Source organism: Rickettsia endosymbiont of Cardiosporidium cionae (assembly GCF_015476335.1).
Taxonomy (GTDB): domain Bacteria; phylum Pseudomonadota; class Alphaproteobacteria; order Rickettsiales; family Rickettsiaceae; genus JADHZC01.
Genome location: NZ_JADAQY010000005.1, coordinates 173,014 through 222,500 on the forward strand (window position 1 = coordinate 173,014; position 49,487 = coordinate 222,500).

The window sequence follows — 49,487 nt, forward strand, 5'->3', positions numbered from 1 at the left end:
ATCTATAAAGCATTTACAATGCTAAAACTACTTGTTAAATTAACATTATCAAACAATAACACCAGTTACCTACTCGGCATTAGTTTCATCTTTTATTTTAGAAATAACAATCTGACGATTATTATAAGCACCACTGCTTTTATCTATATTGTGAGATAGTCTATATTCCCCTGTATCTTTATCAACTACAGCATTTATTCGTACTAGACCATCATGCGCACGCCTCTGATTTCTTTTGGATTTAGAGGTCTTTTTTTTAGGAACAGCCATTTTATGATTACCCAATATTTAAAATTAAATATTTATACAACTTTATCTTAATTACATATTGATTTTTACTAACATTTACCTTAATAATATAAAAATGCTGTTTTGTCAATTATTATAAGTTTACATTGATTATATCAGTAATGCTTAAGATAGTTGATTGAAATCTATGAAGTCAATTTGAAAATTATAAATGAGATTATTAATGATAAAATACTGCATATTAATAATTCCTGTATTAATAATGATTTCTAGTTGCAATACTATAAAATATTCAGGACATTTTGTTTCGGATACAGATATTGAAGATATTAATAATATTAAACCTACTAAATCTTATCTAGTAACGTTAATAGGTAGCGCTAGCTATATTCCTTCTTCTGACCCTAATGTTTGGTATTATTCTTACAGAAAGTTAAACGAATCATTCTCCAAAAACATAATATTGGAACAAAGAATATTAAAAGTAACATTCGAAGAAAATAAAGTAAGTAATGCATTATTAGTCGTTGATGGATATAATGACGATATCGTTATAGAAGGCTATGAAAAATTAAACAAAAATAATCTACTCAGAACATATTTTAAAAATTTACAAATTTTTTCTCGGAAGGAAAAATATGAAAAAAAATATAACCTTCCTATACAATTCGCTCCTTCACCGTTGCATTATAATTTACATAAAAATTAATGTTTTAAACAAAAATTTAAATTGCTAATCAAAAAAGGACTTAAATGATAAACAACAGTGAAATGGAAAAATTAGAAAAATTAGCCATGATTAAACTTAGCAGTAATGAGCGAAAGGTTTTTATACAAAATTTTAGTAATACTCTAAAAATGCTTGATCAACTCCATAAAATAGATTGTGATAATGTCGACCCTCTAACTTCAGTAGTGCCTAGTAAAGCAAGAAGTTTAAGAAAGGATTTCGTAACAGTTAGCAATATTTCAAACCAAATTTTTACTAATATTCCAGAAGAAAACACAGATATAACAAAAGAAACCAATTGTTTTATAGTACCCAAAATATTAGAATAAGTTAATACTATTACTGCATCTCAACTGTGTGGGATCGAGCATATTTTTATAAATAGCAATCAACTATATAGCAAAAGGCCAATAAAAAAACATGTCAGAGTTAACAAAATTATCTATAGTAGAAACACTTAAAAAATTAAAAAATAAAGATTTTTCAGTTAAAGAGCTCATTACTGCCCATATTGAACAAATATCTAAACATAAACCACTGAATTGCTATATAACAACAAATTTTGAACAAGCTCTACTACAAGCAGAAAAATCTGATCAACGTTATCTATCAAACTCTGCTAGAAAGCTAGAAGGAATAGCCATAGCCGTGAAAGATGTATTTTGTACAAAAGGGATAAGAACCACCGCAGGGTCTAAAATGCTTGATAACTTTGTGCCTACATATGAATCTACTGTTAGCAATAAAATATTGAGTGAAGGTAGTATAATATTAGGAAAAGCTAATATGGATGAATTCTCAATGGGGTCCAGTAACACTAATAGTTACTTCGGAGCTACTCTTAACCCTTGGAAAGAAAAAGGATCTTCTATAGATCTAGTACCTGGAGGTTCTTCAGGAGGTTCAGCAGCAGCGGTAAGTTCTTTTCAAGCAATGGCAGCATTAGGAGGAGATACAGGGGGATCTATAAGACAACCTGCATCTTTCACTGGTACAGTTGGTATAAAACCTACATATGGTAGATGTTCAAGGTGGGGTATGATAGCATTTGCTAGCTCACTAGATCAAGCAGGCATATTCACTAGAAATGTAAAAGATGCAGCTATAACGCTAGAAACTATAATGGGGTATGATCCAAAAGATTCAACTTCAAGCCAAAATACTATACCAAATTTACAATCTGTATGTGATCTCAGTATAAAAAATACAAAGATAGGTATACCAATAAATATAATGGAAAATCAGGATATTAATCCTGAAATAAAAACAATCTGGAAAAATTCTATTAGTATTTTAAAGAATGCAGGTGCCCAAATAGTTGAGATCACACTACCATATATTGAACACGCTCTACCAACTTACTACGTTATAGCTTCAGCAGAAGCTTCATCAAATTTAGCCAGGTATGATTCTATAAGATATGGCTACAGAATTAACAACACAGATGGCTTAAAGTTAGAAGATATCTCCATAAGAAGCCGCACAGAAGCATTTGGAGAAGAAGTGAAAAGAAGGATTCTGATTGGAACATACGTACTATCAGCAAACCGTATGAATACATATTACATAAAGGCACAAAAAATACGTAATCTCATATCTTGTGATTTTCAAAATGCATTTAAGAAAGTAGAAGCTATACTAATGCCTGCTACACCCAACTCAGCCTTTCCTGTAACTCAAACAGCTGATCCTACCACCGCATACCTAAACGATATATTCACTACAGCACCAAGTTTATCTGGTTTACCATGTTTATCAGTACCTGCAGGATTAACTAATTCTGGATTACCACTTGGTATTCAGATAATATCTCAATATTTTAGAGAGGATAATCTTATAAAACTAGCATATAATATAGAAAAATCTATCAATATTAATTTTGTACCTGAGGGCTACTAACTGTATATAAATTTCTATTAAAAACTATGTTAAATGGTGTTTAATTATTACTAATTCTTTCTTATTGAATGTTTGATTATCGTAAACTAAGATCTAACAGACTAAAATCATATAACAGTATTAATTCCAATAAATTATTATATGATTTACATCAAAATATTATTGAGAGAATTACTGCAATAGACCAAAAATTTACGAATATTTTAATATTTGACCTCAATTACCATTCATTCCCTAACATGATTTTTAGTAAATTTAGTAATTCTAACTTATATGTAAAAAATTTTAGCGAAGATATAGCATACACTGATGATAGTATTGATTTAATAATATTTCCCTTTGGATTACATTGGATAAATGATATACAAAAATTACTATTATCGATAAATAATAAACTTACAAAAAAAGGGATTTTTATTGCAAAACTTATAGCAGGGAAGAGCTTAAATAATCTATATAAAGTTTTAGTGAATCTAGAATCACTACACTCAAATAAATATATAAAACGTATTGGACCATTTATAGCATTAAACAGCATATCTGATTTGATGCAACAGGCAAATTTTTCAGATATAATAATAGACGTGGATAAAGTAGAATTAGAATCTCGTACTCCATTGGAGTTGATAAAAGCTATCAAATCATTAGGAGAATCAAACACGATAATCTCAACAAATAACACTTATTCAATCAATAAAATAATGTATAATGCGCTATCAAAATCTACTGAACAAAATTTTACTGACCAGATCAATATCGTTACTATATTGGCAAGTAAAAATAAAAATGTTATTAAGCTTAAATATTTTTAATATGATAAATTATTTTTTTTTAACTTTATTAATTCTGAAATACTAATTAAATCTATGTTATGAGACTTCAAAGTTGGTAACCATTTCTGGATCTCATCGAGAGTCAATTTAAAACTTCTTGCATATCCTATTGCAGTACCCTTAGCTTTTGATATTGCTATCAATTTAGATAAATTATTTGCTATAGTATCACGATCTAAATCGTCATCTATTACGACATCACTCACTAACAACTTTGCATCCGAATCAAAATTAATATGCGACAATTTTTCAGACTTATTACCTAATATAAATTTTAATTTTTTACTAGTTATTGCTTTAAGTAGAATTAAAGCAGAATTAATATCCGAGGTAAACATCTCTTTATTACTGCTATATATTCCATCATAATAATTATGCACACTCAAGATATTTAATAATCTTGTATGATTCTCTTCCGAAGAAATGCTAGATAGTAATTTATATTTATTATACACACTATCTTCATTCCTACTATTTTCTTCCATTGGAATGTATAAATATATCTCATTTCCACTAGACCTAGCCTTACTTACAAAATTCATACTTTTATTACTAAATGGTAATACTCCAAATGCAAACTCTTTAGGTAATTTTAGCGCTAAATTCGAAATTTTATCATTCACACCTAAATTTGTTATCAGAATTGATATTTTATTACTATTATTATCAGCAAATTTTTGATCGCTTAATCTATAATTTTTTTCTAATTCTGAATCTATATTTTCATTATTAATATCTGAGAATAATTTATCTGAAGCTGAATTTTTATTAAAATACAATTGTCCTGATTGGTGGTCTGATATAATCCTATGGTAGGAAGTACTAGGTAAATCATTGATGTCGAACACATGCAAATGCTCCATAAGGATAGACTTTTTAATATGATATGGCCTTATAACAAGCACCCAAAATATTACCGAAGCAATAGATAGAAAAGCGAGAGCTACATTAATAGTAACTAATAACTGTTTAAAGTTTTTTGACAAAAATCTTTGATCCATATTCTACTAATCAACTACTTAATAGTAGCACAGTTACTGTTGTTTAGTTTGTTGATCATTCACCACGATCAAAGCCCTAATTATATCATAAGATCTGGCATATAAATAATCCGCCTTATATCTTTTAGATTGTTGATCTAGAGTATTGTCAGTGGCATCGGTAGTATTTTTCTTTTTTTTATTATATTTGGTTAAATAATTATTCACCTCAGGTGAATTAAGAATACTAGATTCTTCTGTACTAGTATTAGCGCTAGCTTTTACTGCCTGATCTTCTTTTGGGAGCGGAATTACTACATCAGGGATTATACCACTTCCATTAATAGATGACCCTGAAGGAGTATAATATTTTCCTGTAGTGAGCTTTACAGCAGCTCTAGAATTGATACTAGTAACTGTCTGTATTGTACCTTTGCCAAAAGATTTACTACCTACTATTACAGCTCTCTTATGATCCTGAAGTGCACCTGCTACTATTTCAGATCCAGAAGCACTTCCCCCATTAATCATCAGCACTACTGGTACATTTGGAGCTTTATCTAAAAATTTCCTTGCATATATTACCTTAGCATCCTTTGAATTTCTTGTTTTAGTACTTACAACCACACCATTATCTATGAAATACTCTGCAACATAAATTGCTTGTTCTAAAATACCTCCTGGATTATTCCTTAAATCTAAAACAATACCAGATAGCTTTTTATTCTCTTGTAAAAGTTTTTTTTGCATTTCTTTAAAGCTTCCCCTAATCAATTCAATTGTATTAGCATTAAATACACTGATTCTTATATAGGCTACTGCAATATTGTTATCTATCTCTAAATCATATTTGACAGGAACAATTTTCACGGATGAACGTTTTAATTCAACATGCCTTACCTTACCTGTATCAATACTTAGCACTTCCAATGCTACTAATGTGCCTTCAGATCCACGAATCTGCCGTACACTTTTGGTATAACCTAAATCAGATACTAAAACCCCATCTACTGCAATAATATAATCCCCAGCTTTTATACCTGCATTATAAGCAGGCAGATCATCTATAGGAGATATAACCCTTATTACATTGCCTTCTGGTATTATTTCTACTCCTATTCCACCAAACTTACCTTCATTCATTTCGTTCAGGTCTCTTTTTGCTTCATCCACATAATAGCTTGAAAATGGATCTAGTGATAATAACATACCATCAATAGCAGCATCTGTCATTTCCTGAAAATTAGGTATTTGTACATAATTTTCTTCGATATGCTCAAAAATATCCTGAAATTGTTTATAATAATATTCTTTCTGAATTTTTTGTGAATCTTTCCCTGCAAGACAACTATAAGATAAAAATATTATATATAAAACTTGCTGAATCAGACTTAAAATATATTTTGTATAATTATTCATACTTAGTATTTTATAGATATAAACATAATTAAAAATTACATCAAATACTGACACTAACAACTTAGTTGATTTTATATAGCTAGTCAAGCATAGAGCAAAACAGTTTTATAAAACTATAAATCAATTATTAAAATGGTATATTTTAATTTGACTTGATATAAAATCTCTTATTAATAAATAGAATAGTGATCTTTAAATCTGTTACAGAATACAGATTGATATTTTTAAAAAAATATGTAATATTCACTCAGTGAAACATCTAAGATTGTAACTGTTTTTTATTGGTATATGCTAGAATCATAAGAAACTCAACAATTAATTCAATTGTAATCGAAATTGTAAATTAAGTGCTCAAAAAAAAGCTTTATATAAAAACATATGGATGTCAGATGAATGTCTATGATTCCATCAAAATGCAAGAAATAATGTATCCTCAAGGGTTTCATATCACTAGTGAACCATGTGAAGCTGATATGGTAATATTAAATACTTGTCATATAAGAGAAAAAGCTTCAGAAAAACTATACTCTGAATTAGGACGTATAAAAAAAATAAAAAATAACAATAACCTAATATTAGCAGTTGCTGGCTGTGTAGGGCAAGCAGAAGGAGAAGAAATATTCAACAGAGCACCATATGTTGATATCGTAGTAGGCCCCCAATCCTACCACAATCTTCCTGAATTAGTCAATAAAGTTACTAAGCAGAATGCAAAGCACCTAATATCTCTTGACTTTATAGAGGAAGAAAAATTTGATAAATTACCAGAATCATTTTATACACAGGGTGCCAGCGCATTTGTATCTATACAAGAGGGATGTGACAAGTTTTGTACTTTTTGTGTTGTCCCTTATACTAGAGGAGGAGAATTTTCAAGATCTGTAGAAGAAATTTATCGTGAATCTTTATATTTTGTTTCAAAAGGATCAAAAGAAATATATTTGTTAGGGCAAAATGTTAATGCTTACCATGGAGTAGGCTACGACAACACAAACTTTAATTTAGCAAAACTCATCACAAAAATTGCTAAAATCAAGGGGTTAGAAAGAATAAGATATACCACATCCCATCCAAAAGATATGTCAGATGAACTAATTAAGTTACATGGAAAAGAAGAAAAATTAATGCCATTTCTACATCTTCCTGTTCAATCTGGTTCTAATAAGATTCTAAAAGCTATGAATAGAAAGCATACAAGAGAAAGATATATTGAAATTATTCAACAACTAAGGGAATCTAGGCCTGATATTGCATTTTCATCAGATTTTATTGTAGGATTTCCAGGTGAAACAGAGGAGGATTTTCAAGAAAGCTTAACATTAGTAAAACAAGTTAAATACTCTCAATGTTTTTCTTTTAAATATAGCCCTAGACCAGGTACTCCTTCTGCACTAAAAGAACAGTTACCAGAAGATATTAAATCAGATAGATTATTTAAACTACAACAAATATTATTAGATCAACAGCTAAAGTTTAACAAAAACTCTATTGGTAAAATATTACCAATATTATTTGATAAACATGGAAAATTTGAAAAACAAATACTTGGGAAAACACCTTACATGCAATCAGTGTTTATACAAAATGAAGATGAAAATCTAATAGGTAAGATAATGAAAGTAAAAATTACAACAGGGTTATACAATAGCCTATCTGGAAACATTATCAATTGATATCAAAATATCTGCATTATATTCGTCTGAAATCAACTTTAGTATAACTTCTGAATATTAATTAATCATCAGTAATCAATGCTTTTACTACATAAATTACTCAAATGGATATTTTATATCACTATCATTATCATAATATCCACAGCTTGTACTATATATTACTATTCCAGGGATTTACCAGATTATTCTACATTAAAACAATATCACCCTCCATCTGTTACAAGAATTTATTCAGCAGATGGAAAAATAATGAAAGAATGTTACAAAGATTATAGAATATTTGTTCCAATATCAAATATTCCTAAATTACTCAAAAATGCATTCATTGCTGCTGAGGATAAAAATTTCTATGAACATAAGGGAGTAGATGTTTATAGCATTACCAGAGCGCTAATAAATAATATAAAAAACCTTAATAAAAATGTACATGTAGAAGGAGGTTCTACAATAACACAACAAGTTATAAAAACTTTTCTATTAAGCCCCAAAAAATCTTTAGAAAGAAAAATAAAAGAAGCAATTCTTGCATATAAAATATCTAATATTTTAACTAAAGATGAAATATTAGAATTATATCTAAACCAGGTGTATCTTGGTAATAATTCTTACGGTGTAGCAGCAGCGGCATTAAACTATTTTAATAAATCTCTAGATAAACTTACTCTTAATGAAGCTGCTTTATTAGCAGCTTTACCAAAATCTCCTTCTAGAATCAATCCTATTAAGAATTATGATGCATCTATAATAAGAAAAAATTATGTAATAGGAAGAATGCTGAAAGATGGATATGTTGAAGAACAATCAGCAAATTCAGCATTAAATGAACAAATCACAATTAGTAAATTTATAAAAAAAGATATTGTCAAGGCTGATTACTATGCTTCAAAGGTAATGAAAGAGGTGGTTAATATGTTTGGACAAGAATTTCTTGAAACTTCTGGTATAACGATTATCACATGCATGGACTCTAAAATACAGCAAAACGCACAAAATGCTCTGTACAAAGGAATAAAAAATTATGATAAAAATAAATCTCATAGAGGAATATTTACTTCAATACCAATTAATAATTGGAAAGATGAAATAACCACAATAGAAAAACCAGCTGGAATTATTTTTAAAGAAATTGCAGTAGTATTAGATGTTACAAAATTTCCCTTAGTTAACATTGGGCTTGAAAATGGTGATACTGCAGTAATTGACATAAGTAAAACAAAAATTGATTCTAAAATAGTTAATTTAAAGCTGAAAATAGGCGATGTAATTTTTGTAGAAAAATTGAATAATGATTTTATTTTGAAAATACCTCCTCTAGTCAATGGTGCAATAATTGCTATAGAACCTAAAACTGGGCGCGTATTGGCATTAGAAGGAGGGTATGACTTTAACAACAGTCAATTTGATAGAGCTACTCAAGCAGAAAGACAATCCGGTTCATTAATCAAAACATTTATAGTAATTTCAGCACTTGAACGAGGATTTAAACCCAATGATATATTTGATGACGAATATATCGAAATATACCAAAACTCCAAATCACCAATGTGGATACCTAAAAATCATGATGATAAATTCTTAGGCCCTATCACTATGAGAAGTGCATTGGAAAAATCAAGAAATGCTGCAACCATAAGAATAGCTCAAGCAGTCGGGATGAATAAAATTATTACTACACTAAAAAAATTCTCTATAAGTAATCGCTATGATAAGCTGGACTCTGTAGTTCTAGGCACAATTAACACCACATTAGAAAAAATTACTACAGGATATGCCATTATAGCTAACCAAGGTAGAAAAATCGAACCTCATTATATTGAATTAATTAAAGACCGTAAAGGAAACATAATATATAAAAGAGATTATAAAGAACAAATAAATCTTGTATCTCAAGAAGAACAATTACCAGATATAATGGATTTACAAGAGGAAAAAAATACTGATGTAGTAATACAAAAAAATATTGCTTATCAAATTACTTCAATACTTGAAGGAGCATTTAAGAGAAGGCTGAGTAAATCTTCAAAATTACAAAATAAATATATAGCAGGTAAAACTGGTACTACAAACAACAGTATGGATGCCTGGTTTATTGGTTTTACTCCCAGAATTGCAACTGGAGTATATATCGGGTTTGATACACCACATACATTGGGTAAAAAAGCATTCGGAACTACTTTAGCATTACCAATATTTACAAATTTTATGACAAAAATTGATGATAATATGATAACAGTACCTTTTAAAATACCCGACTCTATCAAACTAATCCCTATAAATCCAGATACAGGAAGTGTATTACCTAACTTAGAACAAAGAGATACCAAGCACATCTTGGAATCATTCACAGATAAAAATTTATCGACTGATCCAAACACACCAGTTTTATAAAGAGCAAGAGCACGAGCACGATTTCAGCATTTCAGATGGTGGATCATACATCATAAGATTCCCTATATCTTATTCATATACATTTAGATTAGCAAAAATACCGAAACCGCAGAAGATTACCACTCACAAAAGAAGCACTGAAATAATAAATTGCAAACGGTAATAAAAAGACATGTGGTCTATAAGCCGGATCCTGTTACGCAAATAAAAGCGTATGCAGTTATTTATCTAGGATAAATATTACTATTTACCTCAAGCGACCTACCCGTGTTATTCAAAAATTTCTAGCAATAGATAACTAGGGATCAAATAATCCAAATAACACCTATTTGGTCTTGCTCTTGATGGGGTTTACAATGCGGTTCATGTCGCCACAAACCCGGTGCACTCTTACTACACCATTTCACCCTTACCTATTGGTATTTACTACGAATAGGCGGTATATTTTCTGTTGCACTTTCCCTGGTTAGTCAATCCAACTGGGGGTTACCCAGCATCATATCTATTCAGAGTCCAGACTTTCCTCATAACTACCACCCAATAGAATAAAAAAATCACTACTGGATAATTCGTTATGCAACTGCACGACCACCTAGCAAATGTAGCAATAAAACATGCAGATGTCAACATCATCATATAATTTTCATCTGCTTTAAAATTCAGTACCTTTTGGACATAATAAAAAATGCCCAATAATAACTTACAAATAAGGTAATCCAGAAAAGAATAATAGTGGATAAAAACTATCCTGATATCTTACCTTGTAAAAATAGTAGATTCTACAATCTATTTAAACTGCGCAGCAACTATTTTGGCCAATGGGATCCTATAAGGAGAACAAGAAATATAGTCTACTCCTATAGATTGAAAGAATTTTATAGATTCAGGATTTCCTGCATGCTCTCCACACACGCCTATCACCAAGTTAGGATTAACTTTTTTACCCTTATTTATCGCTATTTTAATAAGCTCTCCTACTGCTTCAAAATCAATTTGAACAAATGGATCTTCATGAAATATTTCTTTCTTCAAATATATTTGTAAAAAACTTCCCAAATCATCTCTGGATATACCATAAGTTGTTTGAGTTAAATCGTTTGTACCAAAACTAAAAAAATCCACATGAGGTGCTATTTTATCAGCAGTCAATGCTGCTCTGGGCAATTCTATCATAGTACCAATTTTCAAATTAAATTTCTTAGAATATAAGAATTCCATTTGCTCTATTTTTTTCTTAATAGTATCTAATACGGTTATTAACTCCAAATAATGGCTAACAAACGGAATCATAATCTCTACTTTAGTATGAAAACTATAATTTTTATCTACATCATTCAACGCAGATATTATAGCCTCTACCTGCATTTCATATATTTCTGGATAGGAAATAGCTAACCTACAACCTCTGTGACCTAACATAGGGTTCACCTCAAACAATTTATCCAACCTAAGTTTGAGCACAGAAAATGGCATAGATAAATAATCTGCAAGTAGTTTTTGATCTTCAATTTTACCAGGTAAAAATTCATGTAAAGGCGGGTCTAATAATCTGATAGTAATACTTCCGTCTTCAACATTTTTAAATAATTTAACAAAATCCTCTACTTGTAATTTTAAAAGCTTATTAATACTATTAATTCTGATTTTATCATTATCGCTAACTATCATTTCTTGAACTAATAGTATTTTATGATCCTCAAAGAACATATGTTCAGTACGACATAATCCTATATCATTCACGAAAAATGTCTTGGCGGTCTCAATATTATTTATGGTTTCTGCATTAACTTTAACTTGCAATTTACTAAATTGTTCAGACCATAACAAAATATTTTGTAACTCTTTTGAAAAACTATGCACAGCTAACTTAACATTTCCTATAAAAATCTTACCTGTAGAACCATCTAAGGTAATCAAATCACCTTGCTTTAGTATATAATTTTCTGAGTTATACATAGATTTTTTATCTTCATCTATAGTAATATCACTAACACCACATACACATGGCTTACCTAATCCCCTTGCTACAACTGCTGCGTGTGAGGTGATACCACCCCTTGATGTCAAGATAGCAAGAGAAATGCTCATAGCTTTAATATCATCTGGGCTAGTATCATTTCTTACTAAGATGACTCCATGTGTTTTTGAAAATATTTCAGCATCATTCAATGAAAACACTACCTTCCCCGTTACTGCCCCAGGAGATGCAGGTAACCCAGATGCGAATATCTTATAATCACTAATATTTGTGTAATCCACACTATCATGTAGAAGATTAAGCACTTTATCAGTATTGATTTTGTTTAATGCCCATTGTTTAGTAAAAATCCCTTCTAATGCCATATCATGAATAATTTTTATATCGGCCAAAGAGGTTCTTTTACCAGTTCTTGTCTGTAAGATATATAAAATCCCATTTTCTACTGTAAATTCAATATCTTGCATATCTTTATAGTATAATTCTAGCTGATCACATATCGAGATTAGCTGAGAGTAAACTTCGGGCATCAAAGATTTTAAAGACTCATCTTCATTAACAAGGTTATTAATAGCTAATGGAGTTCGAGTTCCTGAAACTATGTCCTCACCCTGAGCATTGATCAAAAATTCACCAAATGGCATTTTGTCACCATTTGAAGGGGATCTGGTAAAGATTACACCAGTAGCAGAATTTTTTCCTGAATTACCAAAGACCATCATCTGCACGTTAATAGCAGTACCTAAAACATCATTTATGTTATTCATTTTTCTATAAAACACAGCCCTAGGATTATTCCAAGATTTTAATACAGCCGTAATAGAATTAAATAATTGAGTATAAACATCGGAATTTATTTCAAAATTACTATGCTTTAATATTACTTCTTTAAATTTTGTAATTATATCTTTTACTACCACTAAATCTTTTGTCATATGATCATCATACAATCTATATACAGATCCAAATATCTCGGGGCTAATACCTAGTACAATTGTTCCATACATATATAAGAATCTCTTATAACTATCATATGCGCAATGGGGGTTATTAGTGTTACACGCAATTGCATCAGCGACTTCGTCATTTATACCAAGGTTCAATATTGTATCCATCATGCCTGGCATTGAACTCTGAGCTCCAGATCTCACAGAAAGCAATAATGGATTCTCCCTACTATTAAATTTTTTTTTACAAGTCCTTTCTAATCTAACAATAGCTTCATATATTTCTTGTTTGAAATTCTCTGACAATTTATAACCATTCTGCACAAAAACATCATATATTTCTGTAGTAATGGTAAATCCAGGAGGTATAGGTAATTTTAAATTACACATTTCTGCTAGATTAGCACCTTTTACTCCTAGCAAATGCTCCATATTTTTAGAACCTTCTGCACTCCCACTAGAAAAGTGATATATATATTTTTTTTTCATTATTATACTTAGCTATAAGACACATAAAAAACATCACACAATCACTATATATAAATAGATATTAATTACTATAAAAAATTAAGTTCTAAGATTTGGATTGCACATTATTATTCATCTATCATTAGTATTTACTAGATGTTTATATTTATTGATAACAAGCTGCATTATATTTTTTGCTATAGGAGCAGCCATCATAGGCCCAGAACCACCATGATTACAATATACAGATAAGGCATATTTAGGATAGCTAGATGGAGCATATCCAACAAAAATAGAATGATTACGCCTATTCCATGCAATATGTCGTTTGCTCAAATCATCATTATCACTTTGTTTAGCAAATACTTGTGCTGTTCCAGTTTTCCCTGACATTTGAACAGATTGATTATTAATTCTACTGTAGTAAGCAGTTCCACCAAAATTATTTACTGCCATATGCAAAGCTTTTTTCAATATTGATAAATATTTTGGTGAAATAGATATTTGTTCAAATTCAGATTCCCTCTTAGCGACATTAGGCTTAAATAACTTACCATCGCTTGCTACTGCTGCAATCAATCTAACAAGCTGTATGGGTGTAACTAGTAAATACCCTTGGCCTATAGACAAATTAAAATTATCTCCTATACTCCAACCTGAACCAAAATTATCTTTCTTCCATTTTCTACTAGGAACAAAACCAGATTTCTCGTTGGGCAAATCAATACCGGTATTTTGGCCAAGGCCAAATTTATTGGCCATTTCGATGATTGGATCTACACCTATTAATCTTGATAATTGATACATATAACTATTGCAAGAATACTGTATAGCTTGGATCATATTGATATTACCATGCCCAAACTTTCTTGCACATCTAAAATCTTTTGTACCAAGATAGTTGTGTCCTGTACAATTTACCGTATAATTTATATCTACACCTTTCTCCAAAGCCGCTAGGAATGTGATGATTTTGAAAATAGATCCAGGAGGATAATTACCCTGTACTACTTTATTAATAAGCGGTTCATATGCATCATTAACTAGCTGATTCCAATAATTATAGGACAATTTTGCTAACTGGTTAGGATCATACCCAGGTAAAGATACAAGACTCAAAACATTACCATCAGTGCAATCCATTACTATCACGCTACAACCTTTAGTTGGTAGTAAATCAATGATTTTTCTCTGTAATTCTGAATCAATATTCAGGTGTAAATTATTTCCAGAAATTGAATTAACCTGTTTTATCGTGCTGACAGTAGATCCTATAGAATCCATTTCTACTATTTTATATCCAGAAACTCCATTTAATAAATTATTATAATATTTTTCTACACCTGTAGCACCAGTTTTTACATCACAAGTAACAGAGTTATTATAATTGATTCTAGAATTATACAAGTAACCCAATAAATGAGACATAGAGTCTGCATAATGGTAATATCTTATGTCTTTTGTATCTATTGTAAAAGATTTCAATTTAGCATTATTTTCTTCTATTAATGATAATAGCTGCCAATCTATATTTTTCATTATAATAGAAGTAGAAAATTTATTAGATTTCTTTATCTTTGATATCATTCTCTCTTTTTGAACATCATCAAACTCCAGAAGTTCACTGAGATACTCTACTTCCTTTATATAATCGCTATTATTTTTGTTAAAAATCAGTGTAAAACTTGTTTGATTTGAAGCAATTAGCAAATTATTTACATCATATATTTCTCCTCTATCTGGCGCTACCATAATAACGCTTGTACTGTTACGATTGGATAACAATGAATATTTATCCCTCTGAATACACTGTAAATAAAAATTTCTCATAACAAGTACTGATAAGAGACCAATTTTAGAAGATCCTATTATAAATGCACGACGAGAGATCAAATCGGATAGAAAATTAGTATTAATTATCTGCATAATTTATTAATTTCTATAAAGTTTAAGTATATCTTGTAAATATACAAATATAAAATTAAGTAAAACAAAAAATACAAAACTATTAAATATATAAATCAACAAACCCATGATATCATTTAATATACTGTATTCTGTACTACCATACAAAAAATCCCTTATTATTACTGATACTGATATAAATAATAAAAACTTTATGTAATAATGCAAATAAAATTTTGAACTATTAAAAATATCTAACATCAATATAACCGAAATTAATACTGCTGAATTTACTCCAAAATATGTAGAGTGAAAAACATCAAGCGATAGACCAATAAAAAATAATGTGAAGTATCTTATGATTTTATTATATGAAGATATATATTTGCTATCGGCTATAAAAATCACTATTAAATCTAAAGCAACTAATTTGTAAATGTTTATTTTATATAAAGATAAAGGTAAAAATAACGCGAATAACAACAATGAAAGTGAAATAATAAAATAACAAATTTTCAAAAATAGACTCATTGTTACTAAATTAATTAATAATGTACTCTATTATGTACAACCACATTCATTATCAAACCATTTGCCAAAAGCATTGAGCCCATAATACTTCCTCCATAAGATATAAATGGCAATGGTATGCCTACTACAGGAAGAACACCTGTTACCATTGCTATATTTATGTATATGTGCCAAAATAATATAGAAGAAATTCCGAATATTAGAATTTTCCCGTATATAAATTTAGCCTTTTTTACTTCTATTATCATTAGTAAAATTAAAAAAGAATATAGTGTTATTAACAGAAAAGTACCAGCAAACCCGTATTCTTCTGCAAGCAAAGCAAAAATAAAATCTGTATGGTATTCGGGGAGAAATTTTAGATGGGTTTGAGTACCCATTAGTAAACCCTTACCCCAAATTCCCCCTGATCCAATTGCTATTTTTGACTGTATGATATTGTACCCCTTACCTAAAGGATCTTTATTAGGATCTAAAAATGTTAATATCCTATCACGTTGATAATTATGCATATTTTGCCATACTAATGGAAAACCAAATAGCAATACTACACCAATAGTTAAAAAATATCTAAATTTAACACCTACAACAAAAAAAATTGAAATCACAGTACAAATTATTATGATAGTACTACCAAGATCTGGTTGTTTCAATGTTAAGATAGCTGGTATTATGCTCAATAATACGGGAATTAGCAAATTATTTAGCTTTAGCTCAAAATTACCAATACCATGAAAATATCTGGCTAAAGCCAATACCAGAGTAATTTTAATAAACTCAGATGGCTGAATCTTAAAAAAGTATAAGTTTACCCACCTGGTAGCACCCATAGCACTTGTACCAAATATTTTAACAAAAAATAAAATTATTAAAGAGATAACATATAGCTCATAACTATACCTAAAAATAATTCTGATATCTACCATAGATAAAATAAATGAAAATGATATAAATACACAAAATATTATCAATTGTTTATACAGATAAGGTCTAAAACTTGCTCCAGAAGCGGAATAAAGCAATAAAAAACCTATAGCAGAAATTAATATAATAAAAAATAATATTAAATATGGAATCTTAGAAATCTTATTAAGATATTTAAACTTATAGTATTCACTTCTATCTGACATCTTATACAACAAGCTTTATTTTAGGAATTATTATCTGTACAGTAGTGCCTATATTTTCTACAGACTTAATCTTTATTGACATATCTTGAGCTTTCAATAAAATCTGTACAATAACTAACCCTAACCCGTAAGAACCCGGGGCATAACCCCTTTCATTTTGTTGTAAACTGTCTATGGGATTTTTATTGCTAAGTATGATATCCAAATCTTTTTTTGATATCCCCATACCTTGGTCGATTATATCAACGTATAAATCATCATTCAGTAGATATGCTTTTATCATTATTGCACAAGCATTATTAGAATATTTTATTGCATTACCAATTAAATTGTTAAACACTTGCAGCATACGCTGCTGATCACATATAATTAAAGGCAATTTATTTTCAAAATGGGTTTCAATATTAACATCTCTTTGATTGTACCTAGCTTTAGTCAAAATAATGCTATTATCAATAATGCTATCTATATCATTGATAGAATTCAGTATCTTAAATCTAGCCTCTATTATTTGATGCTCATCTAGTATATCATCCAGCATTTTTTTTATAATTTTAGAGCTTTGATATATTCCGAAAGCATAGCTCTTGTAATTACTAGGCAATATGCCCATTAACTGCTCTTTCATTATTTCAGATCCTGTCATAATAAAACTCAGAGGTGACCTAATTTCATGAGCTACAAAACATAAAAAATTCGTCTTAGCCCTGCTAGTATTATTTGATTCCTCCAAATCATTTTTCAACAAAACATTCTCATTGAATACTGATCTAGTATTATATATAAATACCAAGAAATAAATTAAAGACAGTAGAAATATTTCTACAAATTTTCTGAGTATAGCATCCAATATATTTGAAAATATTATTGATGCATCATACTGTAATAACACAAAAAAACCTGATGTTTCTTTAACAGGAATCTTTAGTAAAGCAAAGAATTTATCATAGTATTTAGTATAAAATCCTGATATTTCTTGTCCTTTCACATATCTCGATCCTAACATTTTTAAATAATTATCCAAAGAAGATTCTATTTTGTTGATTTCTTCTTTATTAAAATTGCTTATGTTTAAATTGTGTGACAACTTAGGATCACTATCTAAAATAATAACATTTTGTAGATGCTCAATAGAACATTCTTTCACTAACCTTGGTATATTAATCTCTACTGCAAAGGCACCAAGAAAATTATCACTTGTTTTATCAAAAATATTACGAGCAACCAAAATGTTACTGAATGAATAATAATTGGAAAAAATAATATTGAGCGATTTTTTTTTATATATTGTAGATTTTTTATAGAATAATTCTTCTAAATATTTATTAATCTTATTATATACTAATATATTACCTTTATTATTTATAATTTTACTAAAATTCTGATCAATAAAAACATAATTAGAATAGTTATTTGTATAACTTGCTAACATGTTATTTAAATAATCAGTATTTGTAGTAACAGTATCTACAGTTGAAGATACCAAAACATTTAAGTTATTGCTAGATTCGATTATTGAGTGATTTATATTTTTTTCTAGTAATTTTTTATGTTTATTTATAGACTGTTCAAATACCTGTTTTTCGTTGTAGAATATGCTAAATCCTTGTATCAAAACATAAAAAAATATCACTATCACTAATAGTGATAAATGCTTCAAAACGTAAAAATTTTGCTTGCTTTTAAAATTATCTTTCATGAATCAGAAAATTTCATTATATATCTTTTACCTTCTACTATATTCTCTAATAAGTAAATATACAATTAAACATATATACCATATATATCTCAAATATTGTAATGAAACTTAATTTTTTATTAAATTATAGGTTTATTATATTATTAATAATTCATTAAATGACTTTGAATAATTAAATCAAAAATATTTTTTATGCATCTGTATCTTTTAAATAGCTTAAGTAAAAAAAAAGAACTTTTTATACCATTAAATCAAAACTCAATTAAATTTTATGCATGCGGCCCCACTGTATATGATAAAATCCATATAGGAAACGCAAGGGCAATGATTTCATATGATATATTGTATAGAATATTGATATTTTTATATGGAAAACATCAGGTGATCTTTGTAAGAAATATTACGGATATTGATGATAAAATTATTAAAAAGTCTGAAGAAACTAACATATCAATAGCAAAGCTTACAGAGAATACGATTAATGATTTTCAAAAAGATATGGAATTTCTTAAAGTTATCCCTCCTACAGTAGAGCCTAAGGCTACAGAAGTAGTAGAAGATATCATTAATTTTATACAAATTTTACTAAATAAAAAATATGCCTACATCTCAAATAACAATGTTTTTTTTGATGTAACAAAAGCAAAAAATTACACTATGCTGTCAGGACGTAATCTTGATGAGTTATCATGTGATATTAGAATCAAGAATGATCCAAATAAAAAACAACCTAACGATTTTGTACTATGGAAAGCATCTAACCCAGATGATCCAAAAGATGTAATATTCTCTAGCCCTTTCGGAAAGGGGAGGCCAGGGTGGCATATAGAATGCTCAGCTATGAGTTATAAATACCTTGGAACAGATTTTGATATCCATGCCGGTGGAATGGATCTGATCTTCCCACATCATACAAACGAAATAGCCCAAAGTCAATCAGCCTTCACGGGCTCTAATTTCGCTAGATATTGGGTACATAATGCTGTATTAACGGTTGATCAACAAAAAATGAGTAAATCATTAGGTAATATAATTACAGTAAATGATATTAGAAATAGTAATATAAAAGCTGATAGCTTGAGACTATTTTTCTTAAATTCTCACTATAGGAACAATATAAATTACTGTAAAAAATCTTTAGATGATGCACACAGAACTTTATCATATTGGCATAACTCTTTAAAAAAAATAAATTATAACTATTCTAATTCTTCAGTTACAGATATACCAAAAAAATTCTTAGAGTCTATATTAGATAATATGAATACGAGTCTTGCTATCAAAATCATTAATGATCACGTTAAAGAACTAAATATTACAAATGGTAATCAACAACAATCATTAGCAAATATGATTATAGCATCTGCAAGATTTTTAGGATTAATGGAAGAAAATTACGAACAATGGTTTCATAACGCTCAAACATCTGAAAAAAAAGAAACATTACTTAGCATAACAGAATTAATCGACAAAAGAAATAAAGCGAGAAAAATAGAGGATTGGATAACAGCAGACAAAATAAGAAATATATTAAAGGAAAAATACAATATAACAATTGAAGATAATAAGGATGGCACAAGCAACTGGAAATATATTTAAATTGCTAAACCAATCCCAAATGGGACAAGATATCAATGCCCACCATATTAAATTAATTTTTATTAATATTCATCAAATGATTTAAAGTTTTAGTAGTTATTTGATCAATTTTATTTTTGATTTTTTGTTTCAATTTAAAAAAATCACTTGAGCCATGTTTTAAAAACCTTGCATTTATATCAGATAAATATTTATTTTTTAATTCGCTAAACCCTATATTGCCTATCTTACTATTAGTTATACTATTAAAATCAATATAATAAGGAATTTCAAAACTATTTTTTAATTTTTTCATATTCTTAGATAAGATTTTTTTTACAAATTCATAACTAAAATCATAATACTTGTCTACAAAGTTATGTGGAAATTTATTCTTAGAAATACCAGATATCACTAACTTTGATAAATACCTAGAAAAAAACTCTACTGGATACTTATAGTTGCTAACATTAATAATACCTCCAGTTTGTAAATGCCCACCGATATTGCTAATATCAGAACTAGCAGACATCTTATATGATTCCGTATCAAAGGAAATGTTATTTATAGAAATATTATTATTAAACAATTTAGCATCGAGCCTTAATTTGATTTTATTATCACTTCCGAGCTCACCCAATAATAAAGATTCTCGATGATCTAAAATATAGTTTACAAGACCATTTTTATCGCCAAGTTTTACTATATTTTTATACAAAGCTCCATCTGTATCATTTAATATATCAGTTAAAAAACCCTTGGGTATATATAAATCTGTAGCAGCTACAATTTTGTGTATTGAAGTTTTATCAATATCTCTATAAATAATATTATGATCAATGTTATAATCCAGCAATTGAATATATGGAGAAACAAAACTACCTGATGCCTTAAGATTCAATTTTTTATCCAATCTTTTCATACTGGACTCATCAAATTTTACATGTATTTTTGCATCCATTTTTTTGTTCGGGATGACAGCTGCAAAAATATTTATATGTTTTTTTAACAATTCATAATATTCACTGCTGTATAATTTATGATTTCTTGCATCATATTCTATGACATATTCTTCAGGCAAGTGATCTAAGAAATCACTAAATGAAATATAACGCCGACTATTAACAATTTTTATATCCAAAGATTCGTGTTCTTTAGTAAAAAATCTTCTTTTACTTTTGCTATCTTTTGCAGTAACCCAGCCACTATCAATATTTAGTTTGCCTATATGATTAATAAATTCTATAGGATTTCTAGTTTTAATCAGATCTATAACTAACCCTACAGATATAGGTAAATCAACCTCTATATTATAATCATGTGCAGTAATAATCAAGTCTGATACACCGTTATCTAAAACTTTATTAGAAGATATACTTAAATCTCCTTCATATGAAATAAAAAATTTGTTAGTTTTAAAAACATATCCAATCTTTATAGGATTCTCATAGCGAATAATTGAACCATTATGCGAAATTACAAGGCCAGTAATATCAAATTCTTCATTTACAAAAGGAAACCCTGAATGTACTAATTCAGATATCGTTATTGACAAAAACTTATTTGAAGACTTATCAGCACTAAATACAATAGGAACATCATGATATTTTTTATTGACATACTTCATAAGCCTGTTCATTCCTGTATAGTACAGTACTATACCTATTATTACAGTCCATATTAATAAATACAATATAAGCCATACTTTCTTCATTATCTAACTAACCAATATTTATTAATCATCACATAGTGATTTCAGATTATACATTCAACTCTAATGTATTAGTAAAATTAATAATTTATTAACAAATCATACTAATTTTCACCTACACCACATCATAACTGCAACCATATTAGACGGGCATTATATCTTAACTTTATAAAACTATAAAGTATAATCTAATCAAAATATAAATCAATTAGTAAGAAGTAAAATATTTTTACTTTAGTAGATATATATGTTATATAGTGTTAATTGTACTATAAATTCAAATAACAATTTAAAAATCACTAAACAACCATGGTTAATAGTCTAAATAAAGTTACATTAATAGGTAATCTAGGGCGTGATCCAGAGATAAAAACAACTAATGATAATAGAGAAGTGGCATTTCTTAATATTGCAACTAACGAATATAGAAAAAACAAAAATACAGGAGAAAGAGAAGATAAAACAGATTGGCACAGAGTTGTAATCTTAAATGAAAATTTAGTACATGTTGCAAAATCTTATCTTAAAAAAGGTACTAAGGTATATATTGAAGGAGCTCTTAAGACAAGAAAATGGATAGACACTGAGGGGAAAGAGAGATATACAGTTGAAATAGTAATGCAAAATTTTAATTCAAGTTTAATCATACTAGATACAAAACATAAAAATACAGAGAGCGCACTCAACAACAACAACAATACCAATACCAATACCAATACCAATACCAATACTTCAGATACAAGTGATAATAATGAATTGGATATCAACAATATAATTGATGACGAAATTCCATTCTAGAATAATATATATGTATATGTATAAAAAATCTTGGTAATATGGTAAAGCTTAAATTCAGCATATATTAATTATATAATCTGGGCTATTTTTTTATACAAAGAATAATTTGATACTATAACTATAGTATTATTCAGTATTTTATATATTGCACCCAATTCGTGAGTAAATAAAGATAAACCCCTGATATATATTTGGTTGATATTACAAGACATAATACAGACATCGATTTTTCCTGATATAAATGCTGCTACAGAGTATGAGATAGAACCAAAGATTCTTATATTTGATGAAATTTTTTTAGCAATTTCTATACTTTCTATATCAGAAGAAACAACTATATTATCTATATCATCTGATTTTAAAAGCCTCATCCTTGATATTCTACCAAGAAGTTCATTAGAATTTTTCTCTGATAATACTGGTTTTCCTTTTTCCACATAAAATACATCACCCTCTATTGGTAAATAAATAATTGCTTTATCTACAATTACTGTATCAATATATTTTTTTAATAATATAACAAATAAACCAAAAAAAGGTAAAGATCTGTTGAAATTTATAGAACAATCTAAAGAGTCAATTAATAAAATCTCATCTTTAAAATCACCAATAGAATTAGAATCAGAATCAGAACCATTATCAGAAACGAACACTACAGAATTATAATATCTGCCTAGTTCATAATTCAATTCCCTTAGTAAAGTTTTGTAAGTCCTCTGATAAAATTTTTTAAGATCACTCTTGGTAGATTGCAATTTCTCAATTTCTAAATAATCTCTACGTAAAAATCTTGAAGATTTACTTATAGCATCTATTATTAGCCCTATTTCTTTACTCATTTTATTTTACCCTTTCTACAAAACTCATATCATCTGTTTTAATTAAAATCTTATCATTCGAATTAAGGTAACTAGGTACCATAACATTGATTTGATCATTAATAATTGCAGTTTTAAAAGAAGTAGTTACAGTTGCAGTTTTTATTGTTGGTTCAGTATATTTTATTGTCACAATAATATTTTTGGGTAGTTTTACAGAAATTATTTCTCCATTATATTTTTCTACTGTCAATGACATATTATCATATATCAGTAAGATTCTTTTACCTAAAAAAGATTTTTTTACATACACTTGTTCAAAAGAGTTAGGATCCATAAGTACGATAAAATCCCCATCAGAATACAAATAATTCATCTGATATTTCTCTATAAAAGCCAGATCTATAGTTTCACCTGAACTAAACCTAAAATGTGACTTTTTAGAATCATAAAAATTTTTTGTCTCTAGTTGAACATAAGCAACTCCTTTACCAGGCTTGGTATGTTCAGGATTTTTATTAACAATCCAAAGAGAATCTTTATACTCAATAACATTACCTGATTTTATATCATTTACTAATATTTTCATAAACTACTATCCAATTACTGATGAATTCATTAGTATTTATACTAATTGTTTTTACTAATATTACGTAATAAAATTAATATCGGACCTGAGATAAATATAGAAGCATAAGTGCCTATAATTATACCTATAAATACTAATAATCCGAAACTTTCTACAGCCTTACCTACAAATAAAATCAATGAAATATTCGCAAGTAGAGTGGTAAAAGAAGTAATAATAGTTCTTGATAATGTATCATGGATACTAATATTTATTATATGGGATATATCATAAATAGTAAATTTCCCTAAATTTTCTCTAATTCTATCATAAACCACTACAATGTCATTAACAGAATAGCCCAATATTGTGAGTATTGCAGCTACCGTACTAAGATTAAAATCGAGCTGCAATATACTTGCAAATCCAAGACTTAATAAAACATTATGTATTAACATAAGTAAAGCCCCTAATGCGAAATACCACTCAAACCTAATCCAAATATATAGCATAATACCTAAAAGAGCTATCAGAATTGCTATCAATCCTGATTTGATCATTTGCTTTCCAAGTTGAGGACCAATAAAATCAATTTTTTGATATTCTACAATATCAGGAATTTTTTCCTTTAGTGTTTTTTTGATCAAATCAATCTTATGAAGCAACAAAGATTCTTCATCTGTAGCAATCTTTATCTCTAAATTTCTAGAATCAGTGCCTATTTCTTGAATTATAATATTACCAATATTAATTTTACTGAGACTATCCCTTATAAAACCAATTTTAACGTCATTGCTTTTCTTCAAATGTATTACTACTCCTCCTTTAAAATCTATGCCTATATTAAATTTCTGAAATATAATAGATAAAAAACTAACAATAATAGCAATGATTGATAAGGTATATGATATTTTTCTTATCTTAACAAAATCAATCTTATATTTAACAAATAATTTCTCTAAAAATAACTCTTTCATATATCAAATAAAAATGATTTCTCAGTAAAATTAGAACTAAAAAGAGGCCAGAACCGGATTCGAACCGGTGAATAAAGGATTTGCAATCCTCTGCATTACCACTTTGCTATCTGGCCAATAATAACTGAAAATCTGTCAGGTAAATTAATCTAAATCTATTTTTAAAAATATTGGCGCACCTGAGAGGATTTGAACCCCTAACCTTATGATCCGTAGTCATATGCTCTATCCAATTAAGCTACAGATGCAATATATTCTGTATATAAACTCATCAGTGCGTAATTTAACAGATAAATACTATAATATCAACTTATATGCAAGAAACCATCATTCTAACAATGATAATAATGAATTAGCTTGCTCTTTAATTACATAAGAAATATTTTCTATAGCTAATAGCTCTGATGAATATTTTTTTGCCAGATCTTTATCACCAATTTTATAATAAAAAACTGCTTTTATTAAAAGTGATATATTAAAAAATTCTTTCTTTTCATTATCAAAATACTCTAAATATCTCTTAGATTTTTCTTTTTCTAATTCTGAAACATTTTCTTTATCTATAATTAGATTAACAAAACTAATGCGGGAAAATGACTTAGTAATATTGGAATAATTTTTATTATCTATCATTTTTTCTAATAAAATTAAAGATTCATCAATTTTTTTTGATGATATAAATTGTAAAGCAAGCTGTAATTCTGTTATTTCATGATGTTTAGTATTTTCATTATCAACTAGCAAGTTCTTTATTATATCAGTATCAACAACTACACCTGACATGATACCCAATAATTTATCAGTAAATTTTTGGTTTATAACCAATCTTTCTTCATTTCTTTTCCCCTGAAACCATATAAAAATAGAAATACCAACAGTAATTACTATAACAAAAGGTAACATTCTATAAAAAATATTTACAAACTTATTGTGTCTAGCTTCAGCAACTGTTTCTTCAAACAAATCAGACATATATGAATATAATTAAGTAAACTGAGTATGATTTTTATTAAATGAGTGATATTATCATCTACAATGATTAATTTTATGCTATAGATATCAATATAATATGTCAACAAATAGTATTCACTACCAAGCTACTAAGATATCCTTAGGTGATTGCTGATAATTTGATTTTTATAATGCAATTTAGTGATACAGGAATAGTAATAAATAAAAAATTTTTTAAAGAACATTTATTTATTATAAAGGTTCTAACTAAAAATCATGGATTATACTCTGCAGTTATCAGAGAATCAAATAGAAATTCAAGAATAATATCTGCTGGATATTTAGTTGATTTTATCTGGAAAGCACGGCTAGAGGATTATTTAGGAACTGCAAAATGCGAGCTAATAAAATCTTATAGTTCTAATTTTATGTTAAATAAGAAAAAATTATATGCATTCAATTCCTTGATGAATATGATATATTATGCATTTCCAGAAAGGGAGAACCAAACTATTTTTTTTAAGAAATTACTGTGTTTTTTATCAGATTTAGTAAATGATTTTTCTATTAAGAAATATTTTGAACTTGAACTATCGATGTTAAAAGCAAATGGATATAGTCTGAACTTGGCTCAATGCGCTGTTACTGGTAGCAAATCAGAGTTGATTTATGTATCTCCTAAATCCGGAAATGCAATATCAAAAGATTCTGGAGAATTCTATAAAAACAAGCTATTAAAACTCCCGCAGTTTTTAATCAAAGATTCCCAGATTGATAAACAACAAATATGTGAAGCATCTAAATTAATAAGCTATTTTATCACAAAATATATGATAAAAGACCCTAAAAAACTCTATCAAAGGACTTTGTTTATAAGTTATTTACTAAATTCATTCAATAAACAATAGTATCTATGAAGATTCTAAACAAATAATAACATGCTGAATAAAAGCTTTGCAAGACGCATAGGTAAAAAACTATCAAAAACCAGTAAAGATTTGATAGATCAAAAATTGCCACTTTATACCTACAGTAACCAAAAGATAAATCAAAGAAAAAAAATATTTTTGGAAATTGGTATAGGCAATGGTGAACATCTAATTAATCAAATGAGTTTAAATCCTGATAATTGTTATATTGCAGCAGAACCTTACATAAATGGTATAGCAAAATTTTTAAAATTATCATCAGAATTTTCATTAGAAAATTTCTTAATTTGGAATGATGATGCTAATCAATTACTGAAATTATTACCAAATGAAAAATTGAGTGGTATTTTTATATTATTTCCAGATCCATGGAATAAGAAAAAATATAAAAAAAGGCGCTTTTTAAACAAAGAAAGATTACTGGAAATAAAGCTTAAATTACTAGATTTAGGATTTATAATCTTTGCCTCAGATATAGAAGAATATTTTTTACAAGTGAAAGCATTATGTATAGAAGATCCTAACTTAACTATAGTTAATTCAAATTTTAATGAGATATCATACCCTGGATATATCAAAACAAAATATCATCAAAAAGCTTTAAATAATTCAAGTCTCGTATATTATATATATGTAATCTATAATAAAAGGGGAACTGTTTTTTTTTAAACAATACAGAACAGAAGAATTAATTATCTTCCTTTATTCAACTTTATTAATTTTCTTTTTATTAAACTTATTGATCTTAGAAAGTACAATATTACGTCTGTTATATCCAAGATAATCGATTATTAACTTTCCATTCAAATGGTCATTTTCATGTTGTATGACTCTTGCAAGAAAATCACGAACTACTATCTTCTGTGAGATATTGTGATTATCAGTATAACTCAATGTTATAGCACTAGGTCTACTGACTTCTACATTTTCTCCGGGTATAGATAAACAACCTTCATATTCTGTAACAAAATCTTTTGATGAATCAATAATTTGAGGATTAATTATATATAAAGGATATATTAACTCTGAATCTGACTGATTTTCTAATTCCATATGTCTTAAATCTATTACCATCATACGTTTTAATAAACCTACCTGAACAGCAGCAAGGCCTATACCACCATTTAAGTACATAGTATTTAACATACTATCTAATGTAGATCTTAGATCATCATCTATGCTCTCTACAAGCACAGATTTCTTTTTAAGAACCGGATTCGGAACTGTTATTATTTTCAAAATTGACATATTTTTATAAAGACATATGTGTAGAATAACTAAACATATATTGTATAACTTTTTGAGCTTAAAATAAATCCGCTAATTATTTATTATATTTAGAGCTATTGGTATTATAAGTATATATTAATATTTTAAATTACTTAATTACTTGAATTTTACTATTGTTAAAATTTTTAACTTTAGTTATACCATTTTTTTTTGTCTTTATATTGGATATGATTTTTTCTTCTTTAGATAATTTTAAAGTTATAACTCCTCCTTCTTTTAACTCCCCAAAAATAATATCATCCATTATTAGATAGATAATTTCTGATTTAATTATTTTATCAATTAGCTTATAAGAATTATTACTACATCTTTTTAAAAGATATTTTTCAACTTTTTTATCAATTTCCAGTACAACATCCTTAAGTAAAAGATTTTGTTTAAGTTTTTCCAATTTTCTATCTAATATTTTATCCAGAATATTTTCTACTGAGTTAAATACTATTACTTTATCTAATTTATGAATAAAATTTTTATCAAACCTAGAATCAAGAATTTCTACATGAGTCTTACCATTATTTTTGTTGAATCCTATATTTTTACTCCCTAAACTGGTAGTAAATATTACGATGTTATTTGCAAAACTAACTATCTTACCTAGATTATCCCTAATATTGTTATTTTCAACTATCCGCGATAAAAGCTCTAATACAGTAAAATGTGCTTTTTCTATATTGTCAAAAACAACTACAGAATAAGGATCTTGGCTAACTTGTTCTATCAACAATCCGCCTTGTTCAAAAGCAACATACCCAGGAGAACTGCCTATAAGTTTTGTTATAGAATGTTCTTCACTAAACTCAGACATACTAAATTTTATTATTTTCATATTACAAAATTCTGCTAATCTAGAAATTAGCTCAGTTTTTCCAACACCAGATTTTCCAACGAATAAATAACAATTTGTAAATTTATTATCATAATCTGATAATCCTAATTTTTGTAATTTAATATTTTTACACAAATCCTCAATTGCCTGATCTTGTCCAAAGACATATTTTTTTAATTCTTTATCTAATTTTCTTAAACATATTTTATCATCCAATATAGATTTATCAGGGATTCCAATATGTTTTGCAATAAGATCTCCTATATCTGAATCAGTGATACGTACTGATTGTCTATCTTCATCATTTTTTATTCTAGCAATTGCTCCAGCTTCATCAATTAGATCGATTGCTTTATCAGGTAAACATCTGTTATGCATGTATCTACTAGATAAATTTATAGCACTAATTATTGAAGATCTATCATAAATAACATTGTGGTATTCTTCATAAAATGGCTTTAATCCGTATAGAATATTAATAGAAGATTGAAAATTTGGTTCCTGAATAATAACTTTTTGAAATCTTCTGGTTAAGGCTGCGTCTTTTTCAAAAATATTTCTGTATTCTTTAAATGTTGTAGACCCTATACATTTGATACTACCTCTAGTTAATATAGGTTTTAATATATTAGCTAGATCTAAAGCGGTAAAATTATTACTTCCTGTTCCTATAACTGTATGTATTTCGTCTATAAATAGAATAGCATTATTCTTAGATTCTATAAATAATATCATAGATTTTATCTTACTTTCAAAATCTCCACGATATTTTGTGCCAGATACCAAACCAGCTATATCTAATGAATATACTACAGAGTTCATTAAAGCTCTAGGAGCAAGCTTATCTACAATTAATTTTGCTAATCCTTCTACTATAGCTGTTTTACCTACTCCTGTATCTCCTACTAATATTACGTTACTTTTTTTTCTACGTGATAGTATCTCTGTAATTCTACTCATTTCAGATTTTCTACCTATTACAGAATCTATTTCTTTGTTACTCGCTTTTTCATTTAAATTAACACAAAAACTTAATATATCCTCTTTCTTAAAGTCATAATTTTTACTATCTGATATAAATTTTTTTACTTCACATATATCACTGTTGTATACTTCATTTTTTTTTAAAATTGTAAAATTATGATTATCTGGGGTATTCAATAACACTTCATTGACCCTTAACAATTGTTCACAATCAATATTTTTTCTTAAAAAAACCCATATAATATCTTGACTAATCCCATATTTCATAAAAAAATCTGATAAATAAGGATTTTCTTCAGGAGAAAAACACTCAAACATGATATAAAGTGCTATAGATTTTTCAGGTACTATACCGCATCCTACATAATCCATTGACCTGCACATAACACTATTAAAAAAACTATTAACACTAAAACTCTTTTTAGGCCTATCTGCTAAATTATTGCATAAAAAATATTTTTCAATATTTTTTGTAAATTGATCTATTGAGATATTATTTACAAAAAAAAACTCCATAATTTTACTTTCTTCAGTTAAAGCCAGTAACAAATGTTCGCAAGAAACATTTTTATTGCTATATTTTTTAGCAATATCCTTAGATTTTGTAATTAATTTTTCTAGAATATTAAAATACATAATATAAATTATTTATAAATCAACTATATATTAATATATTATATTAATATTAAATGGGTTTCAATTTCGACAATTCTATTACACCCAAAATGGACAGTGATTTATTCATCTATGAGGTATATTTACATTAAGTTAAATGTAACAATATACAGTATATTGTTATTGTATCTGTAACTATTTTGTATCTGGAAGCCTTACGTATAAAGGTTTTATAGGAGTAATATCATTGTTTCTTATTTTCAAATTTATAAAACGACATAAATAAACTGCTTTAACATAAGTAAATCTTGGCAAAATCATTAAGTTATTTATGAATTTTATATTTTGGTAAATTATACTCAACGCGTTACCTACACATAATACATTAAGATTATTCTCTGTAAGTTTAGAAACTAGAAACTTTATATCACTGTTATCAATTAATTTTGGTTCTGTAATATCTCCAGCTTTACTAAATATTTGTAAATATGACTGATAAATATTGGATTTTAGTATTACTATCACTTTATCAAAATCACCTACTTGCTCTATTGCTCTGAGATAACTCACTTCAAAATTAGATATACCAATTCCTATAATTTTAGTAGACATCACTATAGACTTAGCAACTGATAACCCTATTCTAACTCCAGTAAAATTACCTGGCCCATTAGTAACAACTAAGTAATTTATATCCCTGTATGAAAGTCTGACTTCTTCTAGACTATACTCTATCATAGGCAATATTTGCTCAGCTTGTACAGAACTGTTTAATATTTCATTATAGCATAATATCCTTTCCCCTAGTGAAATAGCTACAGAGCAATTATTATTTGAAACATCAAAACCTAAAATTAGATTATCTCTCATAATAATATTAATAATATTTTATTCGAATGGCTTAACTACCACCATAATTACTGCTATCAACATGAATAAGCTCGGTATTTCATTGACTATTCTATAAAATCTTTCTGAATGCTTATTTCTATTATGTAGAAAATCATTCTTCCATTTTATTTCCATAAAATGGAAGAATGTCAATACCGTAACCGATACCATTTTTATATGAAACCATGTTCCTAAGGCTTCTATCCCGTATATATAAGAGTTGGTTAACCCAAATATATATGTTAGAACTATTGACGGATTCATTATAATATTCATTAACCTACGTTCCATAGTTTTAAATATCACATCTGATTCAGAGTTGTATTTTACTTTACTATGATATACAAACAGTCTTGGCATATATAACATCCCAGACATCCAGCAAATTACAGATATGATATGAGCTGCTTTATACCAATCATAGTAACTAGATATATCCATGTTAATTATCCCTAATAATAAAAAATATCAATTTTTGTATAAACAAAATTTAAAATCTTTAGGACATTGCCTACATAATTTATTAGAAGTAATGAAATCTCCAGGTATAACTACTAGCTTCTTTATCAAGTTAGCTAAGGATTTGATAAAATACTTATCAATTCTTAGTGTAGGTACTCTTATATATAATAAATCAGAATTTTTTACAAGTAATTTATATTCTATATCAAGTTCTACTAGTGTTTCAATATGTTCTGATACAAAAGATATAGGTACCAAGATAATATTTTCCCCTGATTTATTAGTATTTATTATTTCATCTTCTGTACTAGGAGAAAGCCACTCTATGGGCCCTATCTTACTTTGATAGGCAATTTTAAATTTTAACTTATTTATTTTCAATCTTTTAACTATTTCTTCTACTGTTTGTTCAATTTGCCACTGGTATGGATCTCCAGATTTAACAGTACTCAACGGTAAACTATGTGCAGAAAATATTATTTTATAACTTTTATTATTGCTAATTTTTAATATTGATTGTTTTATAAGGTTAATATGTGCTGATATAAAATCATCATCATTATAATAACAACAAACAGATTTTATTGGAATATTAAATAATTTCTCTTTTGCTAATGAGTGTTTAAAATCAAGAATTGAAGACTGTGTGGTTGTAGTAGAAAATTGAGGATACAATGGTAGTAATATTATTTCTTTAGGATCATACGACTTTATATTGGTCACCACTTGTTGTGAAGTAGGATACCAATATCTCATTGAAATAAAAATTTTAAAATCAAAATCTAATAAATTATTTTCAATAAGATATTTTTCTATATATTGTTTTTGTATTGTTGTTTCTTCAAGTAGAGTAGATTTTCCACCAATCATTGAATAATTTATTTTAGAAGATTTATATCTACTAGTTGAAATAATAAATGCAACAATATACCTCAAGATTTTTGGTAACCTTATTATAAATTTATCATTAAAAAGATTAAACAAGAAAGGTCTAACAGATGATAATTTATCTGGCCCTCCTAGATTAAGTAGTACTATTGCTATTTTATGATTTATATTCTTTGACATAATTTACTAAAAATTCTATGTTCTCTACTGGTGTAGATTTTATTACCCCATGCCCTAAATTGAATATAAAATTCTCCAAATTCACATTAGACAGTATATCTTTTGTTTTGTTTTCAATGATATCTTTATTAGTTAATAATACTACTGGATCTAAGTTTCCTTGTACAACAATATTTTGCTGCCATTGCTTTATTTTTTCTGTAGTTATAAATTGATCAACTGAAATACAATCTAAATTTTTTATGCTATTTATGTAATTTTCGTATAAGAAACCAGATCCTCTGGGGAATCCTATTATCGGAATATTAGGATATATATTTTTAATGTTTGATATAATTTTATTGGTAGGTTCTATAACAAATTTCTTATATTCAGATATGCTTAGTATTCCAGCCCAAGAATCAAATATTTGTAATAGATCTGCTCCTGCTTTTACTTGTCCTAATAGATAATCGATTGTTTTTTCTGTTAAAAGCTCTACCAGTTTATGTGATAAATCTGGATTATTTAGAATGAATTTTTTACTTTTAATGAAATCAGTCTTACTTTTACCTTCAATCATATATGTCATTATTGTCCAGGGTGCTCCTGCAAACCCGATAATTGATTGTTCTTTATTTAATAATGATTTTGTCAGTGTAATAGCTTCATACAAATTGTTAATTTCATCGCTGAAATCTTTATTAATTGATATTAGATCCTGTTCTGATTCAAAGATTCGTAGCTTTGGCCCGTGTGTTTTTTCAAATTCTACTTGCCATCCTAAAAGATAAGGTAATATTAGAATATCTGAAAAAATTATAGCTATATCCAGTGAGAATCTTGTTAGTGGTTGGATGGTTATTTGTGATGCCAATTTTGGTGTGAGACATAATTTTATGAAATTAGGGTTTTTTAATCTTATTTCGTTATATTCTGGTAAGTATCTTCCTGCTTGTCTCATGAACCATATAGGTATATTATCTTTTTTTTTTAGGATTTTTAGTATTGATGTTCTCATAATTTTGTTGTTACTATTATAATATAATACTTATATTGTAGTTTTTGTTGGGGTGTGTATAAGGTATACTAATTTTTATCCACATAATTATCAACATTAAAACTGATAATTTTTGAGAATTCTTTAGATATATTTTTTTTTATGCACATTATCCACATTTAAATCTTTTTTGTTAATAATTATGTGGATGAAATGTTTATTATATCTCATAGATCTTAAGATCATGCATTATACACATTTTTATATGTATAATTTTTATGTACAAAAAATTAACTGTTTTACTTTATTAAGAAGCAATTACAAGCAAAGCTATGCTTTCTATTTTTGTTTTATGAATTAAAATTATCCACATTATATTGTGAATAAAAAATGAATAAATTAGTATTACATTTGGTATCAGATTCTTCTGGTCAAACTGTTAAATATATTACCAATACTGCTCTACGAAAATTTAGTAATTTAGATGTTAAAAAATATTATTGGCCACTTATTAGGAATAGTTTTTCTATAAAATCTATATTTAAGAAAATAGAAAAAAAAAGAGGTATTGTAATATTTACAATATTAAATCAAGAACTTTGTAACGAGTTGTTAAATTTTTGTACTCAAATTCAAATACCTTGTGTTTCTGTAATAGATCACTTGGTAAATACTATTTCTAGTCATGTAGATATTTCTGTTGATGTAGGTATAAAGCATGAGCTTGATAAAGGTTATTTTAAAAAAATTGTTGCGATTAGTTTTACATTAAAACATGATGATGGTCAAAATATTAAAGATTTAGGTGATTCAGATATAATATTGGTAGGTCCTTCTAGAACATCTAAAACTCCAACTTCTGTTTATCTTTCTTACAATGGATTCAAAACTTCTAACATTCCATTTGTTTATGGATACCAATTGCCTAAAAAATTATTTTCACTAGTAAACCCAACTATAGTTGGGTTAGTAATTAATCCAACTAGATTAGTTGAAATTAGAAAGCACCGTCTTGATTTATTGAATGTAAATAAAAATATGAATTATACAGATTTAGATATAATTACGGAAGAATTTCAGGAGATAAATAGACTATGTATAACTAATCATTGGAAGATTATAGACGTTTCTGAAAGATCTATAGAAGAAACATCTGCTCTCATAATTGCTGAATATTATAAACAAAGACAAAAATATTAATTAATTAATATTTTTATTTACTAAGATATATTATTAAAATATTTTAAGTTTTTTATATTAAAATCCTTTTTATTGTTTATTTTTATTTGCTGGGTTATAATTGAGTGTATAGATTTTAGATTTTTAACTTAATTGAAGGTTAGTCAGTTAATATTTGGAGTTAGTTTATGTTAAAGTATAAGAAAATTATTGAACGTTATATGTCGTCCGGGTGTTCTTTTAATGAAGAGTTAGTTGATAAGGCACTGGATTTTGCTATTCATCATCATGGGTCTCAGCTTAGGGCATCTGGAGAATTTTATTATCAACATCCTATCGAGGTTGCTTACATTATTTCTCAGATGCAACTTGATACTTGTTCTATAGTTACCGCAATATTGCATGATCTGGTTGAGGATACGGAAATTGAGACCATTGATATAGAGAGAATTTTTGGATTAGAAATTGCAAATTTAGTTGATGGAGTAACGAAGCTTACAAAAATGGAGTTTATTCCAGATAATGTTAGGCAAGCCGAAAATTTTAGAAAATTGCTTTTGGCTATGAGTGGGGATATAAGGGTTTTAATAGTAAAACTTGCAGATAGATTACATAATATGCGTACAATTGATTATCTTTCATGTGAAAGAAAGAAGAAGTTGATAGCAATTGAAACTATGGAAATTTACTCTCCTCTCGCTGAAAGAATAGGCATACAAAAAATTAAAACAGAATTACAAGATATCAGTTTCAGGATTTTATATCCTGATATTAGAAACTCTATAATTGATCAATTTTTAGATATAGAACAAAATAAAGACCATTTCATAAATAAAATTATCAAAGATATTACTAGTTTATTGAAATCATCTGGTATTGATAAATTTCAGATACATGGCCGTAAGAAAACTCCTTACTCATCATGGATGAAAATGCAACAAAAAAATGTTGGATTAGAACAACTATCTGATATCATAGCTTTTAGGATAATTACTGATACAGTGATAGACTGCTATAAAATACTGGGAGTAATACATACCTCATATACTATGGTACCTGGTAATTTCCAGGATTTTATTAGTATACCTAAAAATAATGGTTATAGATCTATCCATACTGTTGTAATTGGACCTTTTTCACAACGAGTAGAAATACAAATTCGTACCAAATCTATGCATGAAATAGCAGAATTAGGAGTCGCAGCACATTGGATATACAAGCAGAATAATGTTAATGCTGCTGATGGCAAGCAGTATTTATGGATTAGGGAATTATTGTCAATATTAGAGCATAACCGTAATCCAGAAGAATTTTTTCATAATACCAAGTTATCAATGCATTATGATCAAATTTTTTGTTTTACTCCAAAAGGTTCTATAATAGCACTGCCTCAAGAGGCTACAGTAGTTGATTTTGCGTATGCTGTACATTCTGATATAGGAGATTTTTGTCTGGGAGCAGTGATTAACGGTAAGGATGCCAAATTAAATTCTGCATTAAGTAATGGAGATCAAGTTAAAATAATTACTTCAAATTGTTACACAATATCTGCAGAATGTGAAAAATTTGTTATTACTGGCAAAGCTCGCAGCGGGATAAGAAAGATATTAAAGTTACAAAGATTTTCTGAATCTGCATATTTTGGTAAAAATATTGCTTTATTAAAGGAAAATCAAGATGATCTTTTTGTTGATAGTTATAAACAACATAATACGTCACCGCATTTAAGAGAATTTTCTGTGCTGGGTTATGATGAATCTTTGTTTGGCAGCAGTGATAGATCAATGTTCAATAACATTAATCTAAGTTCTGTATTAGAAATGAACCAAAATCTGCCCATATTTAGCAATTTGCCATTGAGTAAATTAAATACATCTAATAGTATGGATAATAGCTATATGTTTTATAGTTCTAAAGAAGCTGTAATTGCTAGTTACTTAGAAAACCGTGAATCAGTCGATTTTAAAGATGTTTTGGTTGTAGATAATTGTAGTGAATATTCTAATTCATCTATATTCAAGGTGAAGATGTTTATTTTAAATAAGCCTAGAACTTTTGATATTATAATTTCTACTATTTCTAGGTATTATGTTCATATCGTTAACATGAGTGTGATAGATTGTAATACCGGTTTTTTTGAAATATTATTTGATTTAGAGGTAGATTTATCCTATCAGATAGAACAAATGTTCAATTATCTCAGGTTACACCGTATCGTAGAGCGTATATCCTATGTTGAATGTTAATTTTAAAATATAGTAGTTATTGATTAAATGATACTAGGCATAGGTACAGATATTGTTAGTATAGATAGAATCAGCAATATATATTGTATATATAGAAAAAAATTTCTTACAAAATTATTGCATAGTAAAGAACTGCTCTATTATGATGATATATCTGGTTTCAATTATAAAATGGCTTATATAGCTAAAAGATTTGCTGCTAAAGAGGCTGTAGCAAAGGCGTTATACAATGGTATAGGTAGAAAAAATGGTCCTAATTTTCGTGAGATAGCAGTGTTAAATGATGATTTAGGTAAACCTTTTGTAGTAATTGATAAAGATTATTTAGTTAATTTTAATTATAGGTTTAATATTTCATTATCTGATGAAAAGTCATTTGCTATTGCTATGGTTGTAGTGACTATTGATCAATAGGGCCTTGTCTTAGTTAAATATAAATATAAGTCATATATCTCATGAACAACATTTGTAGCAATCAAAATGATAATTATTCTGGTCAATTTAGGTTAGCTCACATCATCGGAATAGGAGGCATAGGTATGAGTGGAATTGCAGAAATTATGTTTAGGCTTGGATATGCTATACAAGGTTCTGATATCTCACACAGTGAGAATATTGATAGGTTAAGACTTTTTTCGATTAAAATATTCAATAATCATGATCCGCAGAATATTGAGGGCGTATCTTGTGTGATAATTTCATCTGCTATTCAAGATGATAATATAGAGTTGAAAGCAGCTAAATTATTAGGTATCCCTGTTATTCAGAGGTACGAAGCATTGTCAGAAATCATAAAAAATAAATGTTCAATTGCGGTATCAGGTTCCCATGGTAAAACTACTACTACTTCTTTAATTTCTTCGTTATTTGAGTATTCAAATATTTCTATTACTACTGTCAATGGCGGTATTAATCAGGATAAAAATACTAATATTTGTTTTGGTAATAGTAATTATATGATCGTTGAAGCAGACGAATCTGATGGTACATTCGTTAAGATTCCTGTCTATTTGTCAGTTGTGACCAATATAGATTATGAACATATAGATTTTTACAGTGAATTTAATAACTTACTTGATGCTTTTGAAAAATTTATCGGTAATTCTTCAATATCAGTAGTATGTATAGATAATTTATTCATACGTAATATTTTGCTAAAAAATACCAACTTCAATCATGTTATCACTTATGCAATAGATTCAGAGGATGCTTTGATTAAAGCTTATAATATAGAATTATATTCTTATCACTCTATATTTGATATAGTTATAAAACATAACAAATACACAGGAGCTTTATTAGAAAAACGAGTCATATTATCTATACCAGGTAGGCATAATATATTGAATGCATTAGCAGCTGTAGGAGCTTATTTAGTAATGGGGTTTGGATTCGATGTTGTTAGAAAAGCTTTGCAAAATTTTCAAGGAGTAAAGCGTAGATTTAATAAAATCTTGGATTATAAAGGAGCATCTATTATAGATGATTATGCACATCATCCTTCTGAAATAGCTGCAACTTTGTCTGTAGCACGTAATATCATAAATGAAACCGGATCTGCTGGTAGGTTAATAGCTATTATACAGCCTCATCGCTATTCTAGGGTTTTTAATTTATTAGATAGTTTTATTGAAAGTGTTAGAGACGCAGATCAAGTATATATTACCGAAATATATTCAGCAGGAGAAAAAATAATTAATAATTTTGATATATCATTAGTAATTTCAAAAATGTTAAAATTACATTATAAAGCATATTTAATAAAATTAGATGCTATAATTGATCTAATTAGAAATACTGCTCAGAGGGGGGATGTATTTATTTTGATGGGCGCTGGTAGTATAGGTTATATATCACAAAAAATAGTTGAAGAGATATAATGACTTATTTTATTAGTTAAATATGATTTACTGTGTATGTAACTTACTTAATTTAATGAATGTTGATAATAAAAAATAAAAGTTGTAATAGGTCTATGGAGGATTATAATGGTCTATTCAGCAATATATCTGGTAAATACCGGTATAATTACAATATATCACACAATAATAGGTTTAAGATTGGAGGTAATGCTGATGTGTTCTTTCAGCCTAAAAATCTGAAAGATTTACAGAAGTTTTTTTATAATAATAAATTATCGTTTCCTATCAGTATTATAGGCGCAGGATCTAATATTTTAGTTAGCAATGCAGGAATTTCTGGGATAGTAATAAGATTATCTAATGCATTTTCAACTATTAAATTTATCGATGAAAATAAGTTATTTGTTGGTGCAGGTTGCTTAAATTATAATTTGGTTAAATTTGCACAATTATATTCAGTAAAAAATTTTGAATTTTTAATAGGCATCCCAGGTACTGTGGGTGGAGGCATAGCAATGAATGCAGGTGCTTATGGAAGAGAATTTAAAGATATTATACTTTCAGTTCAAGCTATGGATTATTTTGGCAATATAGTGACTTATAGTAACGAAGAATGTGGTTTTGGGTACCGTTCTAATAGATTGAGTGATAGTTTAATTTATACAGGGGCTGTGTTGAAAGTTGACTTTGGTAATATAGATGATATTAACCAAAAGATAAGCTATATTTCTTATATGAGATCTAGTTCCCAGCCTATTAATAGTAAGACTATTGGAAGTTTTTTTAAGAATCCTAGGGATATTCCAGCATGGAAATTGATTGATAATTTAGGATTAAGAGGTAAATCTATAGGAGAGGCTTCAGTTTCAAAATTACACTGTAATTTTATTGTAAATCTTGGTAATGCAAGTTCATCAGATATTATATCTTTAGCTAATTTAATAATTTCAAAAGTTAGTTCTCATTATAATATTGACTTAAAGTTGGAGGTAAAAAAAATTGGTATTTTTTAGCAAGAACACCTGTGAACTTATGTCTTTTAAAGGCGAAGATATGAGAAGCTTAGCATTTTTTAGTTGTTCGTAGGGTAATCACATATTAGTGATACTACGGAGTTAATTATAGGTATATTAAGATCAGTTTTTAGTAATTGTCTAATAGCTTTGGATGCTTCTACACCTTCCACAATCTTTGGGTATTCTAATAGAAATTTTCTACTATAATTACTGCGATGGAATTCATATCCAAATTGGATGTTACGCGATTTACTAGAGTAATTCGTCAATATTAGATCACCTATTATTGCAGGTTGTAATATATTTATGCTTTTACCTCCTAAAGCAATCGATATTATTTCTATTTCTCTAAGAGAATTAGTAATTAAGGTTGCTTTTGTGTTCTCCCCTTCTTTTTTTGCAAGCATGATACCACTTTTAATAGCTAAAATATTTTTTACTATCGATGCAATTTGTATAGTGATAATATCGTTACAACTTATCATTTCAAAATTTTCTGTGCTGAAGTTATTAAGTATCGTATTGATTAATGTAATATCATTCGCTGCTATAGTTGTAGAGCTATAAAGGTTTTTTGCTACTTCACATGCTAGATTAGGCCCTGCTATGAATAAAAAATTACTGGTTAGATCTCTCTGTATTTTGGTTGACATAAGTTCTATAGGATCTAGAGAAATACCTTTAGTAGCAATCAGTAGTAATGTATTTGTGTGCAGGGATAAATTCTTTAATTTGTCGATGGTAGTAGAAAATGCTTTAGAAGGCACTGCTATTATTATTAATTCTGAATCTTTTACATGATGTATATCATTTGTGGCTCTGATATTTTGTGATAGCGGGATGTTATTGAGATATATGCTGTTGATATGATGATTATTAATATCTGCCAATGTTCTGGGATTTTCTGTATATAATAAAATTTCTCTTCTTTGGTCTATTCTAGCAAAATGGCAAGCTAGTGCTGTCCCCCAGCTTCCAGCTCCATATATCAGTATTTTCTTAAATTCCATTTTTTTATATCTTAGTAAGAAATATTGTATTGCTTGATTGGTAGTATTTTCATTTTATTATTATTGACTGAAGCTAATTTTGCTTTTAGGATGCTTCCAATTTCAAATTCTTCCTCTAATTGAACAGGAATAAAATTTTCTGTATGTGCTATATTATTCTGTTCTACTAATAATTCAACATTTTCTCCTATATTTTTTTTTAAGAATTTTTTTAATTGTTGATCACTATCTTGTTTCAATTGATTAGCTCTATATTTAATAATTTCCTTTGTTATTTGTGGCATTCTGGATGCCGGTGTACCATCTCTTTTAGAATATGGAAATATGTGTAAATACTGTAAATCGGCTTTCATTATTAAATTTCTGGTATTCTCGAACATTGTATCATTTTCCGTAGGAAATCCTACTATTATATCAGCGCCAAATGCTATATTACTACGATATTTTCTGAGGTGTTGACAAAAATCAATAACTTGCTCATGAGTATGTCTGCGTTTCATGCGTTTTAGTATCATATTATCGCCAGATTGTAAACTTATATGTATATGAGGCATAATTCTGTAGTTGGTAGCTATCAGGTTAAACAAATCTTGATCTATTTCTGCTACATCTATTGAGGAGAGTCTTAGTCTGTTTAGCTTTGGTATCATTAATAATATTCTTTTGATCATTTGCGCTAAAGTGGGTTGCCCTGGCAAATCTTGTCCATAGCTTGTTACATTAATTCCGGTGAATACAACTTCTTTGTATCCTCCATCTAGCAATATGTTTATTTGTTTGGCTATTGCTTCAATCGGTACAGATCTACTATTACCTCTTGCGTATGGTATTTTACAAAAGGTGCATCTGTGATCACAACCATTTTGTATTTGTATAAATGCTCTTGATTTTCCTTGAAATTCTTTGATAATGTTATCTGTTGATATGGCTTTTACAGACATAATATCTTGTACAGAGACTGCGTTTATTGGTGATGATTCATCTAATTGATAATATTTACTATGTAGTTTTTCTTCATTACCAATGACTTTTGTAACTTCAGGCATGGATTGAAAAGATTCAGGATCAACTTGTGCAGCGCAGCCAGTAACTATAATTTTCTTTTCAGGAAATTTTTTTTTGAGTTGTCTTATTTTTTTTTTAGCCTCTTCTTCAGCAGATTTTGTTACTGCACAACTATTGATTACTATTAAATTATCTGAATCATTCAATAATTTTAGCTGATTTTTTATGATTTCACTTTCATATATATTCAAACGACACCCAAAAGTTACTACTTTGTTATATTTTATCATAGATAACCTAATTTATATCTTAAGATTTTTATACAGATATTATCTGTATTTATGCATTACTAATCAAATTAAGCCTTTGATACATAATCTCCATGTATTATATATTCAGCTGGGCCTGACATTATAATTTCTTGTTGAGAATTTATGCTCATTTCTAGTACGCCCATAGGGAATATCACTTTGGTTTGTTGTGATCCTAAAAAATTTAACTTCATAGCTACTGCAAAACTGGCACAAGCTCCACTGCCGCAAGCTAGTGTGAAGCCAGTAGCATTTTCCCACACTAATAATTCTATAGAATCTTCTTTTACTTTTGCAAAATTCACGTTAATTCCTTGATTAAGTAAGTTTATATTTTGGCAATCTTTTGCAAATTTTTCTTTGTTTTGATCACTAACATAAGAAAAAGTAACGATATGTGGGTTCCCCATATCTACGCATAAGGTTTTTTCACAATCTATCGTATATGATGATAGAAGATTTTGTAATTTATTATTTTCAGGTATCCAATCTGCCTGAAAATTTGCTTCTCCCATGTTTACGACTATTTTATCATTGCTAATAAATTTAGAGTGAAATTTTTTGTTATTAACCACTATATATATGGTATCAACATTATATTTATCAAACATAATTTTTGATAAACAGCGAAATGCATTTCCGCATGAATTGGCCTGAGAAGCATTTTTATTGAATATTTTGACTCTTATTTCAGGAATAATATCAAGGCCAATAGCCTTGGAGAAGTCTTTATCATTGTATATTATTATCTGATCACATCCAATACCTGTATCTTTGTTCGATATTTCTGATACTAATCTCTGATAATTTATATCATCTGGTAAACAATTATTATTGATTAATACAAAACTATTGCCCAGACCATGCATTTTATAAAATAAGATAGAATGTTTTAATTTACTATGGTTCATACAGCTTCTTTTATTTGTTAATTTAGCGATTTGCTATTATGAGTATAGTTTTGAAGTAAATAAATTCAAACTTTTATTATCTAATTAGTATATGTATTAAATAATATCTTGCAAGTATGAATCTTTAAAATAATAAATCAAATCAGCATATTGTCTTTGAAACTAAAATACTTATTAGATGCTATTATTACATGATCATGTATGTTAATGTTTAGCATTTTACATGATTCTATTAGAGTATCTGTCATATCTATATCAGTTTCTGAAGGTTTAGGATTACCACCAGGGTGGTTATGTACTAGGATTATAGCTCCCGCTCCATGAAATAAAGCTCTTTTGATAATTTCTCTTGGGTATACTGGAGTTTGATCAATAGTTCCTTCTGCTACAACTTCGTCAGATATTAGTATATTTTGTTTATTCAAGAATAAAACTCTGAATTGCTCTATCTCTAGATTACCCATGGCAAATTTCAAGTAATCCAATAATGCTCCCCACGAACTTAGTATATTTTGTTTTATTATATCTTCTTTTAGTGCTCTAAAGATTATAGTTTGGATGATTTTTAGGTTGATACAAAATGAAAGATTTATGCCCTTTATCGTCATGATTTTATGGATATCTGTAGTTAATAATTTTCTTATAGAGCCAAAATTATTTACTAAAGTTTTAGCTAAAGGTTTTACATCTTTTCTTGGAAAAGAGTTGAATAAAAGTAACTCAATTAATTCATAATCTTGTATTGTGGTTGTATCAGAATGTAGAAATTTCTCTTTTAACCTCTTACGATGCCCAATATAGTGCAGTAATATGTCTTGACGATTATCAATTATCTTATCTTTTCCCATAAGGAGGAAATAACAAATTGTTGGGTGATAATGTAAAAATTTCCACACCGTTTCCAGTGACTCCTATGCTATGTTCAAATTGGCTTGATAATGAATTATCTTTGGTATACACAGTCCAATTATCTTTACTACTGAGTATTGTATCTTTTTTTCCTAAATTCACCATAGGCTCTATAGTGAAAAACATGCCTTCTTCTAATCTTAATCCTTTACTCGGAGATCCATAATGTAATACATATGGTTCAGTATGAAAAACTCTACCAATTCCGTGTCCAGTATAATTTCTTACTACGCTATAATTATGTTTTTCAACATAATTTTGTATGGTATATCCTATATCTCCCAGTGTGGTACCAGGTCTTACAATATCAATTGATAACATCATAGCATCATATGTCACTTGTATAAGATTCTTGGCTTCGTTCGATACTGTACCTACATAGAACATCCTACTTGTATCTCCATGCCACCCATCTAATATTGTAGTTACGTCTATATTTAATATATCACCATCTTCTAAATTTTGTTCAGACGGAATACCATGACACACTACTTGATTTATAGAGGTACATATTGACTTTGGGAACCCTTGGTAATTTAGTGGAGCAGGTATAGCACCATTTTCTGTGATAAAATTGTGACATAGCTCATTTAGATAATTTGTGTTAACTCCTGGCACTACATAATCTGTTATGTAATCCAAAGTTCTGGCTGCAAGAGTGCCTGCAGCTGCCATCTTTTGAAAATCTTCTTTTTTATGAATTACTGCTTTATCCATCATAGTATGTTCTATTATATTGTAGGTTACGTTTTTATTGAACTTCGGATACCCTAGAAGACAGAATCTTATAATAGAAGTATGTAGATTTCAATATGAAAAATTGTTATTAACTCCTATTGAGTAACTATGTTGTATTATACTGTTGTTTAATCAAAGCAAATATCATTAGACTATGGCACCATATTTTAAGCACTGGTAAATAATATTTAAGTAAAATTGGAAAGAATACAAATAATATTGGTGTTAATAGCTGTTGAGGAGCATTAGTAAAGGCTATTAATCTTAGTAATCTGCGCGCTATTGTTAATAGCTCTGATTTGCCTTTATTAGTTTTAGTATTAAAATCACTTAAGATTCTTTGTTTGCTAAGTGTAAATATTATTACAAAAATGAATAAAAAGGTTACTATATTTTCATATATATTATGCATTAATGTTATTAATGTCATGGCAGGCATTGCCATATATATCAAGGACTTTGATACTGCGTTCAGTAATGTTGCCAGATATTCCTTTATTAATTTTTTATTGATTATACCTTTGTTTATATAAAAAATTGTTTTATAATCCAGTTCATAGCTTTTATCTATGCCCAGCATAGAGTTTATTTGGGTATATTTTGTATTTTCTAAGTTAATTAGGTTAAGGTTGAATTTTATTGTTTCTCTGTTAAATATAATAGGTATTTTATATTTTTCTTGTTGAGATAATTTACTTCCAGTATCAATCACTAATATAGGTTTGTTTTCTAGATCATATATATATTTGATTTCATCGTTATTATTGCTTGAATTTGAAATGATTTTTCCATTAAAATTCATTTCTGGGATTTGTTCTAAAATAAAATCTATATTTTTGGTTGTGTAGTTTGATATTGTGTTGTGAGAAAGATATTCATCTATACCAGAAGAGTGGAAAATCTGTATAATTGGTACAAATAGTATTATCAGTGATATGGCAGTAATATTTAACAAATATTTAAAACCGTATCCATGATAATTTGTGTATATTTTTTGGTAAAAAATCGTGGATGAGACAGATAAATACAAATGTCTTAGTAATACTTGAATATATAATATGAAATCAAGTAATATGGTTTTAACAGTATTTGGCATAGTTAGATGATTAGATTAAATAGTAGAATTATAACCAAGGCATCCAGTGAATTATCATGAACTTGCTAATGCAATAAGAATCTTATCAATTGATGCAATAGAATCAGCACAATCAGGGCATCCTGGAATGCCTCTCGGTTTTGCCGACGTTATGACTAATCTAGCATTTAATTTTTTAAGATTCAATCCTAATGATCCTACATGGTTCAATAGAGATAGAATAGTGTTATCAGCAGGGCATGGTTCTATGTTGCTGTATTCTTTTTACTATTTGGCAGGTTATAAGGATTTTACTTTAGATGATATCAAAAAATTTCGTCAACTTTATTCCAAAACAGCTGGACACCCAGAATATGATAAATATCAAGCTATTGAAACTACCACTGGACCATTAGGGCAAGGGTTAGCTAATGCCGTAGGAATGGCTATTGCCCAGAAAAAACATCAAGTCAACTTAGGTCATGATATATGTAATTACAGAGTATATGTGGTAGTTGGGGATGGATGTCTTATGGAAGGCATAGCATATGAAGCTGCATCGCTTGCAGGGCACTTGAAATTAGATAATTTAATTATATTATTTGATAATAATTCTATCTCTATAGATGGCGCAACATCTTTAACGGTGTCTGAGGATCATCTTAAAAAATTTGATGCCTTAGGTTTCAGTATCAATGCTGTTGATGGTTATAACCATCTGGCTATTTCTTCAGCTATGAATAGCGCAATTTCTTCAGATAAACCTAGTTTTATATCGTTTGAGACTATTATTGGTAAAGGGACTCAATATAAATCTGGTACTTCTGATTCTCATGGTTCTGCTCTTGGCACTACAGAAATAGAGTTTTTTAAAAATAATATTGATGTCATAAATAAGGATTTCTATTTACCTGAGTGCATACTGCAATATTGGAGAGAATCATGGGAACGTAATATTTGTGAATATAATCTTTGGTATAAAAATATTGCATTCTTAGGTGATAATAAAAAATATTTTTTATTGAAAAATAGAATAAAATTCTGCAAAGATAAAGTTATCTTATCAAATCATGATGAATCTACAAGGGCATCATCCGGGAAGGTTATAGAACAAATAATGCTTTGCGATGATGGAAGGCTAATCATTGGTTCAGCTGATTTATCTGTTTCTACTCATGTATTTCATCCAAAACTTAGTAAAGTTATTTCTAAAGATGATTTTGGAGGGAATTTTCTACATTACGGTACAAGAGAGCATGCAATGTCAGCTATTATTAATGGCCTTGTTTTATCTGGTATCAACGCTATAGCAAGTAGTTTTTTAGTATTTTCTGATTATATGAGACCTGCAATTAGATTATCCTCAATAATGAAGTTACCTACATTGTATATTATGACCCATGATTCAATAGGAGTCGGAGAAGATGGCCCTACTCATCAACCTATTGAACAGCTTGCTTCATTAAGAGCTATGCCCAATTTGTTAGTATTAAGACCTGCAGATTTAGTGGAGACCATAGAATGTTATGATATCATTAGTAATTATGTTGAAGATTCTCCATTAGTGCTAGTTCTTACTAGACAAAAATTACCACAAATCCGTAGTTCACTTTTAGATATTAATTTATCTATGAAGGGTGGGTATGTTATTTCAGAAGCATTTAGTCAAGAGCAAATAGATATTACTATTTTCGCTACTGGCTCTGAGGTTCATATTGCAACTAATATACAAAAAATAATGTTTGATATATACAAAATTTCAGTGAGAGTAGTTTCTGTAGTATCTTTTGAATTACTGAATCTACAACCAAAAAAATATTTAGAAGATTTGGTTGGTAATAGCATTTTGCAGGTAGGCATTGAAGCAGCTACAAGTTTTGGATGGCACAAAATCATAGGTAAAAATGGGTATTTTTTTGGTATTGAAGATTTTGGCATTTCAGCTCCAGGCAAGCAGATATTTGAATATTTTAACTTAACCTCCAATTATATCGCAAAGCGATTAGTCGAAATTTTAAAAAGTAAAAATAGTTATTAATCTATATTGATAATTTTAGATTTTGGTATTAATGAATTTTATAGAACAATTTTTAGAAGCGATGTTGAGTGAACATGCCGCAGCAGAAAATTCTATTATTAGTTATAAAAGGGATCTACAGGATTTTAATAAATTTTTGCAGTGTAATAATTTATCAGAAACATGTGTCTTGGATTATCATATTGAACTTTATGTAGAGTTTTTGATTTCTGCTAAATTATCTTATAGATCTATTCATAGAAAAATTTCTAGTATTAGGGGGTATTATAATTTTTTAATTAGTGAAGGTCATGTTATTCATAATCCTGTATTAAAAGTAGAATTACCAAAATTAAAGTCTTCATTGCCTAAAATATTATCTATAGATGAGATTTTAAAGTTACTACATTTTACAAAAAATAGTTCAGAACTTGAAATGATAAGAATGCATGCCATGATTCACTTGTTGTATTCTACTGGAGTTCGAGTTAGTGAATTAGTAAGTATAAAATTGCTAGATATTACCAATACAAATGCTGATAATACAATACGTAGTTCGATTATCATAAAAGGTAAGGGATGTAAAGAAAGATTAGTAATTATTAATAAATATGCTAAAACTGCAATTCAAAAATATTTAAAAATTCGTTCTTTATTTTATAATAATCACTTATCCAAATCTTCTAAGTATTTATTTGCAAGCAATTCTTCTGAAGGTTATATGACTAGGCAAAATTTTGCTTTATCGCTAAAAAAAATTGCTAATCGCGTAGGGCTTAATATATCTCAGGTATCTCCTCATGTTATAAGGCATAGTTTTGCTAGCCATCTTTTACAGAAAGGTGCAGATCTAAGAGTAATACAAGAATTGTTAGGACACACAGATATTTCTACTACTCAAATATACACACATCTCAATACTCAATATCTTAAA

Annotated in this window: 42 protein-coding genes, 2 tRNA genes and 1 other RNA gene (1 of these 45 running past the window's edge); 17 read left to right on the forward strand and 28 right to left on the reverse strand. The window is 28.2% G+C overall.

The annotated features are described in order from the left end of the window. Positions 1 to 69: 69 nt before the first annotated feature. On the reverse strand, positions 70 to 270 hold the full coding sequence (rpmF, locus tag IHI24_RS03860) for a 50S ribosomal protein L32 (RefSeq protein WP_194966744.1): 201 nt from the start codon (positions 268 to 270) through the stop codon (positions 70 to 72). Positions 271 to 460: 190 nt separating this feature from the next. Here rpmF and IHI24_RS03865 point away from each other — a divergent pair, with 190 nt between their 5' ends. From IHI24_RS03865 to IHI24_RS03880, 4 genes are all read left to right on the forward strand, one after another. Further along, on the forward strand, positions 461 to 958 hold the full coding sequence (locus IHI24_RS03865; protein ID WP_194966745.1) for an outer membrane protein assembly factor BamE: 498 nt from the start codon (positions 461 to 463) through the stop codon (positions 956 to 958). Between the two features lie 44 nt (positions 959 to 1,002). Next, positions 1,003 to 1,308: an Asp-tRNA(Asn)/Glu-tRNA(Gln) amidotransferase subunit GatC gene (gene gatC, locus IHI24_RS03870; protein WP_194966746.1), complete on the forward strand. Its 306-nt coding sequence runs from the start codon at positions 1,003 to 1,005 to the stop codon at positions 1,306 to 1,308. A gap of 91 nt (positions 1,309 to 1,399) precedes the next feature. Continuing rightward, positions 1,400 to 2,878, forward strand: a complete 1,479-nt coding sequence (gene gatA / locus IHI24_RS03875; RefSeq protein WP_194966747.1) for an Asp-tRNA(Asn)/Glu-tRNA(Gln) amidotransferase subunit GatA — start codon at positions 1,400 to 1,402, stop codon at positions 2,876 to 2,878. Positions 2,879 to 2,946: 68 nt separating this feature from the next. Beyond that, complete coding sequence (locus IHI24_RS03880; protein WP_194966748.1) at positions 2,947 to 3,690, forward strand: methyltransferase domain-containing protein; 744 nt, start codon at positions 2,947 to 2,949, stop codon at positions 3,688 to 3,690. On the opposite strand, the gene IHI24_RS03885 is transcribed toward IHI24_RS03880, so the two are convergent. Both IHI24_RS03885 and IHI24_RS03890 read right to left on the reverse strand, forming a co-directional pair. Continuing rightward, positions 3,687 to 4,712, reverse strand: coding sequence for a divergent polysaccharide deacetylase family protein (locus tag IHI24_RS03885; RefSeq protein ID WP_194966749.1), 1,026 nt, complete (start codon positions 4,710 to 4,712; stop codon positions 3,687 to 3,689). The two genes, IHI24_RS03880 and IHI24_RS03885, sit on opposite strands and share 4 nt — an antisense overlap. 33 nt (positions 4,713 to 4,745) lie before the next feature. After that, positions 4,746 to 6,110: a S41 family peptidase gene (locus IHI24_RS03890; RefSeq protein ID WP_228777154.1), complete on the reverse strand. Its 1,365-nt coding sequence runs from the start codon at positions 6,108 to 6,110 to the stop codon at positions 4,746 to 4,748. A 347-nt stretch (positions 6,111 to 6,457) separates the two neighbouring features. Between IHI24_RS03890 and miaB the strand changes: the two genes are divergently transcribed. Together miaB and IHI24_RS03900 are read left to right on the forward strand one after the other, a co-directional pair. Then, positions 6,458 to 7,783: a tRNA (N6-isopentenyl adenosine(37)-C2)-methylthiotransferase MiaB gene (miaB, locus tag IHI24_RS03895; RefSeq protein ID WP_194966750.1), complete on the forward strand. Its 1,326-nt coding sequence runs from the start codon at positions 6,458 to 6,460 to the stop codon at positions 7,781 to 7,783. 78 nt (positions 7,784 to 7,861) lie between these two features. Further along, positions 7,862 to 10,171: a penicillin-binding protein 1A gene (locus IHI24_RS03900; RefSeq protein ID WP_194966751.1), complete on the forward strand. Its 2,310-nt coding sequence runs from the start codon at positions 7,862 to 7,864 to the stop codon at positions 10,169 to 10,171. Positions 10,172 to 10,337: 166 nt separating this feature from the next. Here the strand turns inward: IHI24_RS03900 and rnpB are convergent. From rnpB to IHI24_RS03930, 6 genes are all read right to left on the reverse strand, one after another. After that, positions 10,338 to 10,767, reverse strand: an RNA gene (gene rnpB / locus IHI24_RS03905) — RNase P RNA component class A. 190 nt (positions 10,768 to 10,957) lie between these two features. Continuing rightward, positions 10,958 to 13,585 (reverse strand): pyruvate, phosphate dikinase, encoded by a 2,628-nt coding sequence (gene ppdK, locus IHI24_RS03910; RefSeq protein WP_194966752.1) that lies wholly within the window; start codon positions 13,583 to 13,585, stop codon positions 10,958 to 10,960. A gap of 111 nt (positions 13,586 to 13,696) precedes the next feature. Further along, positions 13,697 to 15,490, reverse strand: a complete 1,794-nt coding sequence (mrdA, locus tag IHI24_RS03915) for a penicillin-binding protein 2 (RefSeq protein WP_228777156.1) — start codon at positions 15,488 to 15,490, stop codon at positions 13,697 to 13,699. A 6-nt stretch (positions 15,491 to 15,496) separates the two neighbouring features. After that, positions 15,497 to 16,000, reverse strand: coding sequence for a hypothetical protein (locus tag IHI24_RS03920; RefSeq protein WP_194966753.1), 504 nt, complete (start codon positions 15,998 to 16,000; stop codon positions 15,497 to 15,499). A 14-nt stretch (positions 16,001 to 16,014) separates the two neighbouring features. Beyond that, entirely contained in the window at positions 16,015 to 17,130 is a 1,116-nt protein-coding gene (rodA, locus tag IHI24_RS03925) for a rod shape-determining protein RodA (RefSeq protein ID WP_194966754.1), read from the reverse strand. A 1-nt stretch (position 17,131) separates the two neighbouring features. After that, a complete protein-coding gene (locus IHI24_RS03930; RefSeq protein WP_194966755.1) occupies positions 17,132 to 18,829 on the reverse strand; it encodes a sensor histidine kinase in 1,698 nt (565 codons plus the stop codon). Positions 18,830 to 19,021: 192 nt separating this feature from the next. On the opposite strand from IHI24_RS03930, the gene cysS reads away from it, so the two are divergent. Continuing rightward, a complete protein-coding gene (gene cysS, locus IHI24_RS03935; protein WP_194966756.1) occupies positions 19,022 to 20,428 on the forward strand; it encodes a cysteine--tRNA ligase in 1,407 nt (468 codons plus the stop codon). 52 nt (positions 20,429 to 20,480) lie between these two features. Here the strand turns inward: cysS and IHI24_RS03940 are convergent, their stop codons facing one another. After that, positions 20,481 to 22,121 (reverse strand): hypothetical protein, encoded by a 1,641-nt coding sequence (locus IHI24_RS03940; RefSeq protein WP_194966757.1) that lies wholly within the window; start codon positions 22,119 to 22,121, stop codon positions 20,481 to 20,483. Between the two features lie 306 nt (positions 22,122 to 22,427). Between IHI24_RS03940 and ssb the strand changes: the two genes are divergently transcribed. Continuing rightward, entirely contained in the window at positions 22,428 to 22,916 is a 489-nt protein-coding gene (gene ssb, locus IHI24_RS03945) for a single-stranded DNA-binding protein (protein WP_194966758.1), read from the forward strand. 68 nt (positions 22,917 to 22,984) lie between these two features. On the opposite strand, the gene IHI24_RS03950 is transcribed toward ssb, so the two are convergent. From IHI24_RS03950 to IHI24_RS03975, 6 genes are all read right to left on the reverse strand, one after another. Next, entirely contained in the window at positions 22,985 to 23,755 is a 771-nt protein-coding gene (locus tag IHI24_RS03950; RefSeq protein WP_194966759.1) for an FIG domain-containing protein, read from the reverse strand. Position 23,756: 1 nt separating this feature from the next. Continuing rightward, complete coding sequence (locus IHI24_RS03955; RefSeq protein WP_194966760.1) at positions 23,757 to 24,323, reverse strand: elongation factor P; 567 nt, start codon at positions 24,321 to 24,323, stop codon at positions 23,757 to 23,759. A gap of 41 nt (positions 24,324 to 24,364) precedes the next feature. Continuing rightward, entirely contained in the window at positions 24,365 to 25,279 is a 915-nt protein-coding gene (gene secF, locus IHI24_RS03960) for a protein translocase subunit SecF (RefSeq protein WP_194966761.1), read from the reverse strand. Positions 25,280 to 25,323: 44 nt separating this feature from the next. Continuing rightward, positions 25,324 to 25,395, reverse strand: a tRNA-Cys gene (locus IHI24_RS03965). A gap of 55 nt (positions 25,396 to 25,450) precedes the next feature. Continuing rightward, positions 25,451 to 25,527, reverse strand: a tRNA-Arg gene (locus IHI24_RS03970). A gap of 79 nt (positions 25,528 to 25,606) precedes the next feature. Further along, positions 25,607 to 26,251: a DUF2659 family protein gene (locus IHI24_RS03975; RefSeq protein ID WP_194966762.1), complete on the reverse strand. Its 645-nt coding sequence runs from the start codon at positions 26,249 to 26,251 to the stop codon at positions 25,607 to 25,609. Between the two features lie 170 nt (positions 26,252 to 26,421). Between IHI24_RS03975 and recO the strand changes: the two genes are divergently transcribed. Then, positions 26,422 to 27,138 (forward strand): DNA repair protein RecO, encoded by a 717-nt coding sequence (recO, locus tag IHI24_RS03980; protein ID WP_194966763.1) that lies wholly within the window; start codon positions 26,422 to 26,424, stop codon positions 27,136 to 27,138. A gap of 30 nt (positions 27,139 to 27,168) precedes the next feature. Then, positions 27,169 to 27,828 (forward strand): tRNA (guanosine(46)-N7)-methyltransferase TrmB, encoded by a 660-nt coding sequence (locus IHI24_RS03985; protein WP_194966764.1) that lies wholly within the window; start codon positions 27,169 to 27,171, stop codon positions 27,826 to 27,828. Between the two features lie 33 nt (positions 27,829 to 27,861). Here the strand turns inward: IHI24_RS03985 and def are convergent, their stop codons facing one another. The 6 genes from def to hemE all read right to left on the reverse strand — a co-directional run bounded on the left by def (position 27,862) and on the right by hemE (position 34,295). Beyond that, complete coding sequence (gene def, locus IHI24_RS03990; protein ID WP_194966765.1) at positions 27,862 to 28,407, reverse strand: peptide deformylase; 546 nt, start codon at positions 28,405 to 28,407, stop codon at positions 27,862 to 27,864. 130 nt (positions 28,408 to 28,537) lie between these two features. After that, a complete protein-coding gene (locus IHI24_RS03995; protein WP_194966766.1) occupies positions 28,538 to 30,895 on the reverse strand; it encodes an AAA family ATPase in 2,358 nt (785 codons plus the stop codon). A gap of 174 nt (positions 30,896 to 31,069) precedes the next feature. Then, on the reverse strand, positions 31,070 to 31,744 hold the full coding sequence (gene tsaB / locus IHI24_RS04000; protein ID WP_194966767.1) for a tRNA (adenosine(37)-N6)-threonylcarbamoyltransferase complex dimerization subunit type 1 TsaB: 675 nt from the start codon (positions 31,742 to 31,744) through the stop codon (positions 31,070 to 31,072). 18 nt (positions 31,745 to 31,762) lie between these two features. After that, positions 31,763 to 32,200, reverse strand: coding sequence for a protoporphyrinogen oxidase HemJ (gene hemJ, locus IHI24_RS04005; RefSeq protein WP_194966794.1), 438 nt, complete (start codon positions 32,198 to 32,200; stop codon positions 31,763 to 31,765). 33 nt (positions 32,201 to 32,233) lie between these two features. After that, positions 32,234 to 33,295, reverse strand: coding sequence for a ferrochelatase (gene hemH, locus IHI24_RS04010; RefSeq protein ID WP_194966768.1), 1,062 nt, complete (start codon positions 33,293 to 33,295; stop codon positions 32,234 to 32,236). Beyond that, a complete protein-coding gene (gene hemE, locus IHI24_RS04015; RefSeq protein ID WP_194966769.1) occupies positions 33,273 to 34,295 on the reverse strand; it encodes a uroporphyrinogen decarboxylase in 1,023 nt (340 codons plus the stop codon). Before hemE ends, hemH begins: the two co-directional genes overlap by 23 nt. A gap of 369 nt (positions 34,296 to 34,664) precedes the next feature. Between hemE and IHI24_RS04020 the strand changes: the two genes are divergently transcribed. The 5 genes from IHI24_RS04020 (at position 34,665) to murB (ending at position 40,574) form a co-directional block, all read left to right on the forward strand. Further along, positions 34,665 to 35,474 (forward strand): pyruvate, water dikinase regulatory protein, encoded by an 810-nt coding sequence (locus IHI24_RS04020; RefSeq protein ID WP_194966770.1) that lies wholly within the window; start codon positions 34,665 to 34,667, stop codon positions 35,472 to 35,474. Between the two features lie 167 nt (positions 35,475 to 35,641). Then, complete coding sequence (locus IHI24_RS04025; protein WP_194966771.1) at positions 35,642 to 37,699, forward strand: RelA/SpoT family protein; 2,058 nt, start codon at positions 35,642 to 35,644, stop codon at positions 37,697 to 37,699. A gap of 27 nt (positions 37,700 to 37,726) precedes the next feature. Continuing rightward, positions 37,727 to 38,113 carry a holo-ACP synthase gene (acpS, locus tag IHI24_RS04030; protein ID WP_194966772.1) on the forward strand — a complete coding sequence of 129 codons (387 nt, stop codon included), beginning with the start codon at positions 37,727 to 37,729 and terminating at the stop codon, positions 38,111 to 38,113. Between the two features lie 41 nt (positions 38,114 to 38,154). Beyond that, positions 38,155 to 39,579, forward strand: a complete 1,425-nt coding sequence (murC, locus tag IHI24_RS04035) for a UDP-N-acetylmuramate--L-alanine ligase (RefSeq protein WP_194966773.1) — start codon at positions 38,155 to 38,157, stop codon at positions 39,577 to 39,579. A 59-nt stretch (positions 39,580 to 39,638) separates the two neighbouring features. Beyond that, positions 39,639 to 40,574: a UDP-N-acetylmuramate dehydrogenase gene (murB, locus tag IHI24_RS04040; protein WP_228777157.1), complete on the forward strand. Its 936-nt coding sequence runs from the start codon at positions 39,639 to 39,641 to the stop codon at positions 40,572 to 40,574. Between the two features lie 59 nt (positions 40,575 to 40,633). Here murB and IHI24_RS04045 read toward each other — a convergent pair whose 3' ends face one another. The 6 genes from IHI24_RS04045 to IHI24_RS04070 form a co-directional block, all read right to left on the reverse strand. Next, entirely contained in the window at positions 40,634 to 41,587 is a 954-nt protein-coding gene (locus tag IHI24_RS04045; protein ID WP_194966774.1) for an NAD(P)H-dependent glycerol-3-phosphate dehydrogenase, read from the reverse strand. An 11-nt stretch (positions 41,588 to 41,598) separates the two neighbouring features. Then, on the reverse strand, positions 41,599 to 42,882 hold the full coding sequence (gene mtaB, locus IHI24_RS04050; RefSeq protein ID WP_194966775.1) for a tRNA (N(6)-L-threonylcarbamoyladenosine(37)-C(2))-methylthiotransferase MtaB: 1,284 nt from the start codon (positions 42,880 to 42,882) through the stop codon (positions 41,599 to 41,601). Positions 42,883 to 42,950: 68 nt separating this feature from the next. Continuing rightward, the gene (gene dapF / locus IHI24_RS04055; protein ID WP_194966776.1) at positions 42,951 to 43,814 is read right to left on the reverse strand and encodes a diaminopimelate epimerase; all 864 of its coding nucleotides are present in this window, start codon (positions 43,812 to 43,814) and stop codon (positions 42,951 to 42,953) included. Between the two features lie 137 nt (positions 43,815 to 43,951). Further along, positions 43,952 to 44,662, reverse strand: coding sequence for a RadC family protein (radC, locus tag IHI24_RS04060; protein WP_194966777.1), 711 nt, complete (start codon positions 44,660 to 44,662; stop codon positions 43,952 to 43,954). Further along, entirely contained in the window at positions 44,649 to 45,443 is a 795-nt protein-coding gene (gene map, locus IHI24_RS04065; protein ID WP_194966778.1) for a type I methionyl aminopeptidase, read from the reverse strand. The genes radC and map overlap by 14 nt, the downstream gene beginning before the upstream one ends. A 124-nt stretch (positions 45,444 to 45,567) precedes the next feature. Next, on the reverse strand, positions 45,568 to 46,557 hold the full coding sequence (locus IHI24_RS04070) for a hypothetical protein (protein ID WP_194966779.1): 990 nt from the start codon (positions 46,555 to 46,557) through the stop codon (positions 45,568 to 45,570). Positions 46,558 to 46,603: 46 nt separating this feature from the next. Between IHI24_RS04070 and IHI24_RS04075 the strand changes: the two genes are divergently transcribed. Beyond that, positions 46,604 to 48,574, forward strand: coding sequence for a transketolase family protein (locus IHI24_RS04075; RefSeq protein ID WP_194966780.1), 1,971 nt, complete (start codon positions 46,604 to 46,606; stop codon positions 48,572 to 48,574). Positions 48,575 to 48,605: 31 nt separating this feature from the next. Then, a protein-coding gene (locus IHI24_RS04080; protein WP_194966781.1) for a site-specific tyrosine recombinase XerD crosses the window boundary here: on the forward strand, positions 48,606 to 49,487 show its 5' portion. 90 nt of this gene lie beyond the right edge of the window; the window shows 882 of its 972 coding nt (coding positions 1–882); its start codon is at positions 48,606 to 48,608; the stop codon falls past the right edge of the window.

Excerpts from the sequence above, each read along its gene's own strand:
- rpmF (WP_194966744.1), bottom strand. The coding sequence starts at position 270 with ATGGCTGTTCCTAAAAAAAAGACCTCTAAATCCAAAAGAAATCAGAGG.
- IHI24_RS03865 (WP_194966745.1), top strand. The coding sequence starts at position 461 with ATGAGATTATTAATGATAAAATACTGCATATTAATAATTCCTGTATTA.
- gatC (WP_194966746.1), top strand. The coding sequence starts at position 1,003 with ATGATAAACAACAGTGAAATGGAAAAATTAGAAAAATTAGCCATGATT.
- gatA (WP_194966747.1), top strand. The coding sequence starts at position 1,400 with ATGTCAGAGTTAACAAAATTATCTATAGTAGAAACACTTAAAAAATTA.
- IHI24_RS03880 (WP_194966748.1), top strand. The coding sequence starts at position 2,947 with ATGTTTGATTATCGTAAACTAAGATCTAACAGACTAAAATCATATAAC.
- IHI24_RS03885 (WP_194966749.1), bottom strand. The coding sequence starts at position 4,712 with ATGGATCAAAGATTTTTGTCAAAAAACTTTAAACAGTTATTAGTTACT.
- IHI24_RS03890 (WP_228777154.1), bottom strand. The coding sequence starts at position 6,110 with ATGAATAATTATACAAAATATATTTTAAGTCTGATTCAGCAAGTTTTA.
- IHI24_RS03900 (WP_194966751.1), top strand. The coding sequence starts at position 7,862 with ATGCTTTTACTACATAAATTACTCAAATGGATATTTTATATCACTATC.
- ppdK (WP_194966752.1), bottom strand. The coding sequence starts at position 13,585 with ATGAAAAAAAAATATATATATCACTTTTCTAGTGGGAGTGCAGAAGGT.
- mrdA (WP_228777156.1), bottom strand. The coding sequence starts at position 15,490 with ATGCAGATAATTAATACTAATTTTCTATCCGATTTGATCTCTCGTCGT.
- IHI24_RS03920 (WP_194966753.1), bottom strand. The coding sequence starts at position 16,000 with ATGAGTCTATTTTTGAAAATTTGTTATTTTATTATTTCACTTTCATTG.
- rodA (WP_194966754.1), bottom strand. The coding sequence starts at position 17,130 with ATGTCAGATAGAAGTGAATACTATAAGTTTAAATATCTTAATAAGATT.
- IHI24_RS03930 (WP_194966755.1), bottom strand. The coding sequence starts at position 18,829 with ATGAAAGATAATTTTAAAAGCAAGCAAAATTTTTACGTTTTGAAGCAT.
- cysS (WP_194966756.1), top strand. The coding sequence starts at position 19,022 with ATGCATCTGTATCTTTTAAATAGCTTAAGTAAAAAAAAAGAACTTTTT.
- IHI24_RS03940 (WP_194966757.1), bottom strand. The coding sequence starts at position 22,121 with ATGAAGAAAGTATGGCTTATATTGTATTTATTAATATGGACTGTAATA.
- ssb (WP_194966758.1), top strand. The coding sequence starts at position 22,428 with ATGGTTAATAGTCTAAATAAAGTTACATTAATAGGTAATCTAGGGCGT.
- IHI24_RS03950 (WP_194966759.1), bottom strand. The coding sequence starts at position 23,755 with ATGAGTAAAGAAATAGGGCTAATAATAGATGCTATAAGTAAATCTTCA.
- IHI24_RS03955 (WP_194966760.1), bottom strand. The coding sequence starts at position 24,323 with ATGAAAATATTAGTAAATGATATAAAATCAGGTAATGTTATTGAGTAT.
- secF (WP_194966761.1), bottom strand. The coding sequence starts at position 25,279 with ATGAAAGAGTTATTTTTAGAGAAATTATTTGTTAAATATAAGATTGAT.
- IHI24_RS03975 (WP_194966762.1), bottom strand. The coding sequence starts at position 26,251 with ATGTCTGATTTGTTTGAAGAAACAGTTGCTGAAGCTAGACACAATAAG.
- recO (WP_194966763.1), top strand. The coding sequence starts at position 26,422 with ATGCAATTTAGTGATACAGGAATAGTAATAAATAAAAAATTTTTTAAA.
- IHI24_RS03985 (WP_194966764.1), top strand. The coding sequence starts at position 27,169 with ATGCTGAATAAAAGCTTTGCAAGACGCATAGGTAAAAAACTATCAAAA.
- def (WP_194966765.1), bottom strand. The coding sequence starts at position 28,407 with ATGTCAATTTTGAAAATAATAACAGTTCCGAATCCGGTTCTTAAAAAG.
- IHI24_RS03995 (WP_194966766.1), bottom strand. The coding sequence starts at position 30,895 with ATGTATTTTAATATTCTAGAAAAATTAATTACAAAATCTAAGGATATT.
- tsaB (WP_194966767.1), bottom strand. The coding sequence starts at position 31,744 with ATGAGAGATAATCTAATTTTAGGTTTTGATGTTTCAAATAATAATTGC.
- hemH (WP_194966768.1), bottom strand. The coding sequence starts at position 33,295 with ATGTCAAAGAATATAAATCATAAAATAGCAATAGTACTACTTAATCTA.
- hemE (WP_194966769.1), bottom strand. The coding sequence starts at position 34,295 with ATGAGAACATCAATACTAAAAATCCTAAAAAAAAAAGATAATATACCT.
- IHI24_RS04020 (WP_194966770.1), top strand. The coding sequence starts at position 34,665 with ATGAATAAATTAGTATTACATTTGGTATCAGATTCTTCTGGTCAAACT.
- IHI24_RS04025 (WP_194966771.1), top strand. The coding sequence starts at position 35,642 with ATGTTAAAGTATAAGAAAATTATTGAACGTTATATGTCGTCCGGGTGT.
- acpS (WP_194966772.1), top strand. The coding sequence starts at position 37,727 with ATGATACTAGGCATAGGTACAGATATTGTTAGTATAGATAGAATCAGC.
- murC (WP_194966773.1), top strand. The coding sequence starts at position 38,155 with ATGAACAACATTTGTAGCAATCAAAATGATAATTATTCTGGTCAATTT.
- murB (WP_228777157.1), top strand. The coding sequence starts at position 39,639 with ATGTTGATAATAAAAAATAAAAGTTGTAATAGGTCTATGGAGGATTAT.
- IHI24_RS04045 (WP_194966774.1), bottom strand. The coding sequence starts at position 41,587 with ATGGAATTTAAGAAAATACTGATATATGGAGCTGGAAGCTGGGGGACA.
- mtaB (WP_194966775.1), bottom strand. The coding sequence starts at position 42,882 with ATGATAAAATATAACAAAGTAGTAACTTTTGGGTGTCGTTTGAATATA.
- dapF (WP_194966776.1), bottom strand. The coding sequence starts at position 43,814 with ATGAACCATAGTAAATTAAAACATTCTATCTTATTTTATAAAATGCAT.
- radC (WP_194966777.1), bottom strand. The coding sequence starts at position 44,662 with ATGGGAAAAGATAAGATAATTGATAATCGTCAAGACATATTACTGCAC.
- map (WP_194966778.1), bottom strand. The coding sequence starts at position 45,443 with ATGATGGATAAAGCAGTAATTCATAAAAAAGAAGATTTTCAAAAGATG.
- IHI24_RS04070 (WP_194966779.1), bottom strand. The coding sequence starts at position 46,557 with ATGCCAAATACTGTTAAAACCATATTACTTGATTTCATATTATATATT.